At 33.7% G+C, this 57,671-nt stretch carries 47 protein-coding genes (2 of these 47 cut by a window edge); 41 read left to right on the top strand and 6 right to left on the bottom strand.

Annotated features, from left to right (window positions below; all coding sequences use genetic code 11):
- Positions 1-877, bottom strand: the 5' portion of a protein-coding gene (locus C8E03_RS17515; protein ID WP_110291717.1) for a LysR family transcriptional regulator. The gene continues 8 nt to the left of window position 1, outside the view; the window shows 877 of its 885 coding nt (coding positions 1-877); the start codon lies at positions 875-877; the stop codon falls past the left edge of the window.
- A gap of 153 nt (positions 878-1,030) precedes the next feature.
- On the opposite strand from C8E03_RS17515, the gene C8E03_RS22070 reads away from it, so the two are divergent.
- From C8E03_RS22070 to C8E03_RS17550, 8 genes are all read left to right on the top strand, one after another.
- Entirely contained in the window at positions 1,031-1,171 is a 141-nt protein-coding gene (locus C8E03_RS22070; RefSeq protein ID WP_170123045.1) for a hypothetical protein, read from the top strand.
- 49 nt (positions 1,172-1,220) lie between these two features.
- Positions 1,221-2,420 (top strand): sodium ion-translocating decarboxylase subunit beta, encoded by a 1,200-nt coding sequence (locus C8E03_RS17520; RefSeq protein ID WP_110291718.1) that lies wholly within the window; start codon positions 1,221-1,223, stop codon positions 2,418-2,420.
- A 299-nt stretch (positions 2,421-2,719) separates the two neighbouring features.
- Positions 2,720-4,714 carry a CotH kinase family protein gene (locus tag C8E03_RS17525; protein ID WP_110291719.1) on the top strand — a complete coding sequence of 665 codons (1,995 nt, stop codon included), beginning with the start codon at positions 2,720-2,722 and terminating at the stop codon, positions 4,712-4,714.
- A 266-nt stretch (positions 4,715-4,980) separates the two neighbouring features.
- Positions 4,981-5,901 carry an AraC family transcriptional regulator gene (locus C8E03_RS17530; protein ID WP_094380414.1) on the top strand — a complete coding sequence of 307 codons (921 nt, stop codon included), beginning with the start codon at positions 4,981-4,983 and terminating at the stop codon, positions 5,899-5,901.
- 202 nt (positions 5,902-6,103) lie between these two features.
- On the top strand, positions 6,104-7,429 hold the full coding sequence (locus C8E03_RS17535; RefSeq protein ID WP_242993629.1) for an ABC transporter substrate-binding protein: 1,326 nt from the start codon (positions 6,104-6,106) through the stop codon (positions 7,427-7,429).
- 104 nt (positions 7,430-7,533) lie between these two features.
- On the top strand, positions 7,534-8,409 hold the full coding sequence (locus C8E03_RS17540; RefSeq protein WP_110291751.1) for a carbohydrate ABC transporter permease: 876 nt from the start codon (positions 7,534-7,536) through the stop codon (positions 8,407-8,409).
- A gap of 17 nt (positions 8,410-8,426) precedes the next feature.
- Positions 8,427-9,263 (top strand): carbohydrate ABC transporter permease, encoded by an 837-nt coding sequence (locus C8E03_RS17545; protein ID WP_110291720.1) that lies wholly within the window; start codon positions 8,427-8,429, stop codon positions 9,261-9,263.
- A gap of 46 nt (positions 9,264-9,309) precedes the next feature.
- A complete protein-coding gene (locus tag C8E03_RS17550) occupies positions 9,310-11,499 on the top strand; it encodes an alpha-galactosidase (protein WP_110291721.1) in 2,190 nt (729 codons plus the stop codon).
- Positions 11,500-11,601: 102 nt separating this feature from the next.
- Here C8E03_RS17550 and C8E03_RS17555 read toward each other — a convergent pair whose 3' ends face one another.
- Both C8E03_RS17555 and C8E03_RS17560 read right to left on the bottom strand, forming a co-directional pair.
- On the bottom strand, positions 11,602-14,979 hold the full coding sequence (locus tag C8E03_RS17555) for a glycoside hydrolase family 2 TIM barrel-domain containing protein (protein ID WP_110291722.1): 3,378 nt from the start codon (positions 14,977-14,979) through the stop codon (positions 11,602-11,604).
- 43 nt (positions 14,980-15,022) lie between these two features.
- Positions 15,023-15,889, bottom strand: a complete 867-nt coding sequence (locus tag C8E03_RS17560; protein ID WP_094375804.1) for an AraC family transcriptional regulator — start codon at positions 15,887-15,889, stop codon at positions 15,023-15,025.
- A 477-nt stretch (positions 15,890-16,366) separates the two neighbouring features.
- Here C8E03_RS17560 and C8E03_RS17565 point away from each other — a divergent pair, with 477 nt between their 5' ends.
- The 7 genes from C8E03_RS17565 to C8E03_RS17595 all read left to right on the top strand — a co-directional run bounded on the left by C8E03_RS17565 (position 16,367) and on the right by C8E03_RS17595 (position 28,600).
- Complete coding sequence (locus C8E03_RS17565; RefSeq protein ID WP_110291723.1) at positions 16,367-17,323, top strand: ABC transporter permease; 957 nt, start codon at positions 16,367-16,369, stop codon at positions 17,321-17,323.
- Between the two features lie 10 nt (positions 17,324-17,333).
- The gene (locus C8E03_RS17570) at positions 17,334-18,206 is read left to right on the top strand and encodes a carbohydrate ABC transporter permease (protein WP_201798208.1); all 873 of its coding nucleotides are present in this window, start codon (positions 17,334-17,336) and stop codon (positions 18,204-18,206) included.
- 70 nt (positions 18,207-18,276) lie between these two features.
- On the top strand, positions 18,277-19,965 hold the full coding sequence (locus C8E03_RS17575; RefSeq protein WP_110291724.1) for an extracellular solute-binding protein: 1,689 nt from the start codon (positions 18,277-18,279) through the stop codon (positions 19,963-19,965).
- A 104-nt stretch (positions 19,966-20,069) separates the two neighbouring features.
- A complete protein-coding gene (locus tag C8E03_RS17580; RefSeq protein ID WP_110291725.1) occupies positions 20,070-22,241 on the top strand; it encodes a glycoside hydrolase family 3 C-terminal domain-containing protein in 2,172 nt (723 codons plus the stop codon).
- 12 nt (positions 22,242-22,253) lie between these two features.
- Entirely contained in the window at positions 22,254-24,236 is a 1,983-nt protein-coding gene (locus C8E03_RS17585) for an alpha-glucuronidase family glycosyl hydrolase (protein WP_110291726.1), read from the top strand.
- 162 nt (positions 24,237-24,398) lie between these two features.
- Positions 24,399-26,168 carry a methyl-accepting chemotaxis protein gene (locus C8E03_RS17590; protein ID WP_170123046.1) on the top strand — a complete coding sequence of 590 codons (1,770 nt, stop codon included), beginning with the start codon at positions 24,399-24,401 and terminating at the stop codon, positions 26,166-26,168.
- A 173-nt stretch (positions 26,169-26,341) separates the two neighbouring features.
- Entirely contained in the window at positions 26,342-28,600 is a 2,259-nt protein-coding gene (locus tag C8E03_RS17595) for a glycogen/starch/alpha-glucan phosphorylase (protein WP_408609924.1), read from the top strand.
- Positions 28,601-28,693: 93 nt separating this feature from the next.
- Here C8E03_RS17595 and ymfI read toward each other — a convergent pair whose 3' ends face one another.
- Positions 28,694-29,431 carry an elongation factor P 5-aminopentanone reductase gene (gene ymfI / locus C8E03_RS17600; RefSeq protein WP_110291728.1) on the bottom strand — a complete coding sequence of 246 codons (738 nt, stop codon included), beginning with the start codon at positions 29,429-29,431 and terminating at the stop codon, positions 28,694-28,696.
- 249 nt (positions 29,432-29,680) lie between these two features.
- On the opposite strand from ymfI, the gene trxB reads away from it, so the two are divergent.
- The 11 genes from trxB (at position 29,681) to C8E03_RS17655 (ending at position 41,620) form a co-directional block, all read left to right on the top strand.
- Positions 29,681-30,604: a thioredoxin-disulfide reductase gene (gene trxB, locus C8E03_RS17605; RefSeq protein WP_094375812.1), complete on the top strand. Its 924-nt coding sequence runs from the start codon at positions 29,681-29,683 to the stop codon at positions 30,602-30,604.
- Between the two features lie 105 nt (positions 30,605-30,709).
- On the top strand, positions 30,710-31,873 hold the full coding sequence (locus C8E03_RS17610; protein ID WP_094375813.1) for a C40 family peptidase: 1,164 nt from the start codon (positions 30,710-30,712) through the stop codon (positions 31,871-31,873).
- Between the two features lie 258 nt (positions 31,874-32,131).
- The gene (locus C8E03_RS17615; protein ID WP_110291729.1) at positions 32,132-32,332 is read left to right on the top strand and encodes a helix-turn-helix transcriptional regulator; all 201 of its coding nucleotides are present in this window, start codon (positions 32,132-32,134) and stop codon (positions 32,330-32,332) included.
- Positions 32,329-32,820 (top strand): DUF6773 family protein, encoded by a 492-nt coding sequence (locus tag C8E03_RS17620; protein ID WP_110291730.1) that lies wholly within the window; start codon positions 32,329-32,331, stop codon positions 32,818-32,820. The genes C8E03_RS17615 and C8E03_RS17620 overlap by 4 nt, the downstream gene beginning before the upstream one ends.
- Positions 32,821-33,518: 698 nt before the next feature.
- Entirely contained in the window at positions 33,519-34,046 is a 528-nt protein-coding gene (gene hpf, locus C8E03_RS17625; RefSeq protein WP_094375814.1) for a ribosome hibernation-promoting factor, HPF/YfiA family, read from the top strand.
- A gap of 266 nt (positions 34,047-34,312) precedes the next feature.
- Complete coding sequence (gene secA, locus C8E03_RS17630) at positions 34,313-36,877, top strand: preprotein translocase subunit SecA (RefSeq protein ID WP_094375815.1); 2,565 nt, start codon at positions 34,313-34,315, stop codon at positions 36,875-36,877.
- A gap of 33 nt (positions 36,878-36,910) precedes the next feature.
- A protein-coding gene (gene prfB / locus C8E03_RS17635) for a peptide chain release factor 2 (RefSeq protein ID WP_110291752.1) occupies positions 36,911-38,033 on the top strand; the annotation gives its coding sequence in 2 pieces (ribosomal slippage) (positions 36,911-36,985 and positions 36,987-38,033; 1,122 coding nt in all).
- A 1-nt stretch (position 38,034) separates the two neighbouring features.
- Entirely contained in the window at positions 38,035-38,499 is a 465-nt protein-coding gene (locus C8E03_RS17640) for a chemotaxis protein CheW (RefSeq protein ID WP_094375817.1), read from the top strand.
- Between the two features lie 230 nt (positions 38,500-38,729).
- On the top strand, positions 38,730-39,173 hold the full coding sequence (locus C8E03_RS17645) for an ACT domain-containing protein (RefSeq protein WP_094375818.1): 444 nt from the start codon (positions 38,730-38,732) through the stop codon (positions 39,171-39,173).
- 4 nt (positions 39,174-39,177) lie between these two features.
- Entirely contained in the window at positions 39,178-40,395 is a 1,218-nt protein-coding gene (locus tag C8E03_RS17650; protein ID WP_094375819.1) for a homoserine dehydrogenase, read from the top strand.
- Positions 40,396-40,417: 22 nt separating this feature from the next.
- Complete coding sequence (locus C8E03_RS17655; RefSeq protein WP_110291731.1) at positions 40,418-41,620, top strand: cofactor-independent phosphoglycerate mutase; 1,203 nt, start codon at positions 40,418-40,420, stop codon at positions 41,618-41,620.
- Between the two features lie 107 nt (positions 41,621-41,727).
- On the opposite strand, the gene C8E03_RS22975 is transcribed toward C8E03_RS17655, so the two are convergent.
- Positions 41,728-42,180, bottom strand: a complete 453-nt coding sequence (locus C8E03_RS22975; protein ID WP_110291732.1) for a DUF2752 domain-containing protein — start codon at positions 42,178-42,180, stop codon at positions 41,728-41,730.
- A gap of 107 nt (positions 42,181-42,287) precedes the next feature.
- Here C8E03_RS22975 and C8E03_RS17665 point away from each other — a divergent pair, with 107 nt between their 5' ends.
- The gene (locus C8E03_RS17665; RefSeq protein WP_170123048.1) at positions 42,288-43,061 is read left to right on the top strand and encodes a DUF975 family protein; all 774 of its coding nucleotides are present in this window, start codon (positions 42,288-42,290) and stop codon (positions 43,059-43,061) included.
- Positions 43,062-43,156: 95 nt separating this feature from the next.
- On the opposite strand, the gene C8E03_RS17670 is transcribed toward C8E03_RS17665, so the two are convergent.
- Complete coding sequence (locus C8E03_RS17670) at positions 43,157-43,690, bottom strand: DUF4190 domain-containing protein (protein WP_094376826.1); 534 nt, start codon at positions 43,688-43,690, stop codon at positions 43,157-43,159.
- Between the two features lie 172 nt (positions 43,691-43,862).
- Here C8E03_RS17670 and C8E03_RS17675 point away from each other — a divergent pair, with 172 nt between their 5' ends.
- The 14 genes from C8E03_RS17675 to C8E03_RS17740 form a co-directional block, all read left to right on the top strand.
- A complete protein-coding gene (locus C8E03_RS17675; RefSeq protein WP_110291734.1) occupies positions 43,863-46,007 on the top strand; it encodes a Tex family protein in 2,145 nt (714 codons plus the stop codon).
- Positions 46,008-46,325: 318 nt separating this feature from the next.
- Positions 46,326-47,228 (top strand): PqqD family peptide modification chaperone, encoded by a 903-nt coding sequence (locus C8E03_RS17680; protein ID WP_110291735.1) that lies wholly within the window; start codon positions 46,326-46,328, stop codon positions 47,226-47,228.
- Positions 47,229-47,285: 57 nt separating this feature from the next.
- Positions 47,286-47,498 carry a hypothetical protein gene (locus tag C8E03_RS17685; protein WP_094376829.1) on the top strand — a complete coding sequence of 71 codons (213 nt, stop codon included), beginning with the start codon at positions 47,286-47,288 and terminating at the stop codon, positions 47,496-47,498.
- Positions 47,499-47,630: 132 nt separating this feature from the next.
- Positions 47,631-48,377 (top strand): ABC transporter ATP-binding protein, encoded by a 747-nt coding sequence (locus tag C8E03_RS17690; RefSeq protein ID WP_094376830.1) that lies wholly within the window; start codon positions 47,631-47,633, stop codon positions 48,375-48,377.
- The gene (locus C8E03_RS17695; RefSeq protein WP_094376831.1) at positions 48,352-49,821 is read left to right on the top strand and encodes a hypothetical protein; all 1,470 of its coding nucleotides are present in this window, start codon (positions 48,352-48,354) and stop codon (positions 49,819-49,821) included. Before C8E03_RS17690 ends, C8E03_RS17695 begins: the two co-directional genes overlap by 26 nt.
- A 13-nt stretch (positions 49,822-49,834) precedes the next feature.
- On the top strand, positions 49,835-50,152 hold the full coding sequence (locus C8E03_RS17700; RefSeq protein ID WP_094376832.1) for a hypothetical protein: 318 nt from the start codon (positions 49,835-49,837) through the stop codon (positions 50,150-50,152).
- 11 nt (positions 50,153-50,163) lie between these two features.
- A complete protein-coding gene (locus tag C8E03_RS17705; protein WP_094376833.1) occupies positions 50,164-50,703 on the top strand; it encodes a DsbA family protein in 540 nt (179 codons plus the stop codon).
- Between the two features lie 36 nt (positions 50,704-50,739).
- The gene (locus C8E03_RS17710) at positions 50,740-51,879 is read left to right on the top strand and encodes a cytochrome c biogenesis CcdA family protein (protein WP_110291736.1); all 1,140 of its coding nucleotides are present in this window, start codon (positions 50,740-50,742) and stop codon (positions 51,877-51,879) included.
- Between the two features lie 19 nt (positions 51,880-51,898).
- A complete protein-coding gene (locus C8E03_RS17715) occupies positions 51,899-52,192 on the top strand; it encodes a hypothetical protein (protein WP_110291737.1) in 294 nt (97 codons plus the stop codon).
- A 25-nt stretch (positions 52,193-52,217) separates the two neighbouring features.
- Positions 52,218-53,369, top strand: a complete 1,152-nt coding sequence (locus tag C8E03_RS17720; RefSeq protein WP_110291738.1) for a cysteine desulfurase family protein — start codon at positions 52,218-52,220, stop codon at positions 53,367-53,369.
- Positions 53,370-53,932: 563 nt separating this feature from the next.
- On the top strand, positions 53,933-54,634 hold the full coding sequence (locus tag C8E03_RS17725; RefSeq protein ID WP_110291739.1) for an accessory gene regulator B family protein: 702 nt from the start codon (positions 53,933-53,935) through the stop codon (positions 54,632-54,634).
- Positions 54,635-54,842: 208 nt separating this feature from the next.
- Complete coding sequence (locus tag C8E03_RS17730) at positions 54,843-56,180, top strand: ATP-binding protein (protein ID WP_110291740.1); 1,338 nt, start codon at positions 54,843-54,845, stop codon at positions 56,178-56,180.
- Between the two features lie 13 nt (positions 56,181-56,193).
- The gene (locus C8E03_RS17735; RefSeq protein WP_170123049.1) at positions 56,194-56,910 is read left to right on the top strand and encodes a LytR/AlgR family response regulator transcription factor; all 717 of its coding nucleotides are present in this window, start codon (positions 56,194-56,196) and stop codon (positions 56,908-56,910) included.
- A gap of 95 nt (positions 56,911-57,005) precedes the next feature.
- A protein-coding gene (locus C8E03_RS17740; protein ID WP_094376849.1) for a methyl-accepting chemotaxis protein crosses the window boundary here: on the top strand, positions 57,006-57,671 show its 5' end (the start). Its footprint extends 1,011 nt past the window's final position; 666 of the gene's 1,677 nt are visible here — the first part of the coding sequence; it begins with the start codon at positions 57,006-57,008; its stop codon lies off the right edge, out of view.

Genomic DNA, 57,671 nt, shown 5'->3' on the forward strand with positions numbered 1-57,671 from the left:
TAGAACGCACAAAATCGATAAACTTTTTCGAAGTGGCAGACAATGCCTTGTTTTCGTTATAGATTAAGCTATATGGATAGTCCATATGTACCTCAGGAACGTTAAGCATTTTTAACAAGCCAAACTGAAGTTCAAATTTTACTGCAACATAAGGAAGGAGTGATACTCCTAAATTAGAGCTTACAGCTCTTTTAATTGCATCTACATTTCCAAGATACATATTGATATTTTCCGGTATTTTTATCTGTTCAATAAAATTTATATAATAGGTATAGAGTTGAGAATCTGTTTTATGAACAACAAAGCTCATTTTCCTTAAGTCTGAAATATTAATTTCAGGATAATTGCAATAAGGGTTTTGAGGAGAGGCAACAATAACCAATTTATCAGCAAACAGTTTTTCCACATAAATATGCTCATTATAAAAACAGCTTCCTCCATTGACGGCAATATCCAGAGTACCATTATTAATTAAATGATAAATCTCAGAAGTGTTGCCTATGTGCAAGCTAAATTTAGTACTGGGATATAATTTTTTAAACTCACCAATCACATCAGGTAAAATATAAGAACCGGGAGTATTACTTCCACCAATATTTAAGGTTCCTCCGATAAAGCTTTGTGTATCATAAATAGCTGTCTCCAAATCCTCTATAATACTAAAGATTCTTTTGGTGTATTCCTGTAACATAACCCCATTCTCACTTAAAAAAATCTTATTCCCAATTTTGTCAAATAGCTTAAGACCAATTTGAGCTTCTAATTTTTTAATCTGAATAGAAAGCGCAGGTTGGCTAATATGAAGAACTTCAGAAGCCTTTTTATAGCTCTCATATTTCGCAACAGCATTAAATATTTCTAAGTAATGTAAATCCATGTCAACCTCCAATTTAATATAGTTATATTTTTACACAACACATAATTTTTGTAAATGATACGCATTGATATTATGTATTTGAAAAAAAACAATAAGTTGTTAATATTAAATAGAGGAACAATTGAACAATAACTTAAAAAAGGAGCGATTAGTATGTTATTAAGTATGAGTGTCCCATTTGAGGTAATGGGAATTGGTGTTATTGTATCTTATGGAATTGCCATTCTAATTAAGGTTTTATTATCAGGTATCCGATTATTTACTGTGAAAAAGGATGATAATTTAAACGTATAAATACTAACTGTATTATACTACAAAATACAAAAAAGAGTAGGGGATTCTTATGAAAGTTTTAGATTTATTTCAAGGCATTGGAACTATGTTTGCTCAGGAGCCTGAAATTGTGATTTTTCGTATCATTTTAATTTTTCTTGGCTTTTTACTTGTTTATTTAGGGAAAAAAGGAACTTTAGAACCATTAATTATGATACCAATGGGCTTTGGAATGTCCGCCATAAATACAGGTGTGCTATTTATGGAAAATAATCAAATTGGAAATTTAATAATCAATCCATTACTGACAAGCACAGATGATTTAATGAAGTATATGCAAATCAACTTTTTGCAGCCAATCTATACCTTGACTTTTAGCAATGGTTTGATTGCTTGCTTAGTATTTATGGGCATTGGTATTTTATGTGATATTGGCTATGTGCTTGCGCATCCTTTCATCAGCATGACAATTGCATTATTTGCAGAGCTTGGAACGATTGCGACCTACCCACTTGCAAAACTGATGGGGTTGTCAGATGGAGCAGCCGCAGCAGTTTCTATTATAGGAGGGGCAGATGGTCCAATGGTATTGTTCGCCTCCTTAAAATTAGCACCAGAATATTTTGTACCCATATCCATTGTAGCTTATTTATACCTAAGCTTAACTTATGGTGGTTATCCCTATTTGATAAAGCTTTTAATTCCAAAGGAGTTAAGAGGTAAAGTAGTGGTAGATACTAAGCCAAAACACAATATTACATCTAATGAAAAATTAATCTTTGCAGTCATTGCTAATGCAGTATTATGTTTGTTATTCCCGGTTGCAGCACCACTATTTCTAAGCTTCTTTCTTGGAATTGCAATTCGTGAATCCGGAATCACAAAATATATTAAATTGATTGAAGATGGCTTCTTATATTTCGCCACGTTCTTCTTAGGATTAATGCTAGGTGTATTATGTGATGCCAGTACTTTATTAAATCCTGATGTTTTAAAGCTTTTAGTTCTTGGCATGGTTGCATTGGCACTGTCTGGAATTGGCGGGATCATCGGAGGCTATGTGATTTATTTCATCAGAGGAAAAAATTTTAATCCAGTTATAGGTATAGCGGGAGTTTCTTGTGTACCATCAACAGCAAAGGTTGCACAAAAAGAGGTTCAGAAAGTAAATATGTCAAGCTTTATTTTAGACTATGCACTTGGAGCCAATATTTGCGGAGTTATAACAACGGCTATCATAACGGCTATTTATATCACTTTATTGCAATAAATAATGAGTGGACATCAAGAATAATATGATGTCTGCTTTTTGCTTTCTACATTATTTTCTTGTCTTAAATTCTATATAGCTTTTTTCATAATAAAAGCTATATAGAATTTAAGTATTTCCCCGTTCTTTGTGCGTATTAGATACCGGCATTGAATCTGTTTCAAACCAAAATCCACAGTATATTAATAAAAAATTTCAACAAAAAATCCGTTATTTTATATGAATTCATAAAAAGTTCATATATTTAACACAAAGCCGACAAATATATCGTCTATATTTATAGTAAAGGAGGATTTATAATGAAATTTAAAAATTTATTAGCAGTATCACTAGCTTTTACTATGGTAGCTGGAACATTATCAGGCTGTAGTAGTGAAACTGGCGGTGAGGTAGCCAGTGCAGCAGTTACAAATCAGGGAAAAACAATGGAGTATGAAAGTAAACTGTTTGGAGACGATCCAATAACAGTAAATATCATAGTAGATGAAACAGAATGGCAGAATATGATTGATAATATGTCTGATGAAGAATACATTAGTGTCAACATGGAGGTTAATAATGAATTGTTTTCAGATGTAGCAATTAGAGCAAAAGGAAATTCAAGCCTTAGATCAGTGAGTGAAAGTGACAGTGACAGATATAGCTTTAAGGTCAAGTTTGATAAATATCAAAAAAATCAGACTTGTTATGGATTAGATAAGCTTGTTCTTAATAATGTTATATCAGACAATACTTATATGAAAGATATGATTGCGTTTGATATGATGAATTATATAGGCGCATATAGTTCACTTTATAATTATGCTGTAATTTCTGTCAACGGAGAATACTGGGGGCTATATATCGCTTTAGAAGGATATGATAGCAGCTTCTGTGATCGTGTTTTTGGAAATGATGACGGCAACTTGTACAATGTTAAAATGGTAAATAATGGTGGTGGCGGATCTGGAGGTCCTGATCAATCAAATGTGGATGGGCAGGCAGCAGATGTGTCTGGTACCGCAGATACACAGACAACTGAGCTTACGACTGGTTCAGATACACAGACAACGGATAGTGCACAGGCTCAAGATACAACAAACGAGAATCAAGCAGAGCCGCCTGAAATGCAAGGTGGAAATGAACCTCCAAGTGACTTAACAAGCGCATTGCCAGATGGTTTTGACATTGACGATTATATTACAAAATCAGCAGAAGAAGGCTTTAGCCTTTCCAGCTATTTAGAAGAGCTTGGTTTAACAGAAGCGGACTTTAGTATACCATCCAATATGGATCTTGAGGATATGCTTGATATGGTGGTAGCTATTAAAAACGGAGACTTTTCTGATGAGTCAATGGGAGGCGGCAAAGGCGGCGGCGGAATGGGAGGTAGTTCAACAGGAGGAGCATTATTATATACAGATGATGAAATTTCCTCTTACAGCTCCATTTTTGAGAATACGTCATTTAATCATACAACGGAAGACGATCAAAAACGTGTGATTGAAGCAATTAAGGCTCTTAATGCAGGTGAAAATATTGACACTTACTTTAATGTTGATGAAATACTTCGTTATTTAGCTGCCCATACAGTACTTTGCAATTTTGACAGCTATAGCTCCTCAATGGCTCAAAACTATTATATTTATGAAGAAGATAGTAAAATATCTATTCTTCCATGGGATTATAATCTTGCTTTTGGAGGTTTTCAGTCAGAGAGCGCTTCACAATGTGTAAACTGGGCTATAGATACCCCTGTACTAGGAGTTGATATGGCTGATAGACCATTAATCAATCAACTTTTAAGCAACGAAGAATACTTAGCAACCTACCATGAGTACTTACAGCAATTAGTAGATGGCTACATGGCAAATTTCAGCGAACATGTTGATAACTTAGTTTCTAAAATCGACAGTTATGTACAAACTGATCCAACTGCTTTTTGTACTTACGAAGAATACCAGACTGCTGTTTCTACTTTAAAGAGCTTCATGGAACTTCGTATGCAGAGTATTCAAGGTCAGTTAGATGGAACTATTCCATCAACTACGCAAGGACAGGAGCAGGATTCATCAACGTTAATAGATGCATCTGCAATTACACTATCGGATATGGGTTCACAAGGTGGTGGCAAAGACCAAAAGGGTGATATGCCAGGAAGACCAGGTCAAAATGATGCAAATACCTCAACTGAAACAAACGCAGATGGAACTGGTGATACAGAGACGACAAGTGATACAGAGACGACAAGTGATACAGGCACCACAAGTGATACAGGCACGACAAGTGATACAGGCACGACAAGTGCACAATAAAATAATAATTAATGTATTTTACAAAAAATAAGAATTTAAACAATATTAAGTAATAGTAATAAACCCACGTCTGTTAGGAAAACTCTTAACAGACGTATTTTTTAGTAAAAAATATTAATAGTTTCTTGTCATCAATAATTTTTGATTTTTAGAGCAGATAAGTACTCAGCACTTGAATATTATTTATCTTACTATATAATAATGATATAACAAAAATGTAAAGCATATGGACATATTAAGAGGAATAACATGAGTCAGGAGGCAGTATGGAAAGGTATGTGGGATATACACAAAGTGCGAGATTTACTTGTTTAGAAGACTTAGAACTTGATAATCAGTTTAGTTTAACAAGTGCAATTAGTTTAGATTACTGTGGCTGTGAAAGATGTGAAAAAAGTTATAAATTCGGTCCATACAAGAGGGAAAACTATGTGATTCATATTATTTATGAAGGAAAAGGCTCTTATACAGTGGGTGATCAGGTTTTTCAACTGGAAAAAGGTCAGGCCTTTATTATATATCCCGAAATTGAGACGCTTTATAGAGCAGATATTATCGAACCATGGTGTTATGCCTGGGTAGGTTTTCATGGCTACCGTTCAGAGGAATTTATTAAAAAGATGGGATTTTCAAAAGAAAAACCCATCATTCATTTAAAACATGTTGAACAAGAAAAAGCATGCATTATAAATATGTTAAAAGCAAAACGTTTGACAAGTATAGATGAATTGAGAAGAATCAGCGAATTGTTTGAATTGTTTGCACTGATGATGGAGAATAACGAAAATTATGCAGGGAAAGAAAATCATGATTATCCAAGTGCAACATATGTTAAATATGCGATGGATTATATGAGGCTTAACATAAAAGAGAAAATTAAAATAGATGAACTGGCTGATACAATTGGAATTAGCAGAAGCCATTTAACAGGAAGCTTTAAAAAAGAGCTAAATATGTCGCCTCAAGAATATTTAATTCATTTACGGCTGGAAAATGCGACGTATCTGTTGAAAAATACAACAAAACCGATTCGCATTGTGGCTTCTGAATCCGGTTATGAAGATTCTTTCTTTTTTTCAAAAATCTTTAAGCAAAAATATAATATAAGCCCAAAAGCTTATCGGGCGATGCAAGTTGAGGTGATACAAACAGATAAAAAGGGAAAATTTGAAGCCAAACATTTGTAAGAAAAGAGGACACTTAGGAGCAATAGCTAATGTGTTCTCTTTTTTATAAAGTATTATTTATATTAAAAATCACTTTAAATTGTATAAATTGTACATTAATCCATAATGTAATTACATTATTCCATGTACTAATACCTAGAAATTACTATAATTATAATTAGATTTATATAAATCAAACAATAGGATATAGGAGGATAAGGATTTGAAAAAGAAAATATTATCACTTTTAATTACGTCCCTCATGGTTCTTTCTTTAGCAGCATGTAATTCCAAACAGAGTACTGCCATTGGTGCAGAAGAATCAACAGAACAAACAGTTACAAACAAGGACCCTCTTGAGGTTATTATATGGGATACAAATCAACAGGAAGGTTTGCAGGAAATCTGTGATTTGTTTACACAAGAGACAGGGATAAAAGTAGATATACAGGTAAAGGATTGGGACAGTTATTGGACTTTGCTAGAAGCCGGTGCTTCGGGAGGAGATATGCCGGATGTATTTTGGATGCACTCTAATAATTCTCAAATGTATATGAATAATGATATTCTATTAAAATTAGATGATTATATAGAAAAAAGTGATAAAATTGATTTAAGTAATTATATGGATGAAATAGTAGAACTCTATACATGGAATGGTTCTTATTACGCAATTCCTAAAGATTACGATACCATTGCATTATGGTATAACAAGACAATGTTTGATGAAGCAGGCTTATCTTATCCCGATGAAACATGGACTTGGGATGACTTGTATGAAGCGGCAGTTAAATTAACAAAGGATGACGGCTCTCAGTATGGTTTTGCATTGAACCCTTCCAATGATCAAGATACTTACTACAATATGGTATATTCGATGGGCGGTAATATTATATCAGAGGATCATAAAACATCTGGTTATGACAATGAAAATACAATAAAGGCAATGGAATACGTAGGTAAGTTAATTAAGGATGCATGCCCGAGTTCTACAACCATGTCAGAAACAGGCACAGACGTTTTAATGCAGTCAGGTACAGTAGCCATGATTACTCAAGGCTCTTGGATGACAGCAGGTTTTCTTCAAAATGATTATATGAAAGAAAATTGTGATGTGGCAATTATTCCTTTTGATGCACAGACAAAAGAAAGAGTTTCATTATGTAATGGTTTGGGATGGAGTGCCTATGCAAAAACAGACAGACCGGATGATTGCTGGGCATTGCTTGAATGGCTAGGAAGTAAAGAAATGCAGTTAAAGCAGGCAGAATTAGGTGTAACAATGTCAGCGTATCAGAATACTTCAGATGCATGGGTAAATTGTACCGATAACTTCAACCTTCAGGCATATCTAGACATAACAAAGGAATCAAGTAATGATGTAACCAATCAATTAGTTTTAAGACCATATTCCTATAATTCAACAGTATGGTCAAGTGCGGCACAGACTGCTTTGGCTAAAGCCTGGGCAGACACTTCTTTAATGAAACAGACTTGCATAGATTATGCACAAGAAATGAATGCAGCTATAGCAAAAGAAAATAATTAAGTAAGATGAAAATGAATAGAATGGGCGGGGAAACCCGCCCGTTGTTTCAATAAAGAAAGAGAGATGATACTTTGAAATCCACAAACAAGATTAATACAAAAAGAATGACTTCTTGGGAAAAAAGTCAGTTTATCTGGGGATGGTTATTTATTTTACCAACTATGGCAGGTTTGCTTGTACTAAATATCATTCCTATTTTTGAAACCATTTACCAGTCTTTTTTTAAAACGGGAGATTTTGGAAAGGGTAATGTATTTATAGGTTTTGATAATTATAATAAGCTGCTTCACGATACAGAGGTTTGGAGATCACTATGGAATACCTTTAAATATACCCTGATAGAAGTACCGTTTTCCATTTCTATTGCATTGATACTTGCGGTATTTTTAAATAGAAAAATACGCGGAAGAAGTGCATATCGTGCTATTTTTTTTCTGCCAATGGTAGCAGCACCTGCAGCTATTGCAATGGTTTGGAGATGGTTATATAATTCTCAATTTGGACTTATTAATCATTTATTCGGTAGTAAGATTGAATGGATTTCCAATCCAAACGTTGCATGGATTAGCATTGGTATTATAGGTGTTTGGTCAATACTTGGCTATAATATGGTATTATTTTTAGCCGGGCTTCAAGAGATTCCCCATGATTATTATGAAGCAGCTGATATTGATGGAGCATCTGGAATTCAGGCATTTTTTAAAATTACAGTTCCATTGCTGTCACCGACGATATTTTTTGTATTGATTATAAGAGTGATTGGTGCACTACAGGTATTTGATTTGCTTTATATGGTAATGGACATTACGAATCCAGCACTTAAAAATACACAGTCCATTGTGTATTTATTTTATCAGTATTCTTTTACTTATGGAGATAAGGGCTATGGTTCTACAATTGTTATGCTTTTATTAGCCGTAATTATGTTAATAACCTTTGTTCAGATGAAAGGTCAGAAAAAATGGGTTTTCTATAATTAAGGGAAAGAGGAAACAATATGACACTAACAGTAAAACGAAAAATACAAAAACTTTGCATACATTTTATTTTAACTATTTTTTCTATAATTATGATAACGCCGTTTGTATGGATGGCTCTTACTGCCTTCAAAACAGTTGGGGAGGCAACCTCTGTAAATCCTTTTGTGATATTTCCGGGAAAGTGGAATCTAGATGCTTTTCAAACCGTTTGGAATAATATGAATTTTTTAGTGCTTTATAAAAATACATTGCTGCTAATATTTTGGCGTGTATTATGTGCATGCTTAACCGCTACAATGGCAGGATATGCATTTGCCAGGTTAGAATTTAAAGGTAAAAATTTGATGTTCTCAGTCGTACTGTTCCAAATGATGATACCATCGCAGATATTTATAGTTCCGCAATATCTTATGGTAAGCAGATTAAAGATGACAAATACTATTTTTTCTTTGGTTTTTCCAGGAATCGTCACAGCTTTTGGCACATTTTTAATGAAACAGGCTTATATGACACTTCCTAAAGAGCTAGAGGAAGCAGCCAGATTAGATGGTTGTAATATTTTTCAAACATTTTTAAAAATCATGATGCCATTAACCCGATCCTCCTTGGTTGCATTATCTATTTTTACAGCCGTGTTCGCATATAAAGATTTAATGTGGCCATTGGTTGTTAATATGAGTGCATCAAAGATGCCTTTATCAGCAGCACTGGCAACTATGCAGGGTCAATACAGCTCTAACTATCCACAACTTATGGCAGCATCCTTAATTGCCTGTATACCTATGATTATTCTTTATTTAATTTTTCAAAAACAGTTTATTGAAGGAATTGCAACATCTGGAGGAAAGCTTTAGTGATAACAGTTTAGCAAAATAATTAAATCAGAAAGGAAAATTAACAATGCCGATTCAAATTAATAATAATATAATAACAATTCATACACGTAATACTACATATCAAATGGCAGTGGGGGAATTTGGCTTCTTACTGCATCTTTATTATGGGAAAAAAATTGAAGGTGATATGAGCTATCTTGTTACTTATAATGATAGAGGGTTCTCAGGAAATCCATATGAAGCAAAGGAAAATCGTAGTTTTTCTATGGATACGTTGCCTCAGGAATATCCATGCTACGGAACCGGAGATTATCGTGTCACAGGTTTTAATATGAAAAATGATGAAGGGATTTATGGATGTGATTTGAGATATCAGTCTCATTGCATCAGAAAGGGTAAATTTGCAATTCAAAACTTACCAGCGGTTTATGCTAAGGAAGAAGAAGCCAATACACTTGAAATCGTTTTGGAAGATAAGGCGGCAGGAATTGAGGTTACTCTTTATTATGGGGTCATTGAATCTTTAGATGTAATCACCAGAGCAGCAAAAATTAGAAACATCAAAGAAAAAAGCTGTATCATTACAAAAGCCTCCAGTGGCTGTCTGGACTTTATGGAGGGAAGCTTTGATATGCTGCATTTTCATGGCAGACATGGAATGGAACGTATGTTGGAACGCACACCATTGAGAGCAGGAACGATGTCCTTTGGGAGCATACGTGGTACATCAAGTCATCAACACAATCCTTTCTTTATTATTGCTGAAAAAGAGACAACGGAAGATATGGGCTGCTGTTATGGAATATCGCTATTATACAGTGGGAATTTTAAGTGTGAGGCAGAATTGGATCAATATAATCAAAGCAGAATTATTATTGGACTTCAAGATGAAATGTTTGAATATGAGTTAAAGCAAAATGAAACATTAAAGACTCCAGAAGTAGCATATATTTATACAGCGGATGGCTTGACGAATCTATCGCACAAATATCACAAGCTAATCCAAAATCATATTTGCAGAGGTATTTATAAAAACCAACCAAGACCGATTCTGATTAATAACTGGGAAGCCACTTATTTTGATTTTAATGGAAAAAAAATCATTGATATAGCAAAACAGGCAGCAGAACTTGGAGTTGAAATGCTTGTTTTAGATGATGGGTGGTTCGGAGAAAGAGACAGTGATAATTCAGGACTGGGAGATTGGTTTGTAAATGAAAAGAAAATGGGTGGCAGTATTGCAGATGTGGTGAAAAAAATCAATGATATGGGAATGAAATTCGGTATTTGGATTGAACCAGAAATGATATCGGAAGACAGTAAGCTTTACAAAGAACATAGAGATTGGGTCTTTATCATTCCTGAAAGAAATCCAGTACTTGGAAGAAATCAATTAGTTCTTGACTTCTCAAGGAAAGAAGTTGTGGATTATATCTTTGATATGATTGCTAACATTCTCAAACAAACCAATATAGAATATATTAAAATGGACATGAACCGAAGTATAGCCAATGTGTATACAGCAGTAGCAGGAAAGCAAAATTATGGAACGATTCTTTACCATTATGTACTGGGAGTATATGACTTCTTAGAACGACTAAATACAAGATTTCCACATATACTGATTGAAGGATGCAGCGGAGGAGGAGGCCGTTTTGACAGTGGAATGCTTTATTATACACCACAGATATGGTGCAGTGACAATACCGATGCCATAGACAGAATTACAATTCAATATGGAACTTCTTTTGGATACCCAATATCTACGGTAGGTGCACATGTATCCGCAGTGCCCAATCATCAGACAGGAAGAAGCACAAATATTAAAACGAGAGGTATCGTGGCAATGGCTGGAACCTTTGGCTATGAACTGGATTTAAATACACTTACATTAGAAGAGAAAGAGATAGTGAAGCAGCAAATCAATAATTGTAAAAAATATTGGAACTTGATTCACAATGGCTTGTACTACAGGCTTGTTAATCCACAAAAACAACATGATATCGGAGCATGGGAATTTGCTTCAGAAGATAAAAGTGAGGCTCTCTTAAATGTAGTTACGCTGGATACCCACTGTAATGCTTATGTTTCTTATATTAAATTAAAAGGATTGGAGGAAAAAGCATGGTATTATATGGAGCAGGACAAAGAAAAAGTTTATAGTGGCAGCGCTTTGATGTATGGGGGTATTCCAATTCCGAAAATGAGTAATGAATATCAGTCGTGGCAAGTGCATTTCGTTAAAGTAAAATAATAAAATTTATTAATCTGAGAAAGAGTTGATTCAAAAATTCATGAAACAACTCTTTTGTGTTCACAGTTTAGTAAAATCTTTAGTAAATAGGTGCAGTACTATCTATTCAAAGCGAAACCATTGAAAATCAAAATTGCTTCCGGGAAGAAATACAAAGGTTACGGTTTGCATACCAAAGACGCGGCGTATGTCAAACGTCTGGACTTCAAAGTGGTCGCTGTGATTTAATTCTGCAATCTCTATGGAATCAAAGGCTTCATTATGAAAATGTATCTGAATGGTATTTCTGTCTATCGGGCAGCGGCCGCATATAATAACCTTGCCTGCCCCCCGATTGCCAAAATCCATATTTTTAAATTCAAGTGATACATTATTGCCGATACCCTCAACACAATGAGAAGAAATGGTAAAAGTATCCCCATAAATATGATTGGCTTCCTTTACATAGATCTTTTCAAAAGCCTTTTCTTTTTTTAAAAAGCAAAAGCCCTTAATATGAATCTTACGTTCTACTTCAATCGTAAGACTCGTAATTCCTGATAAGCGTTGATTCAGGATATATGTTGCATCTTGATACACATTCCAGATGGTTTCTTTATCATAAATAAATGAGCCAAGAAGCTTTTCTGTGTTACGTTTTCCTTCGTAAAAGCGAATGACAGCAGGAGTACTCTCCAATTCAAAAATGGGAAGTGTCAGTGTATCAGAGCCATATTCTCCAAAATCAAGATTGTCATAGGTGATGCAAGTTAATGAATCTCTTGACGTAGCCACGCCGCGTTCATTTCCATTACTAATTTCTCCCTCATAGGAGCTATACAGTGAGCCGGAAATAAATTGATAAGGATTCAAAGTAAGCGAACCTAAACCACTAATCGAAAATTCTAGAGAGGATATGATCTGTGCATGATCTCCTCCGTTTTTGCAGCTAGCTCGAAGACGAAAATCTCCATCTCCATGAGCGGTGATTTCAACTAAATGTTCTGCATCACATAAAGATTTTACAGAAGCAATTTGAATTGCAACACCAGAAGCATTCGTTACTTGCCAGTTTATGTCATGATAGGATGCATTCATTGGATAAATTCGAGCTTCGACAATAATCCTTGTATGGTCTTTGGTAAAGGTTTGTCCGTTTCTTGAAATAAGCTCTATTTTACGAACGGGTATTTCACGCGTAATAATACTTTCAAAGGAAGACAGCAGTGCAGAAGCAACTGGTTTATTCGGTGAAGCAACAGCATTTAGTTTAAGTTGTCCCATAGGTAAGCCGATTGATGTGACATTTATTGTAATAGATCCGCTTTCCAGAGTGGAAGCAACCATTGCCAACAGCTTTCCGCTAAACAGTTTTCGGCTAGACCCCTTATAGGAGTCAGAGTCCGTACTGTCACCATTATCCAGACCAACTAAACGGCCTGCTCCCTCCACCTTAACATAGACACGGTTGTTTGCATTCTCAACCGGATGACCCTGAGCATCCATCATTCGTATAGTTACAAAGACTAAATCCTCTGCGTTTGCTGTCATACATTGCTTATTTGCAGTTAACTCGATAGTAGCAGCATCATCAAAAGAATATGCATCGTCTGAAGCGATGATTTGGTTGCTTTCATCAAAAGCAACGGCATGCAGATGTCCCCTTTCATAAGGAATCTGCCAATCTCCAATTAATTTAGTTCCGATTTGATGCTCAAGATGCTGACAGCCTAAAGAAATATCATTCAAAAATAACTCAATCTTAGGAGCATTAGACATAATCCGTACATCAATGAGCTGGTTTGGGTTAAAGTCCCAATAGGTTGAGATGTGGATCATGGGATTTTCCTTGTAGCTGGTCCACGACGACTGATAAAAGTAAAAGGAATCCTTAGGAAAACCTGCCGTATCAATTTGACCAAAGTAGGAATTTCTTGTGTGATAAGGAGTCGGCTCTCCGATATAATCAAACCCAGTCCAAATGAATTGTCCCATTGAAAAAGGGGTATCACGTTCACTCAAAATACAAGACTCCATGCTTTTCGCACCCCAACTTGTGGTGCTGTTTCCAAGGGAAGAACACTGCTCATCATCCTCACATAAAATAGGCTCATTAAGCGGGAAATGGTAAATTCCACGACTTTGCACCAGTGAAGAGGTTTCACTGCCATAAATAGCCCAATCAGGATACTTTTTGTGATGCTCTTGATATAGCTTTTCTGTATAGTTGTAGCCTGCCAGTTTTACAATATTGGCACATTTTCTCGCATTTTCCCAAGTCATATAATTTGAAGCGATAGTAACGTACGCATTATTACGACTGTCATGCTTTTTCACCTCATCATACAATGCCTGTGTGATTTCCATCCCATGCTCATCGGCATGAGTATCATAAATTTCATTTCCAATTGACCACATAATGACACTTGGATGATTTCGGTCGCGACGAATCCAGCTTTTTACGTCTTTTACACAGTGCTCCTTGAAAAAACGTGCATAATCGTAAGCTGTTTTAGAACGCTCCCACATATCAAACACTTCATCAATTACCAGAAATCCCATTTCATCAGTCAGTGCCAAAAGCTCAGGAGCAGGCATATTATGCGAAGTCCGAATTGCATTGGCTCCCATTTGCTTTAAAAGCAACAACTGTCTTTTGGCAGCCGTTTTATGAAAAGCACTTCCAAGCGCACCTAAATCATGATGCTGACAGACTCCATTTAATTTCGTATGTACCCCATTTAAGAAAAAACCCTGATTACAGTCAAATGTAATACTTCGAAAGCCAAAACGATTGTTTTCGGTATCTACAACAACATCATCGATGAGTAATTCAGAACGAAGGGTATAAAGATAGGGCTTTTCTAAGGTCCAAGGAATGATGTCACGAATCAATATCTCAACATCAGAGCTTATGCCGGACATAATGAGCTTCTCGTTTGCATCAAGCAGAGTATGTCGAACCGTTCCTATTGCATTTTGACTGATTTCATGAGAAACAATGAGAGAATAGTCCTCTTGTTTTTTATTGGTAGAAATATAAATGCCATTTTCTATGAAGTGGCTCATAGCATAGCTTTTAAGCCATACATTCCGATAGATTCCTGCACCTGAATACCAACGGCTGTTTGGATGTTCATGCTTTACACGAAGCTTTATATCATTTTTGCCCGTCATCAGATAAGGAGTAATTTCGTACTCAAAAGAACTATAGCCATAGGGCCAGGTGCCAACTTCTTTATGATTAATGAACAAAGTGGAATCCATATAAACTCCATCAAAACAAAGCGACAGAAGCTGATTGCTTACTGACGTATAATAAAAATCTTTCTGATACCAGCCCTCACTTGTTTCATACAAGTCATCTCCGTAGATAAGCCAGTCGTGAGGCAGATCAACATCAGTCCACTGTATCGTAAGAGAATCCAAATTACTTAGGCTTTGACCGATTTTTTGTTTGGTAAATTTCCAATCTGTGTTAAAATACTGTTTTATGCTCATGCATACATCCTTTCTTCTTACTTAAAGTCGTAATAAAGATTTCTTATTTTTCTTGCTGTAAATTTCTATATTGAGTAGGAGTACATTTGTTAATCGATTTAAAAAGCCGATTAAAAGTGGCTAAACTGCCAAAGCCAGATTGCATAGAGATATCTACTATTGTTGCATCAGTTAAAGTAGTCAATAACTTTTTAGCATAGGTGATGCGAGAACGATTCAAATAGTCATAGTAAGAGTAATTCGTAAATTGCTTAAATAATCGGATAAAATGCGATTCACTAAAACCACTCAGCTTAGCTAATTCACCAACACCAATGTTCTCGGTACAATGCTCGTCAATGTAATTGCAAATCTCCAGAAATTTGCTGACATATTTGTGAGCTCTTGTATTTTTTATATTGACAATATCAATTGGCAGGTTTGTCTTATTTCGTTCAGCAATGACTAACATTTCTAAAATCAAAGAATAAATGGATGCATATTTTAGAATAGAATTACTTGAATATTCTAAATAAATGCTATCCATCAGCCGATTCATTTTCTCTTTGGCATATTCACCCGATTCCTTAGTATAAAGGGCATAAGGATAGAACATGGAAGCAAGAGAATCAAGCCCCTTAATTGTGGAAAATAGGGGAGGCTCAAATAGAAAAATATATCTTTTCCCTTTATTAGGAGCGAAGATCTCATGAAGTACGCCGGGAGAAATAAAAAGAACATCACCTGGATTTAAAATTATGGTATTTTCTTCAATTTTAACAGTATAAATGCTTTCAATGGGCATGATCACCTCAATGGCTGGCTGCCAGTGTATTGGATAATTCTCATAGTCTGCATTAAAATAAAATCGAATTGGCATATTTTCATCATAAATTATGGTTTCACGTATACCATCTAATATTTCAATCATAATATCAACTCCCTTAATTTTATATAATGATGTTGAGAGGTATTTTACTCCCTGACTATACTAATTCTTTCATCATATAGAAGCGAAACATGTCCAAATATAATCAAAAATATCAAATATAATCAAAAATAATTATCACAAAATTCGGACAAAGTATACAAAATAAACAAAAATAATAATATTACTTTGTTATTAAACGAAAAAATACAAATAATAAGCAAATAGTCATAAGAAAAGTATAAAACGAAAGATATAAAAAGTAAAGACTAAATGATTCTAATTAATAAGATTCAAAAAAAATAACAATATTTGATAGTAATTTAAGAAAGAATGAGGGGAATGTTTTGAATTAGTGCACTATAATACAAACAAGAGGGGAAATAAAATATACAAAATAACTAAAACATCGCAAGTGATCTACAAACAATGAAATGTAACTCAAAAGGGAATTGATAAAAAGAAGGGGAGAAATTTCGGATGGGAAAAGATAAAGTATCAATAACAGAAAGTAAGATAAAACACAAGAAGTTGTTCTCGTTGCTCAGACATGTAAAAAAGGAATGGAAGCTATATTCTTTTTTAGTTCTTCCAATTGCTTATTACATCATATTTAAATACATACCAATGGCAGGAAATATTATTGCATTTCGAAAATATAAGGGAGGTTCAAACATATTTGGAAGCACTTGGGTAGGGCTTCGATATTTTAATCAATTTCTTCAGGATGAATCATTTTGGAAAGCTTTCGAAAATACCCTTCGACTGAGTATATCTTATATTGCGGTAAGATTTCCGGCCACTTTAATTTTTGCTTTGCTATTGAATGAAATTAAAACATTAGCTGCTAAAAAGTTTGTACAGACTGTCAGTTATCTACCCCATTTTATATCTTTAGTAGTCGTTTGTGGTATGGTAAAGGAAATTGTTTCCCTGAATGGACCAATTAATAGTTTAATAGCAGGAATGGGATTTGAAAAAATGGCATTTATTTCTTTGCCTGAGAGTTTTTCCACTATTTATATATCTTCGGGTGTCTGGCAGGCATTGGGGTGGGGAACCATTCTATACCTTACGGCTATGACAAATATTAACATGGAATTGTATGAGGCATCGGCCATTGATGGGGCAGGAAAGCTTAAACAGGCTTTACATATTACGATACCGGGTATCATGCCTACCATTATGACATTATTGATTCTGGATGTCGGAGGAATAATGACATCTACAAATATGCAAAAGATTTTACTCCTATATAATCCACTTACACAGGAAAAAGCAGATATTATTGGCACTTATGTTTATAGAATGGGTATAACAGGAGGAAACTTCTCCTATGCGACTGCGGTTGGACTATTTGAGGGAATTATTGGGTTGATCTTAGTAACAAGCGCCAATACGCTATCTAAGAAATTTACAGAGAGCAGTTTATGGTAGGGGGAAAAGAATGAAAATAAAAGTTTCTAAAAGCAGACAAATATTTTTAATTACAAATTTTTTAATCATGTTTATGGTTGTATTTGTTACGCTGTATCCATTTGTTTATTTGATCGCGCAATCCTTTAGCTCGGATAAAGCAGTAGCGGCAGGATTAGTTAGTTTTTATCCAATTGAATTTACAATCACAACTTACAAATATGTATTAAGTAAGGTTGAATTTTATAGATACTATGCAAACACCATTTTTTATGGAATTATGGGAACCTTGATATCAGTTGCGGGTACTGCTATATTGGCATATCCGTTATCAAAAAGTAGATTAAGACTAAATAAATTTTTTATTCCTTTTTGTATATTTACAATGTATTTTTCAGGCGGTATGATTCCAAATTACATATTAGTTGCAAAATGGCTAAACTTAAGAGACTCCATGTGGTCTATTCTATTGCCGGGAGCTATTAGTACGTTTAACCTATTGTTAATGAAATCATTTTTTTCAGGATTACCGGAGGAGCTGGAAGAAGCAGCAGCAATCGATGGAATGGGGGTTTACTCCATATTTGCAAAAATAATCATACCATTATCAAAACCAATTATTGCAACGATGTGTTTGTTTTATCTCGTTGGCCTCTGGAATGAATGGTTTGCACCATTTATATATTTAGACAGTAAAGACAAGTGGCCGGTAGCACTGTGGGTCAGACAATTGGTAGAAGGTGCGAATAACGTAGAAATGGGTTCGGGCGCAGAAGAAAGTCAGATTACTACGACAATTAAGTCAGCAACAATGGTACTAACTTCATTACCGATTATATGTGTCTATCCTTTTGTACAGAAGTATTTTGTACAGGGAATGACAATGGGAGCGGTAAAAGGTTAATATAAGTAACAATTTAGTGCTTTTATAGTTACGATTAATATTGTTTCAAAGAAAGGGAGAGTAGAATAATATGACTAAGAAAATGGTAGCAGTATTACTAACGGTTTCAATGGTCACTGGTTTAATGGGATGTGGGGCATCTTCAAAAAATACACTGGCTGATCAAACCTCTGACACACAGGAGGGGTCAACACAGGCACAAGGAAATGAGGAATACACCTTTGGTGCTGACAAGACCTTTTATTCAGATGAACCCGTAAGTTATTCCATGTTATTTAGTGACCATGAGAACTATCCTTACAAGGAAGACTGGCTATTATGGCAGGCAATTGAAGAAAAAACCAATGTAACCTTTGATTTAACCTTAGTAGCAAGAACGGATTATGAAGATAAAAAATCTGCCCTTGTTAACTCTGGCTCCGCACCATATATTATTCCAAAGACCTATGATGAAGCACCTTATGTAGCCAGTGGTCAGATTGTTCCAATCAGTGATTGGGTACAATACATGCCAAATTATCAAAAGTGCGTACAAGATTGGGGAATGGAAGAGGATTTAAAACAAAAGCTGAAAGATGATGGAAAATACTATGTACTACCGGGTATGTGGGAATCGCAAGGTGGTGGTTACTCTATGATTATCAGAAAAGATATATTCGATGCAGCTGGCGTTGATGTAGAGACATTAGAAAAGAACTGGACATGGGAAGAATTTTATGATGCATTAAAGCAGGTAAAAGAATATACGGGAGCACCCTATGTGTGGTCTGATCAATATCAAGGTTCCTGTGCACTGAATCTGGCAGCAGTAGAGTATGGAGTAAAAGCAGGACGTTCCTCAGATGGAGGAGACTGGGGACTTCAAAATGCAGTTAAATTTGATTGGGATAAAATGGAATTTTCCTTTGTGGACACAAGCGATAAGTTTAAGGAGTTTTTAAGTTTCTTTCACAAAATGTATACAGAGGGAATTGTAGACTCAGAAACATATACACAAGATATCGATGCTGCCAGGGAGAAGTTCTTTAGAGGAGAATCCTATGTGCTGACTGCCAATTATCAGCAGTTATCTGATATGATAAAAAATGAAAAGATGCAAGATGAGAATGCCAGCCTTTATATGGTGACTCCTCCTGGAGGACCAATGGGGAATCTTAGAACAGAATTATCCAGACTCGAAAACGGAATAATGATTTCTCAAAATGCATTGGATGAATTAGGAGAAGAGGGATTTATTAAGATGCTTCGTTTCGTTGACTGGTTATGGTATTCTAATGAAGGGCAGACACTTTCCCTATGGGGAGTAGAAGGAACTACATATACAGTGGAGGATAGTAAGATAGTATTAAATCCTGATATTTACTTTAATGGCATTAATCCAGATGGCACGAAGAAATTAAATATTGACTATGGATTTGGTGGAGGAGTATTTGCATACGGAGGGACCGAAGAGCTAAGAGCTTCTAAGATGACCGAAGAGGAAAAAAATTTTACAGAAAGAGTGAACAACAATAGAGAACCGCAAAAGATTGATCCACCAATACTTGCAAATGAAGACGAGACAGAAGAAATGGAATTAATCAGAGTTCCACTTACAGACTATATTAACACGATGACTTTAAGCTTCATTACAGGAACTGCAGATCTTGATGCAGACTGGGATGAGTATGTAAAAAACTGTGAATCCAAGGGATCTACAAAATACATTGAGAAAGCAAATGAAATATTCAGCAAAACAAAAAGTATTCTTGGTTACTAAAATTAGAGCGACAAATTTTTAATATAATAAAATAAGGGTTCAAGCGGGCGCTTAGAATCCTTATTTTACCTGCAAAAGGTATTATATCGCAGATAGGAGATAATATGAGAGTTATACCTTACAACATGAAAAGAGAAAAATATCAAAACCAGGCTAGAAAATTAGTAGAGCAAATGACATTAGAAGAGAAGGTATTTCAAACTTTGCATAGCGCACCCGCGATTGAACGATTAGGTATCAAATCCTATAACTGGTGGAATGAGGCATTACACGGGGTAGCAAGAGCAGGTGTGGCTACTGTATTTCCACAGGCGATAGGCCTGGCGGCTACCTTTGATGAAGAGGTTTTAAAGAAAGTTGGCAAAGTTGTATCCACAGAGGGAAGAGCTAAATTCAATATGCAGCAAAAATATAAGGATACGGATATATACAAGGGTCTTACTTTTTGGGCACCTAATGTGAATATATTTCGTGATCCAAGGTGGGGGAGAGGTCATGAAACTTTTGGAGAGGATCCCTATTTAACATCATGTCTTGGTGTGAGCTTTATCAAGGCAATGCAGGGTGATGGCGAATATATGAAAACGGCTGCCTGTGCGAAGCACTTTGCAGTACATTCAGGACCAGAGGATGTAAGACACAGCTTTGATGCAAGGGTAACTCTTCAAGATTTGCATGAAACATATCTTCCAGCTTTTAAGGCATGTGTAGAAAAGGCAGAGGTAGAAACAGTAATGGGAGCTTATAACCGTACAAACGGAGAACCATGCTGTGGAAGCAAAACCTTATTGAAAGATATTCTAAGAACAGAATGGAATTTTAAGGGGCACGTGACAAGTGATTGCTGGGCTATTAAAGATTTTCACGAACATCATAAGGTAACTAACGGACCGGTTGAGTCTGTCGCATTGGCGATGAATAATGGATGTGATCTAAATTGTGGAAACATTTTCATTTATTTAAAGAAAGCAGTAGAAGATGGTTTAGTAAACGAGGAGCGTTTGAATGAAGCTGTTACGAATTTATTTGTAACACGTATGAAGCTTGGTTTATTTGAAAAAACAAAGACATCATTTGATGCAATCGACTATGATAAGGTAGATTGTCCTGAGCATTGCAAATTAAATAAAGATATATCTAAGAAAACCTTGGTACTTCTTAAAAATGAAAATCAAATATTGCCATTAAAAAAGGATAGTTTAAAGACAATTGGAATTATTGGACCAAATGCCAACAACAGAAAAGCCTTAGTTGGTAATTATGAAGGAACTGCTTCCGAATACATCACAGTTTTAGAAGGAATCAAAGAATATGTTGGAGAGAATACACGAGTACTTTATTCGGAAGGGTGTCACCTTTTTAAAGAGCAAATAAGTGGATTGGGAGAAAAAAATGATCGAATCGCAGAGGTCAAGGCCGTATGTGACAAAAGCGATGTAGTGATTGCCTGTATGGGACTTGATTCAGGCTTGGAAGGAGAAGAAGGCGATCAGGGCAATGAATTTGCAAGTGGAGATAAGCTAAACCTTCAACTGCCAGGATTGCAAGAGCAGGTTTTAAAGGCCATTTATGAAAGTGGGAAGCCAGTTGTTTTAATACTTTTATCAGGAAGTGCTCTTGCCGTTAATTTTGCAGATGAGCATATTCCGGCTATTGTACAGGGATGGTATCCTGGCGCTCAAGGAGGAAGAGCAATTGCGGAGGTATTGTTTGGAGAAAATTCACCAGAAGGAAAGCTTCCAATTACATTCTACAAAACCACCGAGGAATTGCCGGATTTTACCGATTATTCTATGAAAAACAGAACCTATCGCTATATGACACAGGAGGCCTTGTATCCATTTGGATATGGACTGACTTATACGGATATTGATGTAATCAAAGTGGAAATGAGTCAGGAGCAGATTAGTAAAGATGATACCATTACGGTAAAGGCAATGGTAAAGAATCAGGGTAAAATGGCTGGTGGTGAAGCCATTCAACTATACATTCAATGCGTTGGAAAGGATATGCCTAATTATTCACTTAAGGGTCTTAAAAAAGTACATCTAAAAGCACAAGAAGAAGTTGAAATATTATTTACGTTAGATGCCGCTTCCTTCGGGCTTTATGATGAAGAAGCAAGACTTAAATTGTATCAGGGAACTTATAAGGTATACATTGGTATATCACAGCCAGATGAAAGAAGCGTTAAACTGACTAAAAAAAGACCAATTTGCAAAGTAATAAAGTGTATGAGTGATGAGGTATTGTATCATCCGTCTATTTATGAATAGGAGAGATAAAGTATGAGCTGGGAACAGGCATGGTTAGCGTATCATTGCGTTGTAAATTATGAGGACGCAAGTTATTTTGAAGCAATATATACGCTGGAATCAGGGAAAATAATTGATAATGCATTAGAGGAACTAAGGCTGGCCACTAATAAAATGTTTGGGAAGTCTATCGCAATTGAGCGCAGTATGCCTCAAAAAGGGATTTGTCTTATGCTTATTGAGGAAATTTCACTAAATGAAGCAGGGTATAAAATAGAAAGAAAGAATAATTTAATTTTCTTATCCGCCAATACACAGATAGGACTTTTATATGCTGTTTTTGCACTACTTCGTCTGGCGGCCTGCAAGGAAAGCTTGAGTGATATTCATTTGGTATCGGTACCGGGTAAAGAGTTTCGAATGCTCAATCATTGGGATAACATGGATGGAAGTATAGAACGTGGTTACTCAGGCAATTCCTTTTTCTTTAAAAACCAAAAAATTGAAGTTAATGAAAGAACAAAAGATTATGCAAGACTTTTAGCCAGCATTGGTATCAATGCAACGGTCATTAACAACGTAAACGTGAGAGCTGAAGCAACCGATTTTATTACAGAGCCTTATTTAAAACAGCTAAGAGTGTTGTCAGACTTGTTTGAGTCCTATGGGGTAAAGCTTTTTCTAAGTCTGAATTATGCAGCTTGCATTGACATTGGAGGAATTACAACTGCAGATCCACTTGACAAAACAGTGATTTCTTGGTGGGAGGAGAGAATGGAGCTTGTGTATCAGCATATCCCAACACTTGGTGGATTTTTAGTGAAAGCGGATTCAGAAGGCAGACCCGGTCCATTTACTTATAAAAGGAATCAGGCAGACGGTGCCAATATGTTGGCGAGAGCCATTGCGCCATATCAAGGTATTATAATTTGGAGATGTTTCGTTTATAATTGTCAGCAAGATTGGAGAGACAAAAAAATTGACCGTGCCAGAGCTGCTTACGATTATTTCTATGATTTGGATGGTGAATTCTTAGAAAACGTGATTTTACAGATTAAAAATGGACCTATTGATTTTCAGGTTCGCGAGCCGTTTATGCCATTGTTTGGAAAGCTAAAGAAAACCAATCATATGATGGAAGTTCAGATAGCACAAGAATATACCGGACAGCAGATTGATTTGTGTTATTTAATTCCTTGGTTTAAAGAACTGCTGACATCCAGAACCTATTGTGGTGAAGATAAGGATACGATTGCGGATTTATTAGAGGGAAAATGCTGTAATCATAAGGGACGGGGAATTGTTGCAGTAGCCAATACAGGTAATGATGAAAACTGGACAGGGCATGATTTGGCGGCTGCCAATTTTTACGGTTTTGGAAGGATGGCCTGGGACAGTAAGCTTTCCCCAGAGGAAATTGTTAAGGAATGGATTAGCCAGACCTTTTCCGATAAAAGAGAAGTAGTAATGGTTTTAACAAAGCTTTTAATGATGTCCTGGCCTGTTTATGAGAAATATACAGCTCCTCTTGGGGTCGGCTTTATGGTAACGCCAAGTAATCATTATGGACCAAATATAGACGGATATGAATATTCCAAATGGGGAACTTATCACAGAGCAGACCATTTTGGAATTGGGGTAGACAGAAGTCTTAAGGGAACAGGTTATGCCTCCCTTTACAATCCACCCCTGGCAATGCAATATGAATATGCAGATACCTGTCCAGATGAACTTCTCTTATTCTTTCATCACGTTGACTATAATCATATATTACACAATGGAAAAACAGTACTTCAACATATTTATGACACTCATTTTGAAGGAGCAAAAAAAGTGGAAGAAATGCTTTCTATGTGGGAACAATTAAAGGAATCTATATCTCCAGAAAAATATGAGAGAACCCTAATCCGCTTTCAGCAACAAAGAAATAATGCGAAAGAATGGTGTGATCAGATCAATTCATATTTTTATCGCAAGTCAGGCATAGCAGATCAACATCAAAGACCTATTTATTAAGAAGAGAAAAAGCGTACAGATAAACAATATAACGTAATTCACAATTATTTCAAGAAGTTGACATTTCTGTTTCACATTAAAAAGGCATAATATGGTTAATTTAAGACAGCGGACTGCGTAAAACGTATCTATGCTGGTGTTACTAGAAAAGGAGACAATATGATGAGAAGAAGAATAAGTGTAAAGATTTTAAGTTTGGTGGCAATTCTAATTGCAACAGGATTGGTTACCATTATATTATGGTCAGGCTCAATCAGAAATATGAATACGAAGGCACAGACAATTTCAAACGATTGTTTGAGTGCAGTCAGTATATTGGCTGAAACATCAAGAAGTGTAGAACGTGTACAAAAATTTGCAAATAATTCTATGAACAGCACACAGGAAGATACCTCACAAGGAACAGATAGCACAAATCGTGAAGATATGAATCAGGAGGCTACTTCCTTAGAAAGTATGTTTTCCCAGCTTGAAGAAATTGTAAGCAAATTTAATGATGAAGAAATGACAGCCGCATTGACACAATATGAGCAGGCTTATGAAACATATACCTCTTCAATCAGCGGAATGTTTGATTCAACTCAAGTAACAACAGAGACTCCAAGTGATATATCCGGACAAGGGCAGGGACAGCCAAATACGAACGATGGAATGTCAGAGGCCACCAACCAATTGGATACCACTTATTCTGCTTTAAATGAGTTGATTTATAAGCAAGTAGAGCTTGCCAATACACAACTGGATAATCAATACCAGTCCTCATCAAGAATCAACTTAATTCTTTTTATCATTTTAGTTTCAATTGGAATCGTTATTGTATTGGTAACTTTACAAACAATAGTAAAGCCCATCAAAAAGGCAAACAAACAATTAAATGACCTGATTCATGAAATTGACCACGGACAGGGTGATTTGACAAAGAGAATCGAAATCAAAAGCAATGATGAAATTGGTAATCTGGTATTAGGAATCAATACATTCATTGACCGCTTACAGCATATACTGCAGAAAATACAAAAGGAATCATATAATATGGAGGAATCCGTGAATTTGGTAATTGAGAAAGCAGAAACATCAGAACATAATGTCAATGAGGTTTCAAGAACAATGGAAAATCTGGCAGCAGGAATGCAGGAGGTAGCGGCAACTTCAGAGGAATTAAGTACAGGAGTCAGCAACGTAGTAGACTCCATCACCAATATTGCAACACAGGTAAAAGATGGCTATCACCTTTCAGGAGAAATTCAAAAACGCTCTGAGGATTATAGACTAAAGGCACAAAACGGTAAAAACAATACAAATGAAGTAATGTCAGAAATCAAAAGTGTACTAGAAAAATCAATTGATAACAGTAAGTCCGTTATTAAAATTCAAGAGTTAACAGACGAAATTTTAAATATTTCTTCACAGACTAATTTATTGGCTTTAAACGCATCCATTGAAGCAGCAAGAGCAGGTGAGGCAGGAAAAGGATTTGCAGTTGTAGCGGGAGAAATTCGAGGATTAGCGGATAATACAAGAGAAACTGCAAATAATATACAAGAAATTAGTCAGATGGTGACCAACGGAGTAGAAAACTTAGCAAATGATGCTAAGAAGATGCTTGAATTTATAGATACAGAAGTGCTCAATGATTATGACAAGTTTGTAGAAACAGCAGTGCATTACCAAGAAGATGCAATTAACATTAATAACTTATTAGAGCAGTTTTCAGGCAGCACGAAAACGTTGGAAGATACGATGAATGAAATGAACATAGGAATTAATGAAATTGCTACGACGATTGATGATAGTACCGTAGGAATTACAAATGTAGCAGGAGGTACTAACGACTTAGCAAAAGCGATTCACCAAATATACCAACAGGCAGAGGACAACAGAAGTATAAAAGAAGCACTCAAGGCAGAAGTAAATCAGTTTGCAAATATTTAAAGCAATCAGAAAACAACAAGGGAAATAGAAAAGGCCTTTGTTGTTTTTTACTATATAACAGGTTCTGCATGACTGTAAGAACCCCTTTTTTGTTATGTTGACATTATAACAAAAAGTGTTAAAATTTCAATATATGTTCAGACGGATTAATTAATATGAGGAGGAATTCAATGATAGAGAGAGAATTACAAGCGATAACAAATAGCAGATATAATAAAGGTATTGCAGAGTGCAACAACAAGGAATTATATTATGCATTACTGGAATTGACGAAAGGCAGTATTCAGTCAAATAAGAAGCATAAGAATGGCAGAAAACTTTATTATATATCAGCGGAATTTTTAATTGGCAAGCTATTATCAAATCATTTAATTAATCTTGGACTTTTTGATGAAGTAAACAAAATATTGTGCAAATATCAGAAGAAATTAACAGAAATAGAGGAAGTAGAACCGGAACCATCCTTAGGAAATGGTGGACTAGGCAGGCTTGCTGCATGTTTTTTAGACTCAATAGCAACCTTGGGATTAAATGCAGATGGAATCGGACTTAATTATCATTTCGGTCTGTTTAAGCAGGAGTTTGATAATAATCTGCAAATAGAAACTATTAATCCTTGGATCCAGCCTGTGAGCTGGCTAAACAAAACAAATATAACCTATCAGGTGGCATTTAAGGATTTTACTGCTACATCAATTTTATATGAGATGGATGTAACGGGCTATCATAATGGAAGTAACAAATTAAGATTATTCGATATTCAAACGCTAGATGAAAGTATAGTTAAAAATGGTATCATATTTGATAAAGAAAAAATAGCCAAAAATCTAACGCTCTTTTTATATCCTGATGATAGTGATGAGCAGGGTCTGCTTCTTCGAATCTATCAGCAATATTTTATGGTCAGCAATGCGGCTCAGCTCATATTAGATGAGTGCAGGGAGGAAAGCTATGACCTGAGGAAATTGCACGAGTATGTCGTAATTCAGATTAATGATACGCATCCATCTCTAATTATTCCAGAGCTGATTCGATTATTGACAGCAGAGGGAATTTCAATAGATGAAACGATTGGAATTGTGTCAAAAACCTGTGCTTATACAAACCATACGATACTCGCGGAAGCATTGGAGAAATGGCCTCTTGCATATCTTGAACAGGTGGTACCGCACTTAGTACCAATTATCAATGAATTGGATGCAAGAGTAAAAGAAAAGTATGAAGATTTGTCGGTTGCAATTATTGATAAGGACAATCGAGTTCATATGGCACATATGGATATACATTATGGATTTAGCGTAAATGGTGTGGCAGCACTTCATACAAAGATACTAAAGGAGGAAGAATTAAAAGCTTTTTATAAATTATATCCCGAGAAATTTAATAATAAAACCAATGGAATTACCTTTCGAAGATGGCTCTTGCATTGCAACCAGCCATTGGCTCAATATATAGAGCAATTAATTGGTGATGGTTTCAAAACAGATGCAGCAAAGCTTGAACAGTTATTACAATATAAAGATAATAAGGAAGTATTATTGTCGATAGAGAGAATAAAGCAAGAGAATAAAGCAGTACTCAAAGACTATTTAATGGAAACGCAAGGGATAGAAATAGATGTAAACTCTATTTTCGACATACAGATAAAACGCTTGCATGAGTATAAGAGACAGCAAATGAATGCTCTTTACATCATCTATAAATACTTAGAGGTTAAGAAAGGCAATTTACCAAAGAAGAAAATTACTATGATTTTTGGAGCAAAAGCAGCACCTGCTTATACGATAGCTAAGGATATCATCCACTTGCTTCTTTGTCTACAGGAATTAATTGATCATGATCCTGAAGTGAATCCATATCTCAAGGTAGTTATGGTAGAAAATTATAATGTAACAAAAGCATCCAAGCTGATACCGGCATGTGATATATCTGAACAGATTTCGCTGGCTTCTAAGGAGGCATCAGGCACAGGAAATATGAAGTTTATGCTAAACGGAGCAGTAACTCTTGGAACGGAGGACGGTGCCAACGTAGAAATTCATCAGCTAGTCCAAGATGATAATATTTACATCTTTGGTAAGAAGAGTGAAGAGGTCATCGAACATTATAGAAAGGCTGACTATGTTTCAAGAGTTTATTATGAAGAGGATGCATTGATTCATGAGCTCGTAGAATTTATCTTGTCCAGAGATATGCTTTTAATTGGAGAAAAGCGTAATTTAGTCCGTCTATATAATGAGCTGATTAATAAAGATTGGTTTATGACACTTCTGGATATTAAGGATTATATTAAGACAAAGGATCAAATGCTTGAGGATTATATGGATAGGCAAAGCTTTAATCGAAAAGCACTTATAAATATTGCAAAAGCAGGCTATTTCTCCTCAGACAGAACCATTCAACAATATAATGAGGATATTTGGAGATTGTAAAACCAGATTATAATAGAAAGAAGCTGAGGATTTGACCATAAATATGCATCCCTTTTATCAGGATGCATGATGGAGTAAAGCTTTTACCGTTGCCTAAATCCAGCCACCGTCCAACTTTATCACCTGACCTGTTAAGTATTGGTGGCCCTTAGCTAGATCATAGACCAAATCAGCTACTTCATCAGGTGAACCGATGCGATTAGAAGGAATTTCTTCTATTAAAGAAGCACGTTCTGCCTCGTCAAGAAATTGATTCATTTGCGTATCAATGACACCACAGGCAATGGCATTGACTTGTATATTGCTTGGAGCCAGTTCCTTAGCCAGCGCTTTGGTAAAGGCATTGACTCCTCCTTTGGAGGCTGAATAGGCAACCTCATAAGAAGCTCCACAGATTCCCCAAACAGAAGAAATGTTAATAATTTTTCCTGACTTTTGATGCACCATGTAGGGAATTGCAAGTTTAGAGCAATGAAAAACGGAAGAAAGATTTGTGCTAATGATATGATTCCAATCTTCAATAGTCATTTCGGATAGAAGTCCTAAATGACTGATTCCAGCGTTATTCACCAGAATATCAATGCCTTTATAGCGAGTTGTAATTTTATCAAAAAGTAATTCTACATTCTCATACTTCCCGAGGTCACCAATGAAGCTCATACAATTACAGTGATATATTTCTTCCAAATTATGTTTTAATGTCTCTAATTTTTCTATTGATTTATTACCGGTAATTATAATATTTTTAAAGCCTTCTTTTGCAAATTTAATTGTCGTATCATATCCGATTCCTTTAGAAGCACCAGTAATTAAAACTGTTTTTTTCTCCATGCCAAATCTATTTCCTTTCTATAAGTTTATATTAATATTAAGATCATGATATCTTTCTATAAGTTTATATTAATATTAAGATCATGATATCTTTCGATAAATAATAGCACTATATAATTAGTTTATCAATAAATAAAAAATAAATAAAAAATTGTATGAAATATTATTGTATTAAATTGAAAAAATGATAGAATATTATTACCTGAATAAGAAAGCAATATTGAAATATAATAAAACAAAAGACTGGAGATGAAGAAAATGTATGATTTAATCATAATAGGATCAGGTCCGGCAGGACTATCAGCAGCAATATATGCACAAAGAGCAATGCTAAATACATTGACCATTGAGAAAAATGTGATGAGCGGTGGGCAGATTTTAAATACTTATGAGGTGGATAACTATCCGGGCTATAAGGGGATTAATGGTTTTGACCTTGGTATGAAGTTCAGAGAGCATGCTGATTCACTGGGGGCAAAATTTATCGAAGAAAACGTACAAGAAATTGTAGTAGTTGACGATGTTAAAAGAGTAATCACAGATCAAGGAACTTATGAAACAAAAGCAATTATCATAGCAACAGGTGCAAGATACAGAAAGCTTGAAGTTCCGGGCGAAGCAGAGTTTTCAGGTATGGGAGTTTCTTATTGTGCGACTTGCGACGGAGCCTTTTTTAGAAACAAGACAACTTGTGTAGTTGGTGGCGGAGATGTAGCAATAGAGGATGCAATTTTTTTAGCAAGAATGTGTGAGAAAGTTTATGTAATTCATAGAAGAGATGAATTTAGGGCAGCCAAGAGTTTGCAGGAAAAGCTTTTTTCTATGGACAATGTGGAGATAATTTGGGATAGTAAGGTAAAGCAAATTAAAGGGGATGAAAAAGTTAGTTCATTAGAAGTTATCAATGTAAAAACAAATGAAGAAACGAACATTTCAACAGACGGAGTTTTTATTGCAGTAGGAATCATTCCAAATTCAGATGAATTTAGCAGTGCAGTGGCAATGAATGAACAAAAATATATCATTGCAGAGGAGAATTGCAGCACTGATATCGACGGAGTTTTTGCAGCAGGTGACATAAGAACGAAAATGTTACGACAAATTATTACAGCGGCAAGTGACGGGGCAAATGCGGTCACATCTGTACAAAATTACTTAAATAAGCTCGACTGATTCCAATTTATACCAAATTTTATTCATGTATTGACAAGAAAACCATGCTTTGTTATACTTACTCTTGTAACAAATTTAACAATTATGTAACAATTGGAGATTACAATGGATAAGATAAGAGTAAGAATAGTGACAGGGTGTATTGTCGGAACGATTTTTATTTCAGGAACTACAATAAACGTAAAAGCGACATCGATGGATACGACACTTCCAACAGCAGGGATTACGTTAGCGCTTAATGAAAAATATCAGGAGGATCCTGTAACTGCGGATGCACAGATAAAAGATTTTTTAGAGCCGTCTGAGTATGATAATATAGCAATTGCTCAAGTATCATATTATGTTAATATGAGAAGTGAACCGAATGAAGAAAGTGAAATTCTAGGCAAGATATATAATAATTCGGCTGCGACAATACTCGAAACGGATGGCGATTGGTATTTAGTGAAATCGGGTAGTGTTACAGGGTACATAAAAGCAGAATATTTTATTACAGGTGATGAGGCAGAGGCACTTGCTAAGGAGGTTGGCACAAGAATTGCAAAAGTCAATACAACAACGTTGAAGGTAAGAGATGATGCAAGCCTTGACGCCACCGTGCAGACTTTGGTTCCTATTGATGAGGAAATGGAAGTTTTGGAAGAGCTTGACGGATGGGTTAAAGTTAAAATAGACAGTGATGTAGTCGGTTTTGTATCAAGTGATTATGTTGATTTACGTACTGACTTTGTAGAGGCAGAATCTATTGAGGAAGAAAAAGCGAGATTAGAAAAGGAAGAGGCAGAGAGAAAGGCGGCAGAAGAGGCAGCAAGAGCAGCAGATGAAGCAGCTAAGAAGAAAGCCCAGGCACAGAGTAAGAGCTCAAGCAAATCCTCTAGTCAGACATCAGGAAGTACACAGGCAGTTTCTGGGTCCAGACAGGCAATTGTAAGCTATGCGTTACAGTTTGTTGGTAATCCTTATGTATATGGAGGAACTAGTCTGACAAATGGTACCGATTGTTCTGGTTTTACACAATCTGTATTTGGTGATAATGGTATTTCCATATCAAGAACATCGAGAGATCAGGGTGCAGGAGGAAGAGAAGTGGCACTTAGCGATATACAGCCAGGTGATTTACTCTTCTATTCAAATGGTAGTTCCATTAACCATGTTGCACTATACATAGGAAATGGACAAGTGGTACACGCCAGTACTGAAAAGACAGGAATTAAAATCTCCAATGCATTTTATAGAACACCATGTAAAGCAGTAAGTTATGTTAATTAAATGATTCAAAAAAGACCATTGTTGAATGAAATGGTCTTTTTTTTATATACTATGAAATATTGTTGAATTTCCTAGTATATAAACCGACAGGGGTATACAATGATCTCACTATGCTAAAAATATTCAAAATCACCCCTATTAGACTTTTTACATTTAAGTACCTTTAAGTAAATTTATGTAAATCTTAAAAAAATGCAATATATATATTGCAATATGACTGAAATATGTTATAATATGCAATGTAAGGAGGCGATTTATATGAAGAATAAGCGAATGAAAATTGCTCGCATGGAATGTGATATGAAACAAGAAGATTTAGCAAAGGCTGTTGGAGTGACAAGGCAGACTATTGGATTAATAGAAGCAGGGGATTATAACCCAACGCTAAACTTGTGTATAGCAATCTGTAAAGCATTGAAAAAAACATTAAATGATTTATTTTGGGAGGAATCGAAATGAAAAGAAAAAATATGCAAGATGAAAGAATTTTAGAACAGCGACGTAAAGTAAGTAGCGAGGTAGATGGTATTTTAATGATAGTACTTCTAGTATCAATATTAGTACAACAATTTTATCTAAATGCTTCGTTTAAACAATATGCTGTTGAATTTATTTGTTTTTTTGGAATGTCCATTTACAAGTTAGTGCGATACATGACATTGGGACTTGATATTAACAGCGTAGGAAAACGTGCAAAATTCATGCCTTTAATCATTAGCTTAGTAGGTGGAATTACCGTAACGGTAATTAATGGAATTTTAAACTACACAAGATACGCAGAACACTATATAGAGGATGGTATAGGTTATTTCATTGCAGTATTAGCAGTTACATTTATTAGTGCAACAGTTTTTTGTTTTATTGTAACGTCGTTTTTTTATCATCTGAATAAGATAAAGCAAGATAAAATTCAAAAGCGGTTGGATGAGGATGAGGAAAACCAATAGCATAATAGCGTCCTAACTATCAGACGGTTGACAAGGAGATAATATGTGGTCAGTTTGATATTCGAAAAATATCTTATTTAATGGGGCTCAAGAGATTTGGGAGTTTTGAAATGTGTTTCATTTCGTTGGATAATGAAACACAGAACCGTTTGATCGTAGCATCATTTTATTAAGTTAGTAATGTAGTTGATTTATAAATTAAGCAGATAATAAAGTATTTAAAAAAAACAATCAAAAAGATTGACAAAGTATAAAATATACAAGATGCACAAAGTATAAAATTTTGAAGAAAAATTATTAAAAAAAAGGTACTTTGTCAGATAAAGTTATCCACAGCTAAAAATACGATAAATACGAAAAAATGGAGTTATACACTAAGTTATCCACATTATCCACATAAAATACATGTGGAAATAGTAAAAACTTGAAGTAAAATAAAAACAAATGTTTTGTGAAAGTATAATAAATCGTATTTTACTATCAAAAAAAGGAAAAAAGGTATTGACTTTTATATCGTCAAAATATAACAAGAAGAAATTGAAAATGTTAGAGAGTTGTCAAAAAATTAAGAGAATATTTTAAAAAAATGTGAAACAAAATGTTAAGCTATTGTAAAATAACTCAGATGTGATATAATTACATTACGATATTAGATGTAAGGTAATATTGTAATACAAACAGTAAAGGAGTGGGACATCATGCGTTATAATATTGTGGGCAGAAATATTGATGTAACAGAAGGTTTAAGAAGTGCAATTCATGAAAAGTTGGGAAAATTAGAAAAGTATTTTACTCCGGAGACTGAAGTTCATGTAACTTTAAGCGTTGAGAAAGAAAGACAGAAGATAGAAGTAACAATTCCAGTGAAAGGAAGCATAATCCGCTCTGAGCAAGTTAGCAATGATATGTACGTATCAGTTGATCTTGTAGAAGAAATTATAGAAAGACAATTAAAGAAATACAAAAATAAAATTATTGATAAGAAGCATGGTGATTTGAATTTTAGACAAGAGTTTATAGATAAAGAATATGAAGACAATGAAGAAGTCAAAATTATAAGAACCAAGAAGTTTGGAATTAAGCCAATGTATCCGGAAGATGCATGTGTACAGATGGAATTGTTAGGACATAACTTTTTCGTATTTCGAAATGCAGAAAATGATGAAGTATGTGTCGTTTATAAAAGAAAGAGTAATACTTATGGTTTGATTGAACCAGAATGTTAAGGAAAGTCCTGTCAGGAAACTGGCAGGTTTTTTATTTCATAGGGAAGACCTTGTTATGGTACACAATTACGTGTTTGAAATGTATAAGAAAAACCACAAAAAAAATCAACTTGTTAATGATATTAGACGAATTATGTACAGAGTATGTACAGAGTGTGTACATGTTAGAAATTGGTTGAATAATGGCATACTTAGTGTTACAATACTCATTAAGAGAATTTTAATAAGTACAAATCAAAGAAAATTAGCTAATAGGAGTAAAATAAATGGGACTTTTTCAAAAAGTATTTGGAACGCACAGTCAAAGAGAATTAAAATTGGTTTATCCGATTGTGGATAAAATAGAGGCATTAAAGCCAACAATGGAAGCTCTGACTGATGAACAGTTAAGAGATAAGACGAAAGAATATAAGAAGAGAGTTGCTGACGGAGAATCATTAGATAGTATTTTGCCTGAAGCTTATGCTACAGTTAGAGAAGCAGCTAAGAGAGTGCTTAAAATGGAGCATTATAGAGTACAGCTAATCGGTGGTGTGATTCTACATCAAGGAAGAATTGCAGAGATGAAGACTGGCGAAGGTAAAACTTTGGTATCCACCTTACCAGCTTATTTAAATGCGCTGACAGGTAAAGGAGTACATGTCGTTACGGTAAATGATTATCTGGCACATCGTGATGCAGAGTGGATGGGACAAGTTCACGAATTTTTAGGATTAACGGTAGGTACGGTTCTTAATGCTATGGACAACAATGAAAGACGTACTGCTTATGCTTGCGATATCACATATGTAACAAATAACGAGCTTGGATTTGATTATCTGAGAGATAACATGGTTATTTATAAAGAACAACTGGTAATGAGAGAGTTAAATTATGCGATTATTGACGAGGTGGATTCCGTTTTAATTGATGAGGCCAGAACTCCATTGATTATTTCTGGTCAAAGTGGAAAATCCACCAAGCTTTATGAGGCTTGTGATATATTAGCCAGACAGTTAAAACGTGGTGAAGCAAGTGCCGAATTTTCTAAAATGGCTGCAATAATGGGCGAAGAGATTGAAGAAACAGGTGACTTTATTGTTAATGAAAAGGATAAAGTTGTAAACCTGACCGAAGAAGGTGTTGGCAAAGTAGAGAAATTCTTCAGTATTGATAATCTTGCAGATGCAGATAATCTTGAAATTCAGCACAATATTATATTAGCACTGCGTGCACATAACTTAATGTTTAGAGATCAGGATTATGTTGTAAAAGATGATCAAGTACTTATTGTAGATGAATTTACCGGACGTATTATGCCAGGAAGAAGATATTCAGACGGACTTCATCAGGCAATTGAAGCGAAAGAGCATGTTAAAGTAAAGAGGGAAAGTAAGACCTTGGCCAATATTACGTTCCAGAATTTCTTTAATAAATATGTAAAGAAATGTGGTATGACAGGTACCGCTTTAACGGAAGAAAAGGAATTTAGAGATATTTATGGAATGGACGTTATTGAAATTCCTACAAATCAACCGATTGCAAGAGATGATAGGCAGGATGCGGTTTATAAGACGAAACAAGAAAAGCTGTATGCAGTAATTCATGAAATAAAAGAATCCTACGAAAAAGGACAGCCGGTGCTTGTTGGTACAATAACAATAGAAGCGTCTGAAGAAGTAAGTGCCCTTTTGAAAAAACAAGGAATTCCACATAAGGTATTAAATGCCAAATTTCATGAGTTAGAGGCCGAAATTGTAGCAGAAGCAGGTGTTCATAAGGCAGTTACAATTGCTACGAATATGGCAGGTCGTGGTACGGATATCAAGCTTGACGAAGAAGCAAAGGCAGCAGGTGGATTAAAGATAATCGGAACGGAAAGGCATGAATCAAGACGTATTGATAATCAGTTAAGAGGTCGTGCAGGTCGTCAGGGAGATCAAGGTGAGTCCAGATTTTTTATTTCGTTAGAAGATGATTTGATGAGATTATTTGGTTCTGAGCGTCTTATGAATATGTTTACAACGCTTGGAGTTCCGGAGAATGAACAGATTGAACATAAGATGCTATCCAATGCGATAGAAAAAGCGCAGATGAAGATAGAAAGCAATAATTTTGGTATCAGAAAGAATTTGCTTGAATATGATCAGGTTATGAATGAACAGCGCGAGATTATTTATGCTGAAAGACGAAGAGTGTTAGACGGAGAAAGTATGCGTGACGTTATCTATAAAATGGTAACGGATACGGTAGAAAGTGCAGCCGATATTGTAGTTGGAGATGACAGCATATCTGAGGATTGGAACTTAACCGAGCTTAACTCCTTATTGATACCAATTATTCCGATACAGGAGATTACACCGGATAAAGTGAAAGATATTAAGAAAAATGAGTTAAAGCATATGCTAAAGGAAAATGCAGTTAAGCTTTATGAAGAAAAAGAAGCTGAATTTCCAGAAGCGGAGACACTACGTGAGCTAGAGCGAGTGATTCTTCTTAAAATTATAGATAAAAAATGGATGGATCATATTGACGATATGGATCAACTTCGTCAAGGAATTGGTTTACAAGCGTATGGACAAAGAGATCCGCTGGTAGAATATAAACTCAATGGCTATGAGATGTTTGATGCAATGACAGCAAATATACGAGAGGATACGGTCAGACTTTTAATGCATGTTCGTATTGAACAAAAGGTTGAAAGAGAACAGGTTGCTAAGGTAACAGGGACAAATAAGGATGATACAGTTGCAAAGGCTCCGGTACGTCGTGAAAATACAAAGGTTTACCCAAATGATCCATGTCCTTGTGGAAGCGGTAAAAAGTATAAACAATGCTGTGGCAGAGCATAATATAAAATCAGTATGAAGAAAGAAGGGAAGATGTTGGTAGAACTTGATCAATTTAAAGTTACGCTTAACACCTATGTAGAAGGATTAATAGAAGTAAGGGATTCACTTTGAATTAGATAGAAAAGAAAAGAGAATCGAAGAATTAGAAAAAGATATGGAAGCCTCTAGTTACTGGGATAACACTGAAAAGTCTCAAGCTGGAATGAAAGAATTAAAGGTACTAAAAGACGATATTGAGGATTACAATGAATTAAAAAATACCTTTGAAGAGATTGAAACATTAATTGAAATGGGATATGAGGAAAATGATGAGTCTCTCATCCCAGAGATCGATGAGCTTCTTAGTCAATTTATTAATAAGCTGGATGGAGTAAGAATCCGAACACTATTATCAGGAGAATATGATAAAGATAATGCAATTGTCACTCTTCATGCAGGGGCTGGAGGAACAGAGGCCTGTGACTGGGTGAGCATGTTGTATAGAATGTATAGTAAATGGGTGGATTCAAAAGGATTTACTCAGGAGGTACTTGATTATTTAGATGGCGATGAGGCTGGAATTAAGTCAATTACCTTTCAGGTAAATGGAGAGAATGCTTTTGGCTATTTAAAGAGTGAAAAGGGTGTACATCGATTGGTTCGTATATCACCGTTTAATGCAGCAGGTAAAAGGCAGACTTCGTTTGCTTCCTGTGATATCATGCCGGATATAGAGGAAGATTTAGGAATTGAAATTAATGAGGACGATTTACGTATTGACACGTATCGTTCAAGCGGAGCAGGCGGTCAGCATATTAATAAGACATCATCTGCAATAAGGATTACACATATTCCTACCTCAGTTGTAGTACAATGCCAAAATGAGCGTTCTCAGCATAGTAACAAAGATAAAGCTATGCAAATGTTAAAGGCAAAATTATATCTATTAAAGCAGCAAGAGAATGCTGATAAAATATCAGATATTCGAGGCGAGGTAAAAGAGATTGGTTGGGGCAATCAGATACGCTCCTATGTTATGCAACCTTATACAATGGTCAAAGATCATAGAACCAATGTTGAGTCGGGAAATGTTGACAGCGTAATGAATGGCAATATAGATTCTTTCATTAATGGTTATTTAAAATGGAACAGCATGAATTGGAATAAGGAGGATTAAAATGGAAGACATTAAACCAATTATATTCAAATTGAACAATGAAGAGTATGGTATAGACATATCTTTAGTAAACGCGATAGAACCGGCACAGCATACTGTAAGAATACCAAATGCACCAAATCATATCAAAGGAATTATAAATCTAAGAGGTGAAATTATCCCGGTATTTAGCCTGAGAAGTAAATTTAATTTACCGGAGGCACAAGAGGATAATATAGAGAGAAAAATTATAGTAACAAATATAAAAAAAATGCCTATAGCGCTAGAAGTAGATATGGTTAGTGAAATACAAAGCATTGATAAAATGAATATTACTGATGTTCCGCCAATTGTAAAATCTTATGATACCTTATATATTAAATCAATTGCGAAGGTAGATAGTAACATTGTTATTATACTCAACACAGAGAAGCTTATGTCAGATGAAGAACAGGACAATATAGCAGTATTTATGGAAAACCAATAAAACAATAAAAAGGGCAGGCGCTGTATACCTGTCCTTTTTATTGTAAGATGTTTAAAAAGAAATGAGTAAATACTACATAATTCTAGAATAGCAAAATAATAGAAATGTGTTTAATTTGATGTGCAAAAACAATTATAAAACAAAAACGGTTGCATAGAACTAACAATTGTGTTAATATCTTTGTTGAGAATACAAATGTTTTTCGTGTGCAAACAAAGAGGAAGGATTGTATGGTAGAAAGAGAAAAATATTATGTAGTAAAACAAAAAGCTGTTCCAGAGGTTTTGCTCAAAGTAGTAGAGGCTAAGAGATTATTGGATGCTGAGAAAGTTATGACAGTTCAGGAGGCCACAGAAAAAGTAGGAATAAGCCGAAGTTCTTTTTATAAATATAAGGACGATATTTTTCCGTATCATGAAAATACAAAAGGAAAGACAATGACATTTGTAATTCAGCTTGATGATATTCCTGGACTTTTATCTGAGGTATTAGCAAGCATTGCTGAGTATAGCGGGAATGTATTAACCATCCATCAAACGATCCCTATTAATGGCATAGCAACATTAACATTAAGTGTTGACATATTGCCAGAATCAGGTGATGTAACTAAAATGATTGAAAACATAGAAGAAATAAGAGGAATTCATTATTTAAAAATATTAGCTAAGGAGTGACAAGATGATAAATATAGGAATATTAGGATATGGCACAGTAGGTTCAGGTGTTGTAGAGGTATTAAACACGAATCAGGAGAGTATTAACAAACGTGCAAACGAGGAAATTAATATTAAATATGTTTTAGACTTAAGAGATTTTCCGGGTGACCCAATACAAAATAAAATTGTTCATGACTTCGACAAAATTATTAAGGATGAGGAAATTAAAATTATTGTAGAAGTTATGGGAGGTGTTGAACCTGCTTATACTTTTGTAAAAAATGCACTTTTGGCAGGTAAAAGTGTATGTACCTCTAACAAAGAGTTGGTTGCAAAGCACGGTTGTGAGCTTCTTCAAATAGCAAGAGAAAAAAATATTAATTTCTTATTTGAGGCGAGTGTAGGGGGTGGAATCCCTATTATCAGACCATTAAATTCTTCCTTAACGGCAGATGAAATCGATGAAATTACGGGAATTTTAAATGGAACAACAAACTACATATTAAGTAAGATGGCTCATGAGGGGCTTGATTTTGACACAGTGCTTAAGGATGCGCAAGATAAGGGCTTTGCCGAAAGGCACCCTGAAGCAGATATAGAAGGTTACGATGCTTGCAGGAAAATAGCAATCCTTTCTTCTCTGGCATTTGGCAATCAGGTGGATTATGAAGATATTTATACAGAGGGCATTACAAAAATAACGGCAGAGGATATTAAATATGCAAATCAGATGGGAAGGGCAATCAAACTTTTGGCATCCAGCAAAAGAGTAGGAGATAGCTTTTATGCTATGGTTGCCCCATTCATGATAAGTTCGGAGCACCCATTATTTAGTGTAAATAATGTATTCAATGGAATATTTGCACATGGTAATGTTCTTGGAGATGTAATGTTCTATGGAAGTGGAGCGGGTAAACTTCCGACGGCTAGTGCAGTAGTTGCCGATGTAGTTGATGCAGCAAAGCATTTGAATCGAAACATTATGCAGTTATGGAGTAATAAAAAGCTTGAATTGGCAGATATCAGATCCTCCAAAACCAGATTCTTTGTACGTGTTAGTGGTAATGAAAATGTACAGCTAAATGTGATTGAGGGAATTTTTGGTAAGGTTGAAGTTGTTAAAGTTTCAGATCTAAAAGATGAATTTGGCTTTGTAACAGAAATTATGACAGAAGCAGATTATCAGGTAAAGGCAGAAAAATGTGAAGGAATCATAAATCGCATTCGAATAGAAGACTAGTAAATTAATTGAGGTGAACGAAATGAAATATATTGTTGTATTAGGTGATGGTATGGCAGATGAGCCACTTGAAGAGCTTGGCGGTAAAACTCCGCTAGAGTATGCCAACACACCCAAAATGGATGAACTTTCAAAGATGTCAGAGATAGGACTGATTAATACGATACCGCAAGGAATGAAGCCGGGTAGCGATACAGCTAATTTATCTGTATTGGGATATGACCCTAAGCTCTATTATACGGGACGTTCTCCCCTTGAAGCGCTAAGTATTGGTGTAGACATGAAAGAAACAGATATTGCTATCCGATGTAATATAGTTACTATATCAGATGACAATAAACCCTATGAAGAAAAAACTATTATTGATCATAGCTCAAGTGAGATTAGTACAAAAGATGCAGCAGTCTTACTAGAGGCTGTAAAAGAAGAATTGGCGAATCATGAATTTTCTTATTATTTAGGAACCAGTTATCGGCATCTTCTCATATGGGATAAAGGAGAGGTAGTAGAGCTGACTCCGCCTCATGATGTGCTAGGACAGGTAATTGGTCAGTATTTACCTCAGGATAAAGCATTAAGTGCTATGATGAAGAAGAGCTATGAAATACTTTCCAAGCATCCAATCAATATAGCAAGAAAAGAAAAAGGCTTGAATCCAGCAAATTCCATATGGTTTTGGGGAGCCGGAACAAGACCAGCGCTTTCTTCCTTTCAAGAAAAAAATCATAAAAAGGGAGCTATGATATCAGCTGTTGATTTATTAAAAGGAATTGCAGTTGGGGCTTCCATGCTTAATATTGAAGTAGAAGGTGCAAATGGAACTTTAGAAACGAATTATGAGGGAAAAGCACTTGCAGCAATCGATGTTTTAACAAAGCAGGATTATGATTTTGTGTACATACATGTGGAAGCACCAGATGAAATGGGGCATCAAGGAAGTATTGAGAGAAAAGTAAAAGCAATCGAATATCTGGATCAAAGAGTAATAAAAAATGTAGTAGACGGATTAGATGCTAAAAAGGTAGATTATCGAATGATTGTTCTTCCAGATCATCCTACACCAATTTGTGTCAGAACCCATACTAGCGATCCAGTGCCATATATGCTGTATGATAGTACCAATATACAGAATCATACATGGAATTATAATGAGGCAGAAGCCAAAAAAAGTGGCAATTACATAGAAAATGGCCATAAAACCATAGACTATTTATTTAGCAAATAGCATTTATATTTAAATAACCTACTAAAATAAGCTTTATTTTGGCAGGTTATTTTTATATAATAATTTTTCAATAATTTGTGTGAGATCAGCATGAAAACTTAAAGCTTTTAGATAATTGTTAAATCTATATGGAATGCTATAAGAAGAATATTTCGTATTATAAAAAAAATAAGAATTAGAATCAGACCGAGCCAAATATAACAATCACGGTACTTCATTCCTATTTTAATCTTATGTTTAGAGAGTATTTCAATGGTGTTGCTAAACATATAACAGATATATATGCATACACAATATACAACAATCGGGTTATATTGAAGCGATACCAAGGGATGTCCATGCAGTAGGGCGTGCACAGAGCGGGTTCCACCACAGCCAGGGCAGTATAAGCCGGTTAATTTATGAAATAAACATGGAAATAAAAATATTTCATAGTGAATATGAAATAGGTATATCAATGATATCGTAAAAAGTGCAAGTATTAGAAGCGCTAACCCTATTTGATAAAGCATTTTATCGTTATCTGTATTCATAAAAATCTCCTTTAGTGAACGTATCATTTATAAACTATGGTATCACACTTAAATATTTCTATGCAATATTGAGTTTTATCAGTGTTAATGTTATACTTAATAAGATTATGAAAAAGAATGGAGAGTTAATATATATGAATTGTAAATCATCTGCAGAGCTTAAGGCTTTGGCTAGAGAAAAGCTAAAAGGAAGATATGCTATAGCAATAGGAGTCTTACTATTGTCGGGATTAATCACATTACCAGTAACACTAATAGCAGCATTATTTTATAATGAGAATAACACAACCTCTGTCATTATTTATTACGTAATAATAATAATAATATCCTTGTTGTCAACTGTACTTGGAGTAGGATTAATTCGATTTTATACTAATTTATGTAGAAATAAGAATTATCAAGTTAGTGATATTTTCTGGGGGTTTTCCAATCATCCTGATAAAATAATTATTATAGCAGTGCTTATCAGTCTTATGGGAATTTTATGCTATTTACCTGCAATTTTGTTAGTCGCAGCATATGCTGTAACAAAAAGTATTTCCATTGTTTTAATGGCTATATTTGCTTTTATTGCAGGATTTGTTTTAGTGATTATGATTAATCTTAATTATGGTTTAACCTTTTATATTATGTCAGATAATTTTCAGCATTCTGCTGTTGAAGCATTAAAAGCATGTCGTACCATGATGAAAGGTCACAAAGGCAGGTTCTTTTATATACTTATTTCATTTATTGGCTGGCAGCTATTGTCTTTATTAAGTTGTGGGTTATCAATGCTATGGGTCGAGCCATATCTATTTAGTACGGTTACATATTTTTATATGGATTTAAGAGGAGAGCTTAGGGAAACTATAGCCAAGGACACAAATGAAGTTATAGAATCAGAACACGATTATCACTTTCAATAAGAATAAGATAAGTTAAAAGAAGCCGGCTGAAGTAAATTCATCCGGCATTTTGTATTTAACTGAAAAATTTGCAGTAAAAAGAAAAATTAGTAATTTTATAATGTTTTTGGCAATTTAATTATTTCAGGCTGACCATTATTATAATAATCGTATGTACCGTCATCATAATAGTTAAATGTATCCGAGCCATTATTATAATCATAATTATAAGAACCAGAGTTATCATTATAATCAAATTGATAAGGAAATTCAGAACCATAATATTCTTCGTAGTAAGATTCATAATCTTTCATAAATTCCTCCGGTGAATTATAGGTAGTAAATAACACAACAGCATAAGCTGCAATTATGAAAGTAGAAATTGTCATGCCTATAATGGAAAGAATAGTTCCAACTAATGCATTAGAACTAAGTTTTGTATTTTTTCCTCTTGATAATAAGGCAAGAGTAATAGCAATACCTCCAAACACATACGATCCAAAAACACAGCAAATAGATATGATTGCAAGAATACCGAGTACTAGGGAAGCCGTAGCCATTCCATTTGCTTGATTATCATTTGAATAATTATTATTAGTTTGATTAACTGAATTATTTTCAGGTATTGATTGATTATTGTTAAAATCCATAAAGTCCTCCCTAAATTTTAAAGTGTTTCCAAATTATCACTAAAGTAGATTTTAACATGCCTTACAAATAATTACAACTTGAATAGCATTCAAAATTGATTTATAATTTTAATTAGCGTTTGCCCAATGAGGTAAATGTTGGGAATAGGAAAGGAAATGGTATGAAACAACTATGGATATTATAATAAAATTAGCTACCGAACTGGAAGTCAAAAAGTGGCAGGTGGAAGCAGCAGTAAAGCTGATTGATGAAGGCAATACAATTCCATTTATTTCAAGATACAGAAAAGAAGCAACAGGTACTTTAAATGATGAAGTTCTAAGAAATTTAAACGATAGATTAATTTATCTTCGCAATCTAGAAGAGAAAAAGGTACAGGTTCTGGCTACCATAGAAGAACAGGGAAAACTTACAGAAGAGTTAAAGAGTCAAATTCTTGGTGCTGAAACATTGGTCATTGTAGAAGATTTATATCGCCCATATAGACCAAAGAGGAGAACAAGGGCAACCATAGCCAAAGAAAAAGGACTGGAACCATTGGCCAATATCATAATGCTTGGTAATACTAAAAATTCAATCGAAAAAGAAGCAGAAGCATTTATCGCCCCAGATAAGGAAGTCAATACAATTTTGGATGCTATAGATGGTGCAAAGGACATTTTGGCTGAGTATATATCAGATGAAGCGGACTATAGAATTTATATTCGAAATATAACTGAGAAAAAAGGAATCTTAACTTCAACGGCAAAAAACGAAAGTGCAGAATCAGTATTTGAAATGTATTATAACTTTCAAGAACCGATTGTAAAATTAGCTGGTCATAGAATTTTAGCTCTAAACAGAGGGGAAAGTGAAAAACTGCTTAATGTTAAAATTGAGGCGCCAGAGGAAGATATTCTTCGCTTTTTAAAAAAGCAGATTATCAAGTTAGAAAATGAGAAAACAAATTCGATATTGGAAGAAATCATTCAGGACAGTTATAAGAGATTAATTGCACCTGCGATTGAGCGTGAGATTCGAAATGAATTGACAGAAAATGCAGAAGACGGAGCAATCAAGGTTTTTGGTAAGAACTTAGAGCAGCTTTTAATGCAGCCGCCAATTATTGGCAAGGTGGTGCTTGGATGGGATCCGGCCTTTCGAACAGGCTGTAAACTTGCTGTAGTAGATGCAACGGGTAAGGTGCTTGATACTACAGTTATTTTTCCAACTGCTCCACAAAACAAAGTAAAAGAAGCGAAAGCTACTGTAAAAAATCTAATTGAAAAGTATAATATATCATTGATTTCAGTGGGAAACGGAACTGCATCCAGAGAATCCGAAATGGTTATAGTAGATATGATAAAAGAAATAAAAATGAATATTCAGTACGTCATAGTAAATGAGGCAGGAGCCTCTGTGTATTCAGCGAGTAAGCTGGCAACAGAAGAGTTTCCGAATTTTGATGTAGGACAAAGAAGTGCTGCTTCCATTGCAAGAAGGTTACAAGATCCCTTGGCAGAGCTTGTCAAAATTGATCCTAAATCCATCGGAGTTGGCCAATATCAGCACGATATGAATCAAAAGAAGCTTAGCGAGGCGCTTGGAGCAGTGGTAGAGGATACAGTAAACAAAGTGGGAGTAGACTTAAACACGGCATCCGCTTCCCTTCTGGAATATATTTCAGGAATCAGCAAGGTTATTGCGAAGAATATTGTAATTTACCGGGAAGAGAACGGGCGTTTTGAAGATAGAAAGCAACTGCTTAAAGTAGCAAAGTTAGGACCCAAAGCATACGAACAGTGTGCAGGATTTATGAGGATTCAAGGAGGCAAGAATCCATTGGATGCCACAAGTGTACATCCAGAAAGCTATGAAGCCGCAAAGGCTTTACTTGAGAACTTAGGTTATTCATTAGAGGACATTTCAAAAGGAAGCCTGAATCATTTAACGAAAAAGATATCAGATTACAAGAAAACAGCACAAACATTGGGAATCGGAGAGATTACGTTGCAGGATATTGTGAAAGAATTAGAAAAGCCTGCGAGAGATCCAAGAGATGAAATGCCAAAGCCAATTCTTAGAACGGACGTGTTGGAAATGAAAGATTTAACACCGGGAATGACTTTAAAGGGAACGGTTAGAAATGTAATAGATTTTGGAGCATTTATAGATATTGGAGTTCATCAAGATGGTTTAGTTCATATTTCACAAATGACAGAAAAATATATCAAACACCCACTCGAGGTGGTTAGCGTCGGAGATATCGTAGATGTAATGGTTATGAGCGTAGATTTAGCAAAAAAAAGAATACAACTGACAATGAAAGTACAGTAATACACATAGTCCCTCTTCGGAGGGGTTTTTATTTGTTACAACTTAGAAATACATTTAACGGCAAATATTTAGCAATTTACAAAATTTGGAAGTAGTTTACAAAATGGAAAAGTCAAAATACAGTTCACCACTTGTTAAAACATGTTTATAAAAATAGTCCATTGGTGCTTTTAAGATGTCCATTTACGCTAAAATCATCAATTATTTCAATAATATGATATATTTAAATCAGAAATAAATTATTTTTAAATGCTTCATAATTGTAAATAAAATATATTATAATTTAATGCATAATTTTTTGAGGAGGGGAAGAGAAGAATGAATATTAAATATTTATTGAGTATTATAATGTGCAAGGTTAATATTATTCCAGATTTTCCACCTAGAGTAAAATTAATAGACAATATTATTTCTGACGACGCGTTACAATATGAAACAAAATTAAATAGCACAGCGTTAGCTGTATTTAAACTAGTAGATGGAAAAAACAATTTATTAGATATAGTGAAAGATATGAACTTTCAATATGGATGTAAAGATGACAGAGTTTTGAATGATGTAAATCAATTAATTCTTGATGCAAACAAAAGAAATATACTCAATTTGAAAATAGAATCAAATAATTTATTATATAAAAATATTGCACGATTGATTTTTAATATTCTATATAGAAGAGTAGAACGCTACGACATACTAGACAGTAACTTCTTTATGATATTTGTTCAATTATGTAAGATTATAATAAGCAAGCTGAAAGGATTAGTTATTATATTGGATTTAGCAATATTATTTATATTGTATTTATCTTATGATTTTAATCAAACAATATATGAATATGCATGGAATATCTTTGCTTATGTTAATTTATTTATAATAGGTACTGTTACGAGTATTTCTATGCATGAAACGTTACATGCCTACTATTTTAGAAAAATTTCCAATCAAACCAAGAGTGGTTTCTTTGTAATTAGAGGGATGATGATGTCTTTTAAACGAAGAAAAGATCAACAAATTTCAGGTTTGTGGGTAGAACTTTCAGGCCCATTCATTACATTTGTAATAGGTGCTGCCGGTTATGTAAGTACATATTTTCTCATACCAAAAGAATTCTATTTGTATTTTTATATATTCTTTTTTTCTTATTTAATACAAATAGTCAACTTACTTCCATTTTCAGGAGATGGAAAAAATATATTGCTTCGCATTCTGTTTAGTAAATAATAGTTAATAAAAACATTATGTTTTTATTATATAAAAATTATGAGGGGAGGAAAACTCATGGAAAACTATATTGCACCTAGTATGTCAGCAGATTTGGCGGTTACCGAAGATTTTGTTGTATGGTACGTTATAGCAATTGCTATATTAGTGGCACTTGCAGCAACTATTGTTGCAGCTTGTGCACTATTCTGTATTGCTAAGGGAAAAACCTTTAGCGGTCAATGGTCATACACAGATGGCGGAGGTAGCGTGAAAATCGGATGTCAATAGCATACGATAGCTAATATGAATGATTGGTGAAAACTATTATTTTTAGTTTTCACCAACATTTATATTATAGTATAGTTGCATACAATCCTTATATTTGAAAAATCTTTATATAATTTGTAGGAAAGGTATACTATGTTTAAGATAGACAATATTTCAAAACAATATTCCAATGGATTTTGGGGTATTAAAAATTTTACGTTAGAGTTATCAGAGGGAGAAATAATATGTTTATCGGGACCAAACGGTTCTGGAAAAACTACCCTTATTAACTCTATTTTTGGAATTATTAATCCTACTTCTGGTAAAGCATATTTAGATGAATTTGAGAATGGGACAATTCAATTTAAAAGAAATGTTTTTTATGTACCAGACGAATTACTCTTAATTGAAGCATTGACGGGAAAAGAATATATAGATTTTGTAAGTAAAATATATATTGATATCAAGGAAGACTTTAAAAATAATTTAGTAAATTTATTTCATATTGATACATATTTAAATGAACCAATAAAAACATATTCTCATGGAATGAAAAAGAAGATACAGTTAATCACTGCTTTTATGGTAAAAAGCAAAGCAATGATACTTGACGAACCTTACAGAGGTTTGGATGTAGAAGCAATTATTATTCTGAAAAAGTTAATTAGAAAGTATGTGAGCAATGGAGGCAGTGCTATTATATCTTCACATGATTTAGTTTCAGCCGAACAATTATGTGACAGAATGGCAATTATATCTTGTGGTAGTTTATTAGAGCTTGGTACAATTGAAGATTTGAAATACAGATATCAAACAGATGATATTGATGAAGTATTTTTAAAATGTTCAATCAAACAGGATAGAGGTGAAGATATTGAGAAGCTCATTAATTCTCTTTAATTTAATATTAAAAATCTGGAAGAAAAGTTTAGCAGGCTTTCTTGACACTACACAAAAAAAAGTTCAGATTGGAATACTATTCATACTATTCTTTGGTATATGTTTTTTTACGGGCTATCTAATAAGTGGTGAAATACTAACTTTATTTTTAAACGGAGATTCAAGAGCTCTTTATTTATTATTATTATCAGAATTAATAACAATTTCGTTTATTACAGTTATGTTTTTTATATTACTAAGATGTCTGACTCCGGAACAAAATACAATTACTAGAATATTAATATGTTTTCCAATAAAAGAAATTGAAAAAAAAATTGGTTATTATTTACCTGTTATTATAAATATTATTTTTAGTTCTTTTTTATTTGTTTTTATTATATATATACCAGCTATGTTAGTTAATAAAATCGACCTAATGATTATTTTTGGCTTTATTTTTTGTTTATTATTACAATCAATAATAATTACCTTATTTCTATTTAGTATATTTAATTTGCTTATGTTTATAGCTTCAAAAATAAGGATTCCATATTACAAAAATATAATCACAACAATCATAGTGTTTGGTATTGTATGGTATCATATTCAATTTTTTGAGGTATATGAAAATATGCTTCAAAGTTATTCCGTTTATAAATTTGAATTGATTACGATCACTGCTCCATTTATAACATTATTTTCTTCACAGTTACCTAAAATAGAATGTAATTATTTGATTAATGTTGGATTCATAGTCTCAATTATTCTAATATTTTTTATAGTATCTAGCTTAAGTGAGAAAATTGAGGAGGAAAGGTTATTTAAAATTTTTAAGTTTATAAAATTTCATAAAAATAAAATAGTTAATATAGCTATTAAAGAAATAAAAATATTAGCACGCAACGAAGAAATTGTAATGTTTAATATTTTAGCATGTATTATTGTGATTTTAGTAAGAAAAGTATTAAAGCTTAACATATCAAATAGTGGAATATGCATGTTTACAGGTGCATTAAGTTCTTTTATATCTATTTATTCATATGGAATGGAAGAGAATTTATTACCGTTGTACAAAAACCTGGGAATAAGTTACAAGCAATATACTTATGGAAAGCTTATGGGTAACATAATAGTTTCACTTACGATATACATTATATTAAGTACTATACTATTTACTTATCCTGTTAATGTATTTAATATTTTACTTGGTCTGATAACAAGTTGCACAGGAAGTATAATATTATATTTCATAGGATTATTGTTTCCTCTTACTTCAGAGAAACCATTTATGCAAGGGTTAATTTCGATCGGAATAATTTTTGGTATGATTCCAATATTATTTATTATGAGCAAATTGTTTCAAATAAATAAATATATTTTATATGTTATAATATTTTTTTTAATGGTAACAATCTATTTTATGATTTTTAAGATTACCAAGTTGAAATGGAATAAAGAAAGCTAATATGGAGGTATATATGAAAGATAAAAAAAATATTTTGTTAACTGTTTTGTCAGGTTATGGCATGGCTTTTGGAATTGTAATTTGTAGTACGTTTGCTCTAATTATATGTTCGGCAGCTTATGCATTTTTTGCTGAGACAACTATCACGTTTCCATTTAACAGCTTTAGCATAGTTGGAGGAGATGTAGGAGGAGTGACAGGGTTAGAAATTAATTATCGAAATTCCTTGTTTTCCATATTGTCTATTGTATTTGTAATATTAGGCTTTGTTTTTTCAATGATAAAATTTTTGTTAGCAAAGTATAAAATAGAAAATAGTAAAGAAAATTGAGGTTTATAAATATGAAAAAGAAAGTCATTTTAATACTAATACTTATTATTTTGCTTTCTGTTTTTACTAATTTATATCATGTTTATTGTAATTCGGGCAATGTGGTTGCTTTATCCAGTGAAGGTATTAAATTTGGAAGTGATAGTGCAAAAATTAAAATATATTTTTATACTAGCTTCAGTTGCAGTAAATGTAAACAGTTAAGTGCTAATATAAGAGAAGCTGCAAAGGGCTTACTTGATAGTAATGAAGTTCAAATAATTTATAAAATAACGGATGATTATGTATACAATTGGAGTAACGATAAGTTTTATGACTATGATTTTATAACAAATGGTTACGAAAATTGGATGGATTATGCAACAATAGATGAATCTGAATCACTAAGTGCAGCTGAGCTTGAAAAGAGAAAAGAAATAAAAGGAACAATAGAACAAGAAATGGAACTAAATAAAATAGAAGGTGTTCCGGTTTTTTTTGTGAATAATGAAAAATTTAATGGTTTATATTCGACTGAAGAAATTAGTAAAATATTATCTAAGGAAGAGTAGAGTAAAATGTAATGTAGATAAAAGGAGTATTATAACATGAGTACTAGAAAAATTATGATAATATTGGCTATCTCAATATGTACTCTTTTATATTTAAAATCAGATGTACAAGCAGAAAATATTGTAAAGAGTGTTTATTTTTATTCTCCAACTTGCTCTGATTGCATGATGATTGAGAAAGCATTTGCAAAAATCAGCAATAGCAATGTCCTTTATTTAAATGTATCGGATACGTCTAATCTGAATTTATTCTTCAGTTTTTGTGATACGTATCACATCGATGAGAAAGAGCGATCGGTTCCCATTCTATTTGTAGGTGAAACGGTTTATTCCAATGCGGAGAATATTATACAATCAATTGAAAATGGTGTTGTTGATAAAAATACAGAGAATTTATTGGTAGATATCAATGATATTAAGGCAAAAGGGAATTTTACGCAGTCAGATGATACCAAACTAACAATCGTTTACTTATTTATTGCTGGTTTGTTAGATGGCTTTAATCCCTGTGCGGTTGCGATGTTGCTTTTGCTTATTTCACTGTTAGGCTTTGTCAATGACAAGAAAAAGATTATAAAACTTAGTATTAGCTTTATTAGCGGAATCTTTATTACATATTACTTGATTGGAACAACATTGTACTCCTTTGTATCCAAGATAGATTTTAGTATTGTTAATTTTGTCATTAAATACTTTATATTAGTGTTATGTGCTGTTTTATTTGTATTGAATTTAATAGATGCAATAAATTCATGCAAAATGAAACATCAAAAGGTGGTATTGCAATTGCCAAAGAGAATTAAAAAATTCAATAAACATCTTATGCAGAAAGTAGTGTCTGTTCAAAATAGAAGATTTGTTTATTTCATATATTTTGGGTTGGGCGTAGCAATTTCCTTTACTGAGTTTATGTGTACTGGACAAATTTATCTGCCTGTTATTTTACTGATGTCACAAACTCAAAATATATCGTCAATAAGAATATGTTTTAACTTTTTTATTTATAACACTGCCTTTGTCTTACCCTTGATAATAATCAGTATCATAGCAATTAATAAAGATAAGGTAATAAGTATAAGCAGTATTTTTGTTGAACGAATGTATCTGATTAAAATTTTAAATGCGATATTTTATTTTATTTTAGGAAGTCTCGTTCTATACTTATTTATTTTATAAAATAATACGGAGTGATTGTATGAATCAAGAAGTTATAATAATGTACGATAATCAGATAATTTATAAAGGGAAAATAGAAAATATACCAATTAAAGAACATGTAATAATAGAACAAAGCATAATTCAATTTGGAGATGATGATCCTTGCATCATACATAGGTCATATGTAATTAAGAAAATATTAATCGAGTTTTTAAAAGAAATAAATAGTCATATGAATGGGAAAAAGCTAATTCTTAATCATATTAATAAAGAAATGATAGAGCAATTAGATTTGGAGCATGCTTACAATGCTGTAATTGAATTTTGTTAAGAAAAACAGTGAGAAAAGAGGAAATATGAGAGAAATATATCTGGATAATAGTGCTACTACTTATGTAAGAGAGGAAGTGCTTAAACATATGTTACCGTATTTTAAAGATAATTACGGAAACCCTTCTTCTATTTATAAAATAGGTTTAAGCAATCAAAAATGCATCAACGTTTGTCGTCAGCAAATAGCAAAATTATATCACTGCGCATCCGCTAAAGAAATATACTTCACCTCTTGTGGCACAGAATCTAATAATTGGGCATTAAAGGCTGTGTGTCTCCAAAATAAAAGTGGTCACGTCATAATATCCTCAATTGAACATAGTTCAATCATAGAATCTTCTTATTTTCTCAAGCAATTAGGATTTGATGTAACATACTTATCCGTGAACAAGAATGGTTTGATCAATCTGCAAGAACTAGAAAGAAGCATTCGTAAGGATACAATTTTAGTATCTGTGATGTATGTAAACAATGAAGTAGGGGTTATAGAACCAATCAAAAAAATCGCAGATATATGTAAAAAATACAATGTTTTACTACATACGGATGCGGTACAGGCAGCTCCACATTTAAAAATTAATGTGCAGGAATTGGGAATTGACATGATGAGTATATCAGGACATAAGGTATATGCTCCGAAAGGGGTTGGGCTGCTTTATGTAAAGAAAAATACTCCAATGATACCGTTGATTCATGGTGGACATCAGGAAAACCAAATGAGAGGCGGGACAGAAAATATTGCAAGTATAGTAGGTCTTACAAAAGGATTAGAATTGTGCAATGAAGAACTTAAAATCAATACAGTAAAATTTGAAAGGCTTCGAACACGTTTGATACGCGGTTTAACAGAGCGTAATTATGACTTTATTGAGATAGGTAAAGATAATGATAATAAATTAGATTCTATCATAAATATCTGTTTTAAAAATATTAATTCTAAAACCTTAGCAATTTTATTAGGTGAAGAAGAGATATATGTATCAACAGGAAGTGCTTGCAATTCAGGTAGCGTAGTGCCATCACATGTGTTACAGGCTTTAAAAATACCAGATAGTTATATCAATGGTGCAATAAGAGTTTCGTTGGGGAAGGATACAAGTGAGCAGGAGATAGATCTGTTTATTGATACATTAAGTAATATATTTAAGAACAAGCTTAGTTTTATACAAGAATAATGCGGTTGTTTGAAAGGAGAGGTAGACTTTAAGTAAACCGCTCCTTTTGTTATAAAGTATATGCGAAAACTTATGAGTATTAGTCAGTAAGTACTATTTAAAACAGAACAAATATGTTCTAAAATATAAAAAATGTATCAACAAGCTGATGGATTTAATTCTTGGGAGAGTTTAACTGGTTTCATAATAGTTGTATTAAAGAGTTTAAATTTTGTAGTACTGGATAGGTATATGAAGATGGATCAATGTTCCATTCAAATTAATTAGATGCGTTACCAAAATATTTCAATCGGGATAAATAAAATGAATAGAAAAGATATCAAATATTGTCGAATAATGACGAATAAGAAATATCTTTTCTTTGTAAATAGAGTTAAAAGACTGATATCGTGCATATAAAGGAAAAGCATTAAATAATAATCTTATAACAGTTGAAAAAATTACCAAATAATGGTATAATTTAATTGTTTATTTTAGTAGAAATAACGATAAGATGCCATGAAGCTGTATATGCTATTAGACATGCGTAAAGCTAAATCGGGGAAAGGAGGTACATAGATTTAATGTACAAGCTAATTGTGAAGAAAGTTTTCCCAGGCGTCATTAATCAAGCGGAAAACGAGGAAGAAAAGGAGGTGGTTATATATGGTTTAGAAGTAATGTTGTCTAGCATGGTTAATTTAGCTGCAATGTTACTCATTGGTTACGTTAGTAATAATTTAATAGGAACCGTCATTTATTTAATATGTTTTTGTACAATTCGCATTATGGCAGGAGGGTATCATGCCAATACTTATTTAGCATGCTTTTTATGTTCGATTATTTCATATTCTTTCATAATAGGAATTAATCCCTATATTACTGAAAAATATAATATGATATTAATTATTTTGGCAGCGATATCTTACATCATCACATTAGGGCTGGCACCTATCTTAAATGGCAAGCGCACATTTTCTACAGAAGAAATCCAAAAAGCCAAGAAAAAAGTCAGATTTATATTAACTACAGAACTATTTGTTACAATAGGATTGTACCAGATAAATTATAAATTATACAAATTCGCAATTTTTGCGATCATTACAGAAGGAGTGATTGAAATAATGGGTAAAATTAAATATTCAGATATTAATAAGAAGGATTTGTTAAAAAAAATGATGAAAATATCAATGGGTGCTGCTCTATTATCAGGCTGGCTTCCAAGCTTTGCTACTTTTCATGAGCCTGAAATGCCACAAGCTTTAAAAGATAAACTGGAGAAATAGCAGATAAAATAATTCTAAATATTTAATATTAAATATAATAAAATATAGAGCTTCCTTTTTGTCCAGAGGTTTGACAAAAAAGAAGCTCTTTTGGTAATTTGTGGTAGAAACAAAGAGATATATGTATTATAATAATTTATGAGTAGATAATTTTAAATAAATTTGTTAATAATTGGTGTGGTTATAAAGTTATTTGGAGGGGTTAGTAATGATTTTCATTCAGTACATAGCAAGAGCGGTTGTAGCATTTGTTGAGGCTATTATATATTGGATATTCTTTAATGGCGTTTTTGAAAGAAAGCGAAGAGGTTGGAATAATTTGCTTATTCTATCTATTTTTCCTACTAGTATTTTTATAACTGGATATTTTGCTACACTTGGATTACCAGTAACAATAAAATTATTTATACTGTTTACAATTGGCTGCATTGTTGCTAATTTATTATTTCAAACTTCTCTAAGAAATATTATTGTATATCAAGGCTTATGGACATTATGCTCAGTGATAGGTGACAGTGTATCATTGGGGATTTTATCATTAAGACATGGGTCAATTAATGTTGCAGAATTATTAAATAATTTTACAATAGGCCTACAAATTACCTTTCTTTCAAAAACAGTAGATATATTAATTGTCTCTATATTAGTAAGAAAATTGGGTAAAGAAACGAAACGATATTCACTTTCGGAAGTTCTTATCATGTTACTACAAGGCATATCAGGAGTTGCTTGTTTGACAATGGTAATTGAATTTTCTTACTATAATATTTCAACCTACCAAGTTACATCCTTATATTTAATAGTATTATCATTACTGATTTTTTCGTCATATATAGTATTTTACCAAGTTTTTAATAGTTACATCAAAAAGCGAAACATTGAGCAGGAAGCCACGAAGGTACAATTTTACAATCAAGGACAGTTTGAGTACTATGCGGCATTGGAGAAAGAAAATGTCAACGTAAGGAAGATGTACCATGATATTAAAAACCATCTTCTGGCTATTCAAGGCTTGAACCATGAAAATGCAGAAGCCTCTCAAACATATGTTGAGGAATGTCTGGCAACGGTTGAAGGATATGACGAATTCTTTGATACAGGAAATGAATTAGCAGATATTATATTTTATGAAAAGTGTAATACAGCTAAGCTTAATCATATCAAGACAAAAGTTTTAGTTCAAAAAAATAGTTTGAATGAGCTTGAAATGCTTGATTTATGTGCGATTTTAACAAATAGTTTTGATAATGCGATGGAAGCCTGTAAGAAGTGTCAGGGGGAACGTTACATAAAGGTTAATATTATCAGAAATGAAGCGGCAATTATTATTACCGTAAAAAATAATTTTGAAATTGAACCAGCAATAAGTAAAAAGGGTGATTTAATTACAAGTAAGAAGAACAAGGCAGAACATGGACTTGGTATGCAAAGCCTTAAAATGGCAGCAGCCAAATACAATGGAAATGTAGAGTTTAGCGTTGATAAGGAGAAAAAAGAGTTTTTGTTAATTATTATGCTGCCGATTGCTTATCAAAATACATTATAAAGAGGGAATGCTTATGAAAGTTAATGTTGCTATTTGTGATGACAATGAGATTTTTTGCAATCAAATAAAAGAATTTATTGAACGCTTCAATAAGGAAAATAATACCAACTGTGAAGTGAGCACATTTAATAGCGGCTTCGATTTATTAGGGCAATATACCGCTGAATATAAAATTATTATACTTGACATTGAAATGAAAGGTATGAATGGAATTGAAACAGCATTAGAAATTCGAAAGAAAAATCAGAAAGTAATCATCTGGTTTCTGACTGTTTCTAAAGATTACATGTTAGAGGGCTATAAAGCAGAGGCATTTCGTTATCTAATCAAACCACTTTCTTATGATGATTTTGCGAAAGAGTTTGATGAGAGTATAAGAGGGGTAGATGAAAAGTATGTAAGACCTATTATAGTGGAATATAAGAATGAAACCTATCATTTGGAGACGAATGATATATTGTTTATTGAAGTATTTGGACATAAATTGATTTATCATTTATTGAATGAGAAAATCACTACGATAGATACGTTAAAAAATATAGAAATTGAGCTATGCAAATTGAATTTTGTAAGAATTCATAGAAGTTACTTAATCAACCTAAAGAAAGTTAAAACCTTTAATAGAAATGAAGTAGTTATGAAAAATAATGAAAGAATACCGATTAGTAAATATAAGGAAAAGGATTTCAAGGAAGCTTATACACACCTGTGGGGAAAAATTTTGGGATAAAAGAAAGATATTTAGCAGAAGTTTTACAATGATTATACTTCAAATTAACGTATTGTTGCTATAATAACCCAACAATAGTTAACAGGAGGAATCAAATGATAAAACGGCAAATGAAAATTTCTGTAGGAGAAAACTTAAGGAAAGTTTTTCGAACAATTATAATATCGTCTTTTATTATCTATGTATTATTATTTTTTACAATTATGAGTATGTATACTGATTATAAGAATTTAGAAACAAGCAGTCTTGTAATGGTAAATAATATTAGTATAGCTAGAAATGCAAGCTTATGTACGCAAAACGCTGTATATAAAATGTGTTTGTCTAAGGAAAAAGAGCAGCAGAAACAATTTAATGATGAAGCAGATTCATATGATATGCTTATTCAAGAGTATCTAAGTAAAATCGCCGAGGCTAAGCCACAATATAAGAAGAATATTTCAGAGATTAAGCAAATACAACAGGATGCATTCATTTATAGAAGTCAGGCTATATTGCTTGGCAGTCAAGAAAGAAAGCAGGAAGCAATAGAATTGCTAGCTGAAAATTATTTTGATAAAATGCAAAGTATTGATGATATATTGCAGGAAATTACAAATAATACGAATAGCCAGCTGAAAAGTCACATAGAAAATGTAGAAAAGGGAATTTTACTATTGATTCTATTATTGTTAGCGCTCATCGGGGTAACAATATGGCATTGCGTAATCAGAATAAACAAAGTAATTAAAAGTATACAGATGCCTTTGGATGAAATTGGT

The sequence above is a fragment of the Lachnotalea glycerini genome, from assembly GCF_003201285.1.
Lineage (GTDB): Bacteria > Bacillota > Clostridia > Lachnospirales > Lachnospiraceae > Lachnotalea > Lachnotalea glycerini.

Coding starts and splice junctions, on each gene's coding strand:
- C8E03_RS22070 (WP_170123045.1), top strand. CDS start 1,031: ATGTTATTAAGTATGAGTGTCCCATTTGAGGTAATGGGAATTGGTGTT.
- C8E03_RS17520 (WP_110291718.1), top strand. CDS start 1,221: ATGAAAGTTTTAGATTTATTTCAAGGCATTGGAACTATGTTTGCTCAG.
- C8E03_RS17525 (WP_110291719.1), top strand. CDS start 2,720: ATGAAATTTAAAAATTTATTAGCAGTATCACTAGCTTTTACTATGGTA.
- C8E03_RS17530 (WP_094380414.1), top strand. CDS start 4,981: ATGGAAAGGTATGTGGGATATACACAAAGTGCGAGATTTACTTGTTTA.
- C8E03_RS17540 (WP_110291751.1), top strand. CDS start 7,534: ATGACTTCTTGGGAAAAAAGTCAGTTTATCTGGGGATGGTTATTTATT.
- C8E03_RS17545 (WP_110291720.1), top strand. CDS start 8,427: ATGACACTAACAGTAAAACGAAAAATACAAAAACTTTGCATACATTTT.
- C8E03_RS17550 (WP_110291721.1), top strand. CDS start 9,310: ATGCCGATTCAAATTAATAATAATATAATAACAATTCATACACGTAAT.
- C8E03_RS17555 (WP_110291722.1), bottom strand. CDS start 14,979: ATGAGCATAAAACAGTATTTTAACACAGATTGGAAATTTACCAAACAA.
- C8E03_RS17560 (WP_094375804.1), bottom strand. CDS start 15,889: ATGATTGAAATATTAGATGGTATACGTGAAACCATAATTTATGATGAA.
- C8E03_RS17565 (WP_110291723.1), top strand. CDS start 16,367: ATGGGAAAAGATAAAGTATCAATAACAGAAAGTAAGATAAAACACAAG.
- C8E03_RS17570 (WP_201798208.1), top strand. CDS start 17,334: ATGAAAATAAAAGTTTCTAAAAGCAGACAAATATTTTTAATTACAAAT.
- C8E03_RS17575 (WP_110291724.1), top strand. CDS start 18,277: ATGACTAAGAAAATGGTAGCAGTATTACTAACGGTTTCAATGGTCACT.
- C8E03_RS17580 (WP_110291725.1), top strand. CDS start 20,070: ATGAGAGTTATACCTTACAACATGAAAAGAGAAAAATATCAAAACCAG.
- C8E03_RS17585 (WP_110291726.1), top strand. CDS start 22,254: ATGAGCTGGGAACAGGCATGGTTAGCGTATCATTGCGTTGTAAATTAT.
- C8E03_RS17590 (WP_170123046.1), top strand. CDS start 24,399: ATGAGAAGAAGAATAAGTGTAAAGATTTTAAGTTTGGTGGCAATTCTA.
- ymfI (WP_110291728.1), bottom strand. CDS start 29,431: ATGGAGAAAAAAACAGTTTTAATTACTGGTGCTTCTAAAGGAATCGGA.
- trxB (WP_094375812.1), top strand. CDS start 29,681: ATGAAGAAAATGTATGATTTAATCATAATAGGATCAGGTCCGGCAGGA.
- C8E03_RS17610 (WP_094375813.1), top strand. CDS start 30,710: ATGGATAAGATAAGAGTAAGAATAGTGACAGGGTGTATTGTCGGAACG.
- C8E03_RS17615 (WP_110291729.1), top strand. CDS start 32,132: ATGAAGAATAAGCGAATGAAAATTGCTCGCATGGAATGTGATATGAAA.
- C8E03_RS17620 (WP_110291730.1), top strand. CDS start 32,329: ATGAAAAGAAAAAATATGCAAGATGAAAGAATTTTAGAACAGCGACGT.
- hpf (WP_094375814.1), top strand. CDS start 33,519: ATGCGTTATAATATTGTGGGCAGAAATATTGATGTAACAGAAGGTTTA.
- secA (WP_094375815.1), top strand. CDS start 34,313: ATGGGACTTTTTCAAAAAGTATTTGGAACGCACAGTCAAAGAGAATTA.
- C8E03_RS17640 (WP_094375817.1), top strand. CDS start 38,035: ATGGAAGACATTAAACCAATTATATTCAAATTGAACAATGAAGAGTAT.
- C8E03_RS17645 (WP_094375818.1), top strand. CDS start 38,730: ATGGTAGAAAGAGAAAAATATTATGTAGTAAAACAAAAAGCTGTTCCA.
- C8E03_RS17650 (WP_094375819.1), top strand. CDS start 39,178: ATGATAAATATAGGAATATTAGGATATGGCACAGTAGGTTCAGGTGTT.
- C8E03_RS17655 (WP_110291731.1), top strand. CDS start 40,418: ATGAAATATATTGTTGTATTAGGTGATGGTATGGCAGATGAGCCACTT.
- C8E03_RS22975 (WP_110291732.1), bottom strand. CDS start 42,180: ATGATACGTTCACTAAAGGAGATTTTTATGAATACAGATAACGATAAA.
- C8E03_RS17665 (WP_170123048.1), top strand. CDS start 42,288: ATGAATTGTAAATCATCTGCAGAGCTTAAGGCTTTGGCTAGAGAAAAG.
- C8E03_RS17670 (WP_094376826.1), bottom strand. CDS start 43,690: ATGGATTTTAACAATAATCAATCAATACCTGAAAATAATTCAGTTAAT.
- C8E03_RS17675 (WP_110291734.1), top strand. CDS start 43,863: ATGGATATTATAATAAAATTAGCTACCGAACTGGAAGTCAAAAAGTGG.
- C8E03_RS17680 (WP_110291735.1), top strand. CDS start 46,326: ATGAATATTAAATATTTATTGAGTATTATAATGTGCAAGGTTAATATT.
- C8E03_RS17685 (WP_094376829.1), top strand. CDS start 47,286: ATGGAAAACTATATTGCACCTAGTATGTCAGCAGATTTGGCGGTTACC.
- C8E03_RS17690 (WP_094376830.1), top strand. CDS start 47,631: ATGTTTAAGATAGACAATATTTCAAAACAATATTCCAATGGATTTTGG.
- C8E03_RS17700 (WP_094376832.1), top strand. CDS start 49,835: ATGAAAGATAAAAAAAATATTTTGTTAACTGTTTTGTCAGGTTATGGC.
- C8E03_RS17705 (WP_094376833.1), top strand. CDS start 50,164: ATGAAAAAGAAAGTCATTTTAATACTAATACTTATTATTTTGCTTTCT.
- C8E03_RS17710 (WP_110291736.1), top strand. CDS start 50,740: ATGAGTACTAGAAAAATTATGATAATATTGGCTATCTCAATATGTACT.
- C8E03_RS17715 (WP_110291737.1), top strand. CDS start 51,899: ATGAATCAAGAAGTTATAATAATGTACGATAATCAGATAATTTATAAA.
- C8E03_RS17720 (WP_110291738.1), top strand. CDS start 52,218: ATGAGAGAAATATATCTGGATAATAGTGCTACTACTTATGTAAGAGAG.
- C8E03_RS17725 (WP_110291739.1), top strand. CDS start 53,933: ATGTACAAGCTAATTGTGAAGAAAGTTTTCCCAGGCGTCATTAATCAA.
- C8E03_RS17730 (WP_110291740.1), top strand. CDS start 54,843: ATGATTTTCATTCAGTACATAGCAAGAGCGGTTGTAGCATTTGTTGAG.
- C8E03_RS17735 (WP_170123049.1), top strand. CDS start 56,194: ATGAAAGTTAATGTTGCTATTTGTGATGACAATGAGATTTTTTGCAAT.